52 protein-coding genes and 1 pseudogene (2 of these 53 cut by a window edge) are annotated in these 57671 nt (G+C 62.3%); 21 read left to right on the top strand and 32 right to left on the bottom strand.

Annotated features, from left to right (window positions below):
- The 7 genes from H0482_RS13520 to H0482_RS13490 all read right to left on the bottom strand — a co-directional run.
- On the bottom strand, positions 1 to 39 hold the start of the coding sequence (locus tag H0482_RS13520; RefSeq protein ID WP_193730599.1) for an efflux RND transporter permease subunit. It extends 3108 nt beyond the left edge of the window; only the first 39 of its 3147 coding nucleotides appear in the window; it begins with the start codon at positions 37 to 39; the stop codon falls past the left edge of the window.
- 3 nt (positions 40 to 42) lie between these two features.
- Positions 43 to 1242 carry an efflux RND transporter periplasmic adaptor subunit gene (locus H0482_RS13515; RefSeq protein ID WP_193730598.1) on the bottom strand — a complete coding sequence of 400 codons (1200 nt, stop codon included), beginning with the start codon at positions 1240 to 1242 and terminating at the stop codon, positions 43 to 45.
- Positions 1235 to 1714: a GbsR/MarR family transcriptional regulator gene (locus H0482_RS13510; protein WP_193730597.1), complete on the bottom strand. Its 480-nt coding sequence runs from the start codon at positions 1712 to 1714 to the stop codon at positions 1235 to 1237. Before H0482_RS13510 ends, H0482_RS13515 begins: the two co-directional genes overlap by 8 nt.
- A 75-nt stretch (positions 1715 to 1789) precedes the next feature.
- Complete coding sequence (locus H0482_RS13505; RefSeq protein WP_193730596.1) at positions 1790 to 2173, bottom strand: DUF983 domain-containing protein; 384 nt, start codon at positions 2171 to 2173, stop codon at positions 1790 to 1792.
- 159 nt (positions 2174 to 2332) lie between these two features.
- Positions 2333 to 2821, bottom strand: coding sequence for a hypothetical protein (locus H0482_RS13500; RefSeq protein WP_193730595.1), 489 nt, complete (start codon positions 2819 to 2821; stop codon positions 2333 to 2335).
- A gap of 15 nt (positions 2822 to 2836) precedes the next feature.
- Entirely contained in the window at positions 2837 to 3919 is a 1083-nt protein-coding gene (locus H0482_RS13495; protein ID WP_193730594.1) for an SH3 domain-containing protein, read from the bottom strand.
- Positions 3805 to 4791, bottom strand: a complete 987-nt coding sequence (locus H0482_RS13490) for a hypothetical protein (protein ID WP_193730593.1) — start codon at positions 4789 to 4791, stop codon at positions 3805 to 3807. Before H0482_RS13490 ends, H0482_RS13495 begins: the two co-directional genes overlap by 115 nt.
- A gap of 338 nt (positions 4792 to 5129) precedes the next feature.
- Here H0482_RS13490 and H0482_RS13485 point away from each other — a divergent pair, with 338 nt between their 5' ends.
- The 3 genes from H0482_RS13485 (at position 5130) to H0482_RS13475 (ending at position 7947) form a co-directional block, all read left to right on the top strand.
- Positions 5130 to 5495, top strand: coding sequence for a molybdopterin-dependent oxidoreductase (locus H0482_RS13485; protein WP_210319176.1), 366 nt, complete (start codon positions 5130 to 5132; stop codon positions 5493 to 5495).
- Between the two features lie 110 nt (positions 5496 to 5605).
- Entirely contained in the window at positions 5606 to 7303 is a 1698-nt protein-coding gene (locus H0482_RS13480; RefSeq protein WP_193730591.1) for a sensor histidine kinase, read from the top strand.
- Complete coding sequence (locus H0482_RS13475) at positions 7300 to 7947, top strand: response regulator transcription factor (protein ID WP_193730590.1); 648 nt, start codon at positions 7300 to 7302, stop codon at positions 7945 to 7947. Before H0482_RS13480 ends, H0482_RS13475 begins: the two co-directional genes overlap by 4 nt.
- A gap of 491 nt (positions 7948 to 8438) precedes the next feature.
- Here H0482_RS13475 and H0482_RS13470 read toward each other — a convergent pair whose 3' ends face one another.
- Genes H0482_RS13470 through H0482_RS13460 form a run of 3 tightly spaced genes read right to left on the bottom strand, consistent with a single transcriptional unit; the run spans position 8439 to position 11215 of the window.
- Positions 8439 to 9233: a 2-keto-4-pentenoate hydratase gene (locus tag H0482_RS13470; protein WP_193730589.1), complete on the bottom strand. Its 795-nt coding sequence runs from the start codon at positions 9231 to 9233 to the stop codon at positions 8439 to 8441.
- Positions 9234 to 9257: 24 nt separating this feature from the next.
- The gene (locus H0482_RS13465; protein WP_193730588.1) at positions 9258 to 10028 is read right to left on the bottom strand and encodes an enoyl-CoA hydratase; all 771 of its coding nucleotides are present in this window, start codon (positions 10026 to 10028) and stop codon (positions 9258 to 9260) included.
- Positions 10025 to 11215 (bottom strand): CaiB/BaiF CoA transferase family protein, encoded by a 1191-nt coding sequence (locus tag H0482_RS13460; RefSeq protein ID WP_193730587.1) that lies wholly within the window; start codon positions 11213 to 11215, stop codon positions 10025 to 10027. Before H0482_RS13460 ends, H0482_RS13465 begins: the two co-directional genes overlap by 4 nt.
- Positions 11216 to 11349: 134 nt before the next feature.
- Here H0482_RS13460 and atzD point away from each other — a divergent pair, with 134 nt between their 5' ends.
- The 6 genes from atzD to H0482_RS13430 are packed head-to-tail and all read left to right on the top strand — an operon-like array spanning position 11350 to position 17808.
- Complete coding sequence (atzD, locus tag H0482_RS13455; RefSeq protein ID WP_193730586.1) at positions 11350 to 12453, top strand: cyanuric acid amidohydrolase; 1104 nt, start codon at positions 11350 to 11352, stop codon at positions 12451 to 12453.
- A gap of 1 nt (position 12454) precedes the next feature.
- A complete protein-coding gene (locus H0482_RS16935) occupies positions 12455 to 13645 on the top strand; it encodes an FAD-dependent oxidoreductase (RefSeq protein WP_193730585.1) in 1191 nt (396 codons plus the stop codon).
- Positions 13642 to 15051 (top strand): amidase, encoded by a 1410-nt coding sequence (locus H0482_RS13445; protein WP_193730584.1) that lies wholly within the window; start codon positions 13642 to 13644, stop codon positions 15049 to 15051. Before H0482_RS16935 ends, H0482_RS13445 begins: the two co-directional genes overlap by 4 nt.
- Positions 15048 to 15794 carry an SDR family NAD(P)-dependent oxidoreductase gene (locus H0482_RS13440; protein WP_193730583.1) on the top strand — a complete coding sequence of 249 codons (747 nt, stop codon included), beginning with the start codon at positions 15048 to 15050 and terminating at the stop codon, positions 15792 to 15794. Before H0482_RS13445 ends, H0482_RS13440 begins: the two co-directional genes overlap by 4 nt.
- Positions 15791 to 16702, top strand: a complete 912-nt coding sequence (locus tag H0482_RS13435; RefSeq protein ID WP_193730582.1) for an NAD-dependent epimerase/dehydratase family protein — start codon at positions 15791 to 15793, stop codon at positions 16700 to 16702. The genes H0482_RS13440 and H0482_RS13435 overlap by 4 nt, the downstream gene beginning before the upstream one ends.
- Complete coding sequence (locus tag H0482_RS13430; protein ID WP_193730581.1) at positions 16699 to 17808, top strand: phosphoheptose isomerase family protein; 1110 nt, start codon at positions 16699 to 16701, stop codon at positions 17806 to 17808. Before H0482_RS13435 ends, H0482_RS13430 begins: the two co-directional genes overlap by 4 nt.
- 28 nt (positions 17809 to 17836) lie before the next feature.
- On the opposite strand, the gene H0482_RS13425 is transcribed toward H0482_RS13430, so the two are convergent.
- From H0482_RS13425 to H0482_RS13390, 8 genes are all read right to left on the bottom strand, one after another.
- Complete coding sequence (locus H0482_RS13425) at positions 17837 to 18760, bottom strand: ABC transporter permease (RefSeq protein WP_193730580.1); 924 nt, start codon at positions 18758 to 18760, stop codon at positions 17837 to 17839.
- Position 18761: 1 nt separating this feature from the next.
- A complete protein-coding gene (locus H0482_RS13420; RefSeq protein WP_193730579.1) occupies positions 18762 to 19877 on the bottom strand; it encodes an ABC transporter permease in 1116 nt (371 codons plus the stop codon).
- Positions 19867 to 21438, bottom strand: a complete 1572-nt coding sequence (locus H0482_RS13415) for an ABC transporter ATP-binding protein (protein ID WP_193730578.1) — start codon at positions 21436 to 21438, stop codon at positions 19867 to 19869. The genes H0482_RS13420 and H0482_RS13415 overlap by 11 nt, the downstream gene beginning before the upstream one ends.
- Positions 21439 to 21491: 53 nt before the next feature.
- Entirely contained in the window at positions 21492 to 22547 is a 1056-nt protein-coding gene (locus H0482_RS13410) for a BMP family lipoprotein (protein WP_193730577.1), read from the bottom strand.
- Positions 22548 to 22613: 66 nt separating this feature from the next.
- Complete coding sequence (locus H0482_RS13405; protein WP_193730576.1) at positions 22614 to 23417, bottom strand: BtpA/SgcQ family protein; 804 nt, start codon at positions 23415 to 23417, stop codon at positions 22614 to 22616.
- Positions 23417 to 24559: an SIS domain-containing protein gene (locus H0482_RS13400; protein ID WP_193730575.1), complete on the bottom strand. Its 1143-nt coding sequence runs from the start codon at positions 24557 to 24559 to the stop codon at positions 23417 to 23419. The genes H0482_RS13405 and H0482_RS13400 overlap by 1 nt, the downstream gene beginning before the upstream one ends.
- 24 nt (positions 24560 to 24583) lie before the next feature.
- A complete protein-coding gene (locus H0482_RS13395; protein ID WP_193730574.1) occupies positions 24584 to 25498 on the bottom strand; it encodes a carbohydrate kinase family protein in 915 nt (304 codons plus the stop codon).
- Entirely contained in the window at positions 25495 to 26280 is a 786-nt protein-coding gene (locus H0482_RS13390) for a GntR family transcriptional regulator (protein WP_193730573.1), read from the bottom strand. The genes H0482_RS13395 and H0482_RS13390 overlap by 4 nt, the downstream gene beginning before the upstream one ends.
- 153 nt (positions 26281 to 26433) lie before the next feature.
- Here H0482_RS13390 and H0482_RS13385 point away from each other — a divergent pair, with 153 nt between their 5' ends.
- The 4 genes from H0482_RS13385 to H0482_RS13370 all read left to right on the top strand — a co-directional run bounded on the left by H0482_RS13385 (position 26434) and on the right by H0482_RS13370 (position 31840).
- Positions 26434 to 27408 (top strand): acetamidase/formamidase family protein, encoded by a 975-nt coding sequence (locus tag H0482_RS13385; RefSeq protein WP_193730572.1) that lies wholly within the window; start codon positions 26434 to 26436, stop codon positions 27406 to 27408.
- Positions 27405 to 28319 (top strand): NAD-dependent epimerase/dehydratase family protein, encoded by a 915-nt coding sequence (locus H0482_RS13380; protein WP_193730571.1) that lies wholly within the window; start codon positions 27405 to 27407, stop codon positions 28317 to 28319. The genes H0482_RS13385 and H0482_RS13380 overlap by 4 nt, the downstream gene beginning before the upstream one ends.
- The gene (gene deoC / locus H0482_RS13375; protein ID WP_193730570.1) at positions 28316 to 29299 is read left to right on the top strand and encodes a deoxyribose-phosphate aldolase; all 984 of its coding nucleotides are present in this window, start codon (positions 28316 to 28318) and stop codon (positions 29297 to 29299) included. Before H0482_RS13380 ends, deoC begins: the two co-directional genes overlap by 4 nt.
- Before the next feature lie 168 nt (positions 29300 to 29467).
- Positions 29468 to 31840, top strand: a complete 2373-nt coding sequence (locus tag H0482_RS13370) for an aldehyde dehydrogenase family protein (RefSeq protein ID WP_193730569.1) — start codon at positions 29468 to 29470, stop codon at positions 31838 to 31840.
- A gap of 109 nt (positions 31841 to 31949) precedes the next feature.
- Here the strand turns inward: H0482_RS13370 and H0482_RS13365 are convergent, their stop codons facing one another.
- Entirely contained in the window at positions 31950 to 32909 is a 960-nt protein-coding gene (locus H0482_RS13365) for a nucleoside hydrolase (protein WP_330998265.1), read from the bottom strand.
- 310 nt (positions 32910 to 33219) lie between these two features.
- Here H0482_RS13365 and H0482_RS13360 point away from each other — a divergent pair, with 310 nt between their 5' ends.
- On the top strand, positions 33220 to 33825 hold the full coding sequence (locus H0482_RS13360) for a DNA-3-methyladenine glycosylase I (RefSeq protein ID WP_193730568.1): 606 nt from the start codon (positions 33220 to 33222) through the stop codon (positions 33823 to 33825).
- A 414-nt stretch (positions 33826 to 34239) separates the two neighbouring features.
- Positions 34240 to 34581: pseudogene (locus H0482_RS16620) on the top strand (transglycosylase SLT domain-containing protein); the annotation flags it as partial.
- 2 nt (positions 34582 to 34583) lie between these two features.
- Here H0482_RS16620 and H0482_RS13350 read toward each other — a convergent pair.
- Positions 34584 to 34991 carry a response regulator gene (locus H0482_RS13350; protein WP_193730566.1) on the bottom strand — a complete coding sequence of 136 codons (408 nt, stop codon included), beginning with the start codon at positions 34989 to 34991 and terminating at the stop codon, positions 34584 to 34586.
- A 178-nt stretch (positions 34992 to 35169) separates the two neighbouring features.
- Between H0482_RS13350 and polA the strand changes: the two genes are divergently transcribed.
- Positions 35170 to 38091 carry a DNA polymerase I gene (gene polA, locus H0482_RS13345; protein ID WP_193730565.1) on the top strand — a complete coding sequence of 974 codons (2922 nt, stop codon included), beginning with the start codon at positions 35170 to 35172 and terminating at the stop codon, positions 38089 to 38091.
- A gap of 125 nt (positions 38092 to 38216) precedes the next feature.
- Here polA and tsaE read toward each other — a convergent pair whose 3' ends face one another.
- The 9 genes from tsaE to H0482_RS13300 form a co-directional block, all read right to left on the bottom strand.
- The gene (gene tsaE / locus H0482_RS13340; protein WP_230989640.1) at positions 38217 to 38657 is read right to left on the bottom strand and encodes a tRNA (adenosine(37)-N6)-threonylcarbamoyltransferase complex ATPase subunit type 1 TsaE; all 441 of its coding nucleotides are present in this window, start codon (positions 38655 to 38657) and stop codon (positions 38217 to 38219) included.
- Between the two features lie 129 nt (positions 38658 to 38786).
- Positions 38787 to 41228, bottom strand: coding sequence for a sensor histidine kinase (locus H0482_RS13335; protein ID WP_193730563.1), 2442 nt, complete (start codon positions 41226 to 41228; stop codon positions 38787 to 38789).
- Positions 41229 to 41531: 303 nt separating this feature from the next.
- Positions 41532 to 42935, bottom strand: a complete 1404-nt coding sequence (ahcY, locus tag H0482_RS13330) for an adenosylhomocysteinase (RefSeq protein WP_193730562.1) — start codon at positions 42933 to 42935, stop codon at positions 41532 to 41534.
- Positions 42936 to 43110: 175 nt separating this feature from the next.
- Positions 43111 to 43626 carry a DUF2937 family protein gene (locus tag H0482_RS13325; RefSeq protein WP_193730561.1) on the bottom strand — a complete coding sequence of 172 codons (516 nt, stop codon included), beginning with the start codon at positions 43624 to 43626 and terminating at the stop codon, positions 43111 to 43113.
- Positions 43627 to 43798: 172 nt separating this feature from the next.
- Positions 43799 to 44098, bottom strand: coding sequence for an HPr family phosphocarrier protein (locus H0482_RS13320; protein WP_193730560.1), 300 nt, complete (start codon positions 44096 to 44098; stop codon positions 43799 to 43801).
- Between the two features lie 3 nt (positions 44099 to 44101).
- Complete coding sequence (locus H0482_RS13315) at positions 44102 to 44500, bottom strand: PTS sugar transporter subunit IIA (protein ID WP_193730559.1); 399 nt, start codon at positions 44498 to 44500, stop codon at positions 44102 to 44104.
- A 138-nt stretch (positions 44501 to 44638) separates the two neighbouring features.
- On the bottom strand, positions 44639 to 45106 hold the full coding sequence (locus tag H0482_RS13310) for an HPr kinase/phosphorylase (protein WP_193730558.1): 468 nt from the start codon (positions 45104 to 45106) through the stop codon (positions 44639 to 44641).
- 9 nt (positions 45107 to 45115) lie between these two features.
- Positions 45116 to 46789, bottom strand: coding sequence for a sensor histidine kinase (locus tag H0482_RS13305; protein ID WP_330998264.1), 1674 nt, complete (start codon positions 46787 to 46789; stop codon positions 45116 to 45118).
- Positions 46790 to 46908: 119 nt separating this feature from the next.
- Positions 46909 to 47625, bottom strand: coding sequence for a response regulator transcription factor (locus H0482_RS13300; RefSeq protein ID WP_193730557.1), 717 nt, complete (start codon positions 47623 to 47625; stop codon positions 46909 to 46911).
- Between the two features lie 260 nt (positions 47626 to 47885).
- On the opposite strand from H0482_RS13300, the gene pckA reads away from it, so the two are divergent.
- A complete protein-coding gene (pckA, locus tag H0482_RS13295; protein WP_193730556.1) occupies positions 47886 to 49478 on the top strand; it encodes a phosphoenolpyruvate carboxykinase (ATP) in 1593 nt (530 codons plus the stop codon).
- Positions 49479 to 49526: 48 nt separating this feature from the next.
- Here pckA and H0482_RS13290 read toward each other — a convergent pair whose 3' ends face one another.
- Together H0482_RS13290 and H0482_RS13285 are read right to left on the bottom strand one after the other, a co-directional pair.
- Positions 49527 to 50417 carry a cell wall hydrolase gene (locus H0482_RS13290; protein WP_193730555.1) on the bottom strand — a complete coding sequence of 297 codons (891 nt, stop codon included), beginning with the start codon at positions 50415 to 50417 and terminating at the stop codon, positions 49527 to 49529.
- 289 nt (positions 50418 to 50706) lie between these two features.
- On the bottom strand, positions 50707 to 51390 hold the full coding sequence (locus H0482_RS13285; RefSeq protein ID WP_193730554.1) for an HAD family hydrolase: 684 nt from the start codon (positions 51388 to 51390) through the stop codon (positions 50707 to 50709).
- A gap of 103 nt (positions 51391 to 51493) precedes the next feature.
- Here H0482_RS13285 and H0482_RS13280 point away from each other — a divergent pair, with 103 nt between their 5' ends.
- Both H0482_RS13280 and H0482_RS13275 read left to right on the top strand, forming a co-directional pair.
- Positions 51494 to 52903, top strand: a complete 1410-nt coding sequence (locus tag H0482_RS13280) for a protein adenylyltransferase SelO (RefSeq protein WP_193730553.1) — start codon at positions 51494 to 51496, stop codon at positions 52901 to 52903.
- Positions 52904 to 52913: 10 nt separating this feature from the next.
- Positions 52914 to 53468 carry a gamma carbonic anhydrase family protein gene (locus H0482_RS13275; protein ID WP_193730552.1) on the top strand — a complete coding sequence of 185 codons (555 nt, stop codon included), beginning with the start codon at positions 52914 to 52916 and terminating at the stop codon, positions 53466 to 53468.
- Between the two features lie 32 nt (positions 53469 to 53500).
- On the opposite strand, the gene H0482_RS13270 is transcribed toward H0482_RS13275, so the two are convergent.
- Complete coding sequence (locus H0482_RS13270) at positions 53501 to 54913, bottom strand: helix-turn-helix domain-containing protein (protein WP_193730551.1); 1413 nt, start codon at positions 54911 to 54913, stop codon at positions 53501 to 53503.
- Positions 54914 to 55035: 122 nt separating this feature from the next.
- Here H0482_RS13270 and H0482_RS13265 point away from each other — a divergent pair, with 122 nt between their 5' ends.
- Positions 55036 to 56568 (top strand): acyl-CoA carboxylase subunit beta, encoded by a 1533-nt coding sequence (locus H0482_RS13265; RefSeq protein WP_193730550.1) that lies wholly within the window; start codon positions 55036 to 55038, stop codon positions 56566 to 56568.
- Positions 56569 to 56578: 10 nt separating this feature from the next.
- A protein-coding gene (locus H0482_RS13260; RefSeq protein WP_193730549.1) for an acetyl-CoA carboxylase biotin carboxylase subunit crosses the window boundary here: on the top strand, positions 56579 to 57671 show its 5' portion. It continues 890 nt past the right edge of the window; the window shows 1093 of its 1983 coding nt (coding positions 1-1093); it begins with the start codon at positions 56579 to 56581; the stop codon falls past the right edge of the window.

The raw sequence follows: 57671 nt of genomic DNA, 5'->3' as shown, positions 1-57671 counted from the left end.
AAAGACCGGATGGCTGACGCTTATGCGCGTGAGAAACATGAATCAGCTCCCCACGACTTGATAAGCGTCCCCTGCCGACAGCTCGGGGAGCGGTGCGATGATCACCCGGTCGCCGGGGCTCAGCCCTTCGATCTCTACGGTGCGGCCGCGATCCCATTGCTCGCCCGGCGTCACCGCTTTGCGAACGAGATTGTCCCGGTCCAAGACCAGCACGAAATCGCCTTCTGCATCTTCGCGCAGCGCGCTTGCCGGTACGGCGATGGCGTCGTGCTTTTCCGCCACCACGATGAAGCCGGTGGCAAACATGCCGCCGCGCAGCAGGCGCTGCCTGTTGTCGATGGAGATATAGATCGGAACCGCGCGCGTACCGGCAATGGCCACCGGATTGACCCGGGTGACGTCGCCGTCAAACGTGGTTCCGTCAATGCCGGTCACCGATATCGTGGCCTTCTGTCCGCTGGAGACGAGGGCGCTTGAATTGACTGAAGCCGAGGCCTCAAATTCCATCTCTTCGAGATTGACGATGGTGAAAAGTGGTGTGCCGGCATTGATGGTTTGGCCCGGCTCCACCGAGCGTGCCGAAACCACGCCGTCGAGGGGCGAGCGCACGGTGGCGTTGTCCAGGGCAATTTTCGCCGATTCCACGCCGCTGTCGAGCGCCGCCAAATTGGATTCGAGGGCGGCGGCCGAAGCGCGGGCCTGGTCGAGCGCGGAGGGTGTGGCCAGTCCCTGGCGCGCCAGTTCCTCGGTCCGCTCCAATTGCTGGCGTGTGGACAGGAGCTGAATACGGGTCGCTTCCGCCGTGGCGCGCTGCTGATTTAGTTGCAGGGTCAGCGTCGCCCGGTCGATTTCGGCCAGAACATCGCCCGCCGACACGCTGTCGCCGGGCCGAACCGTCACTTCGAGGACACGGCCGGAGGCCATGGAAGCGACGCTGGATTGCCGGCCCGGCACCAAAGTTCCGGTGACCTTGACGGAATGAGCCAGGGTCGTGGGCCGGATTTCGGCGATCTCGGTGGGGAGCAATTGCCTGGCGACCGGCGAGAGGTTCGATATGTCCTCGGCCGGCTCGGGGGCTGGGGGCTGAAGCAGGAAATAGGCAAGCGCGCCGACAATGATCACCCCGAGCACGATCCAGCGCCAGATCTTGCGCCTGGGCTTCTTGCCTTCGGCAATCCGCCTGGCATTTTCCTTCTCGAGCCGGCTCTGCGCCCATTCCGGCTTGGCATGTGCTTCAGTCATTTTTGCCCCTGTTCGGCCCCTCGACGCGAAACGTCTCGGCCCAATTGTCCAGAATGTCCGCAGATTGGTTATAAAAGCTTGTAAGATGATCTATCCGCGACGCGGCCTCTTCATCTTCGGCACGCACTTCCTGGGCGCAGGGCTCTAAAATTTTCCCATAGCGTCGGAACCGGGCGGAAAGATCGCCAACAATATCGGTATAGGCGAACTTGGCCATCTGGTAGTAATCTTGCCGGTCGCCCGCCCGCGTCGTTAGCTTCAGCACGCCGCTTTTGGTCAGCATCCGGGCATTGGTGCTGACGCTCGCCCGGCTGACGCCCAGCCGTTCGCTGATCTGCAGCAGGCTCAGTTCCTTCCCCTCGGCGAGCAGCAGCCCGAAGATGCGCCCGGCAATCCTCGATCCTCCGCTCTCCTGCAGGATGATGCCCATTTCTTCGATGAATCGATCAATTGCGCTCATGGGCCGGATCACAGTTCAGATCATTCAGAACATACTGAACGAAAAGCGTGCTGTAAACGTGTCGCTATTGGCGGCGTGGGCAGAGCGCTACTTGTCCTGTTCGTCGCTCCAGCCCTTGGCCCACATCAGGCCCAGAATGGCGCCTTTCGAAGAGGGTAGAATGGCCAGCGTCAGCACCAGGGTTAGCGGCACCAGCACATAGAGGTAGAAGAGCGGACTGCCTGCATTCTGGACCTCCATGCGGAGCATCACCACGGCGACGACGTGAATAACCAGCGTGATCACGACGAAAGGCAGGAACAGCCCGGCCTTGTAATAGGCGAGGGGCTCACCGCAATGGGCGCAGTTTTCGACTTGCTCGATATAGTGGTGGAACAGCCAGCCCTGGCCGCAATTGGGGCATTTGCACCGAATGCCGCGTCCGATGGCGGACCAGGCGGGCCTCTGGCGTAGATCGACTTCCTTGGGCATTTTGCACGATCCTTTGTCGCAAAGGTTGCCGGCTTTCAGTCAAGTCTGTAACGCCCACCATATCAAGCCCGCCCGTCGCGTCGCCGCGTCAGATCGACGCCGCGCGCAGCGCAACTTATGCGACGGTCATTCGCCATTTTTTGTTCCGAACTCTGTTCCTTATTGCGCATCGCAATCGATGGTGAGGGTGGCGCCGTCATCGATAGATGCGCCATTTTCGTCCACCAACACCAGATCGGCCACGGATAATTGCCTTCCGGAAGTCATGATGGTGAACTCCCGTGAATAGACGCGCCCGGCCTGAATCCGGCGCTCGGCGCTAGAGAAGGGGCCATCGACGCCAAGATCGATGGTGATTACATTTGCGGTAGATGACAATTCGAAGAAGAATTTTTCGCCATCCGGCGTCGTCCCCGGTCCCTGGATTTCAATATCCTCAGCTCCACCCTGGCCGTGGATGGCGCATGTGGTCGGCGCAAATTCGTAACGACCCGCGGCTGTCTCCAAAACACTGGTAACGGGGGCGGCGGAGCGCTCCGTTGTCGGCGCCTCCGCGCTGCACCCTGTCAGCATCAAGCTGCTGAACAAGCCGATCATGACAGCGGATATGCTTCTGCGTTCGCCCATTCCCAAGCGTTTTGCGATCACTTCTTTCTCCATTGCTTAGGGATAGGACCAGCCGTCGTGTTCAACGCGAAAAATGCGTAGCGGCGCGCCGGGTTTGGTTGTGTCGGCGCGCAGCAAAAACACTGCGCGCTGCTGCCTGCCGAAATTGGTGAAATCGACATTGATGGTGATCATGCCGCGCAGCATCGGCTGGTAGGGGTCGGGCATGGGGTCTTCGATGGCGCCGTCGAAGTCCTGCGCCCCATAAAGCGGATGCGCGCCGATATTGCCGGAGCCAAGCCAGGCGACGATGTCGTCGGTGAAGTAGTTCTTGGATATCGCCGGATCGAATGCGCTCGGCAAATTGCTGTTTTCTGACTGGAACTGGCGTTCGTAAACCTCGCGCACCAGATCCTGTGCCTGAGCGATCGGATCGATGTCCGGATCGGGTGCGTATGGCTGAGGCGGGTGCTCGCCGGACTGGTCCGCCACAGAGACAAAGAGCGGCTCGTTATCGGGCGTGATATAGCGTTGCGAGACCCAGCCGGCCTTCCGCATATCCGCATCGCGCATCAGGCACCAGCGTGGTGGCAATGCCTGGATTTGCGCCTGGGTCATCATCGAATAGTGCGCGGCAGTGTAGAATGGCACGCAGGTGATCTGCTGCAGTCCGCGCTCATCATCGCTGAATGTCTCGATCACCGGATAATTGGTGCCCGGTCCCATCCGTGCATTGAGCACGTCCCCGACCGTCACATTGGTGACACGCCAGGCATCGGGCCCGTGTCCGTCGATTTCGGCATGAGCCGCCGGCACCGCTATGCAGAAGGCCATGGCAACCAATGCTGCCTTGAAAATGTGTGTCATGCCCATCCTGCCTCCACATGCCGATGAAACGTGCCCGGACGAGCCGCCCGGTTCGATCAATGTCTCGATGTCGCGGCAGTCGCCGTCCGGGCGCTGTCCATATGCGACCAGCGCCGACTTCAGAGCTTTCAGCATGGTCTTTCGTTCTTTGGATTGTTTCATGCGGTCCGCGCGTCGCCATCGCCGTGCATGCCGGACGCAGGCGAGTTCCCCATGGCGCGCGCCTTCAGCTTGCGGAATTTGCCGGACATCTGCTCCAGCCTCGCATCCCATTCGGGATCAGGTCGCTGATTTTCGATGGTTTTGAAGAATACCTGCATCAGGCAGGCGATGGCGAATGGCTCCAGCAAAGCCACCTTGACGCTCCAGGCAAACAGCAGCGCGAACACGAAGCCACCGGCCGCCCAAGCGCCCGGCATCGCGTAGACGACGAGCGCAGCCGGCGCGAGCATGACCAGAAACACCAGAAAGCTCATGAAATAGATAAGGATCGCCAGCCAGGCCGCATTCTTGAGCATGATCTTGTAATTCTGCCCGTAGAGCACCAGCGCTTCCCTGGCCGAACCCCAGGCATTGGTCGAGCCCGTGCGAATTGCATAGGCGAGGATGACTTCGTCGATGAAGCCGACGGCAACCTGCAGGAAGGCGTTCAATATGCCCGAAATCTGCCTGGCGCCCGGTATCGGCAGAATGGTCAGGATGCCGCGCACCAGCCCGGTGATCGCGTCGATCACGCCTTTTACCAATTGGTCGATGGCAAACAGGACGCTGGCCTCGGCAAAGCGCTGCTTGACCACTCTGGTCGCATGGCTGACCTGTGATCTGCCCTCGGGGATCGGCTCGCCGTCGATCAGCCCGACCAGCACGGCGATATGCCCTGCCTTAACGATGTAGAGGATATATTCGCGCGCCCAATACATGGCGATACCGAACACGCCGAAGCCCGTCGCGCCGCCCCACAGCGTCGCGCTTGCCTGAAAGCCGTCGTCACCGAAGCCGCCGATGCCATAGCCGACGCCCGCGCCGATCCCTGTCACCAGCACATAGCCAACCGCGATGCCGAAATAGATCGCCATCCGCAGCACAAGGAACGGCATGGTCCGCACCATCATCGCCAGTGCATTGCCGATGCTAAAATCCCACATGTTTCACCCCGCCTCCCGGACCTGACCGGCAGACCTAGCAGGACTAAAGCAGGTATGCCCCGTTCATTTGGATAGGGACATGCCGGAAAGCCTGCGTATAATTGGCAAGCAGGCGTCGAAGGCGGGGGAACGGATAAAATAAGCCTGCAGAAAAAAGGCATCTAAAATCCTGGAGGCGGCGCGTCAATTTGCACAGAATTTTCCTATCTGTTCTGACAATGGCATTGTTTCATTTTCCTTCTGGCGGCCATGCCCGTGACATGGCTGAAATATTGCCTCCCCAATTCCCACCCATACTTGAGGTTCGCGGGGCTGTTTCAAAGGCAAATGCGCCAGGGGTGGCGCAATTCGACATGGAGATGCTGCGGGCGCTGCCTGCCGTCAGGTTGGACACGACCACAGCGGTCACCGACGGCGTGCGCCGCTTCGACGGTTTTCTGATGCGAGATCTTCTGGCCCATGTCGGCGCCCAGGGCACCGCCGTGACAGCGAGAGCCCTCAATGACTACGCAATTGACATCGCCATCGAGGAATTCGACCGGTTCGATGTTCTCGTCGCCTATGAAATGGATGGCGAGCCGCTATTGCCGAGCGACAAGGGGCCGCTATGGATAGTCTATCCACGTGACCAGCATGCGGAATTACAGGATATCCGCTTCGACTATCGCTGGGTCTGGCAATTGCGGTGGCTCGAAATCCGATGAGCAGGCGGGCGCGTTCATTGCTGGGCGTCGCGCTGCCCGTTTCTGCCATCGTCCTCTTCGTCGTGCTTTTGGCATTCTCGCTGATGCGCCTTTCCGACCTTGAGCGGGACATGCGCATCGAGGTCACCCAGAACATGCTTTGGGTGATCTCGCGGGCACATATTTCAAGCCTTCAACTGGGTGAGGCCGTCGCTGGCAGCGTTGCCGGGGAAGTTGATGCTGGCCAAATGGAGCTGCGCTACAATGTATTTCTGAGCCGGATTGCCTTGCTCGATGATGGTCCGCAACGTCGGCGGATGGACGCTCTGGGCGCGGCGGCCCCGCTTGACGCCCTGCATGGAAGCCTGCCTGAGCTTGGCACGCTGGTGATGAGCGCTAGACCGGAAACCATGCCGCGCATCAGGGCCCTGCTTGCCCCCTACAATGCCGCACTCACGGAAGCGGCAAACAAGGCGATGGTCGCGGAATGGGACGATCTGGGCGCTACGCTTGACGCAACGCGCGAGCAATTGTGGCAGATCATCTTGTTGATGATAGGGATATCGCTGGCAGGCACCGTGCTTTGTTTCCATTTTCTGCTGGCGATCCGCGACGCAAGGCAGCGAACACGCCTGCTTAACAAGGAAAAAGCGTTCTCCGAACTTCTGATCGACTCCAGTGGTGAAGCCATCATCGCCCTCGATATGGATCGGCGCTGCACGGTCTGGAATGATGGCGCCGAACGGCTGTTTGGCCACGGCGCGCACAGTGCAACAGGGTCTTTGCTGCATGAACTCTCGGGTTTCTTCGAAGTGGACAGGGTTGACCAGGCAGTGGGCGATGCTCTTCACGGCCGGGCGGCGGCATTGTTGGATCAACCGTTTTTTCCACCCCACCAATGCGAACCGCTTTATGTTGATCTGCGCTGCTTCTCGCTGCGGGACACTGGCCGCATCATTGGTGCCATCCTGTTGATCTCCGATGTCACCGAACGCAGGGCGGCGCAGCGCGAGATTGCCGATCATCGCGACCATCTGGAACATTTGGTGCAGGCGCGCACCCAGGAGCTTGATGCAGCCCTGACCAGGGAGCGGGCCACTGCCGATCTTTACCGAAACTTCGGCACCATGGTCTCGCACCAGTTCCGCACTCCGCTCGCCCTTGTCGATTCCGCGCTGCAGCGCCTGATCCGGCGGCGTGATCAACTTGACCCGGCAGAGATATTGGAGCGGGGTGAGCAAGCCCGCAACGCCATCGCGCGTCTGGTCAGGCTGGTGGAAAGCACCCTCGACGCCGCGCGCCTCGATGCCGGCCAGATCGAAGTCCGAAGCCAGGCTTGCGATCTCGGCCACCTCGTTGCGGACATCTGTACCCGGCAAGCAGAGGATGCGGGAGGACGAGGGATCACCGTCACGCTTGCCGACGATACTTCTCCCGTTGCCTATTGCGACCCCGTGCATGCCGAGCACATTCTCACCAATCTTCTGTCCAATGCCGTGAAATACTCACCGAAGGCGACACCGATAGACGTCACCGTTGAAGAGGTCGGCGCGCAGATCGAATGCGTCGTGACCAATGCGGCAACACAGGAGGTTCTGTTCGAAAGCGAGGCGCTGTTTGACCGCTATTATCGCGGCAGCAATACTGAAGGCCGGCCCGGTATCGGTGTCGGCCTTTATATGGCCAGAATGCTTGCTCGCCTGCAGGGCGGCGACGTGCAATTGCGTGAATCGGCGCCAGGCATGGTTCGACTGGCGATGCTGTTACCCAAAAGCGCCTCGGGCTCCGATCCTGTTGCAGCCATGGCCCTGGAGCAGGAGCCGGCATGACATTCGCGCCGTCTTCGGTCCGGCAGCGCTTTGTCATCCTGTGTATCGAGGATGAAGCGCAATTGCGGCGTGACATCAGGGATGAACTTGTCGAGGCAGGCTATGCGGTGATTGAAGCCGGCAATGGCAGGGACGCCCTCGACGTGCTGGCGCAAGTCACCCCCGATCTGGTTCTTTGCGATATCTCCATGCCAGACCTGAACGGTTACGGTGTCCTTGAATCCTTGCAGGAACGGGGGCCGGACTATGCCGAAATTCCCTTCGTGTTCCTCTCCGCCCTTGCCGATCCTCGGCACATCGTTGATGGCAAGCGGCTTGGCGCCGATGATTATCTCGTCAAGCCCATAGATTACGATCTCTTGCTCGTGACAATCGAAGCGCGCTTGCGCCAGATCGATCGAATCCGCTCAGCGCGCACCATGGAGCCGACGGCTTCCGATTTTTCAACGCTGACGCTGTCATATGGCTTCACGCCCGCAGAATTGCGGATAGTCCAAGCGCTTACCCAAGGCGCGAAAATGACGCAGATCGCGGCTGACCTGGGTATATCCCGGTCCACCGTTGCCTTTCATATGCGCAACATATTCCAGAAGACCGACACCGGCAGGCAGGCGGAACTGGTTGCCCTCCTGCTCAAGCGATGACAGCCGCCGCAAGGCTCTCGAATGAAGAAATCGTCATGCAATTACCGAGCAGGTGTTTTGTCGGCGGTTTCGTTTCCTGGTGCTGTTCTCCGGCAAAGTCAGAAGTGCTGAGACACGAGTATGACCATTTCCGATAGGAGGTCTCGATTTCGTCAATGATGGATGGGAAACCACGAGGCCAACCATCATGCCGGCCTACGAGCAGAGGGTCGCAAAGCTGGAAGGACGAAAGATTTTTCTTCTCTAATGATGATAAGAAATAAAACGCCAGCCTCACTGGATTTGAAGAAAATCTTAGAACTGCTCTGAATTCTCTAGAAAATTCTGGGATTAATTAAAACAGAAGGCTTTAACGAGCCCAGATAATACTGGGGATGCCCTTTGTAGGGCTGTTCATATTGAGCTGTGCACATGAAGTTGAAAGCGAATTCATCTTCGTTTTCCTAGATGTTGGGTGATGGCTTGAGTAGGGGCAGTGACCTGAGCCCCGGCTAATGCCCGGTCGTCGCTTGGACGAACCGGATGGGAATGCGGCCATGGGCGCCGAAATCAAGTTCAGCCTGCATGCCGGGTGCCACGCTGTGCACACCGGTCATTGCGCCGGTACTGACCCAATCGCCTCGTTTCAGCGACCTGCCGCGCGTGGCTAACTGCTGTACGAGAAAGGACAGGGCGGCCAAGGGACCGCCGGGGACCTGTCCGGCACTGCCAGACGCGATTGCCGCCTGATCGATGCTGACCGTACAGGTCAGACTGTCCAGCGATTGAGCGAGGCCGTTGGGTATGGTGTCGCCGATCACAACTGCAAGGTTGTTGCCATGGTCGGATATGACGGCCGTGGGCCCAAGGTCGACGATGGTGGCGAGCGGACTGCCGGCGATCTCGGCGGCAATGTGTGTGCTGGCCACATGGGCAGCCAACTCAGCCATCACAGGAGGTTCGCGTTGGGCAGGGATATCGCTGCCGATCAGCAGGGCGATCTCGGCCTCGACGGCGCCGAAGCCGCCTGAAATCAGGGGGGCCTCGACCATGACGCCGGCGGGTGCGTGGGCTAGGTTCACGATGGGACCGACGAGGCGGTCGGCACCGAGGATTGCAGCCATGCGAGGAGCAATGCTTCCGACCTTCCAGCCGACAGGCTCAACGGGGTAGCCTGCCAGCATGCGCTCCTGCACCCTATAGGCGTCAGCCAGCGTTGCGGGCTGAGCACCTGGAAATGCCTTGAGGTAGCGACTGTTTCGGCGCGCAAGCAGAAATCTATCGGCTATGGCCTGTGCGTCGTCCATCGTTCGCCCCTTATTCAAACGATGTCAGCGGTTTTGCCATATTGGTTTGCGGCGTTCGAGAAATGCGCCGACACCTTCGGCAAAATCAGTGCTGCCATAGGTTCGCTCAATGATATCGGCGTCCTCAAGGTCGCCGCCGGCAATGCGCACCAGGGAGGCCTTGGTGGCGCGCTGCGTTAGCGGGGCGGCGCCGGCAATGGTCTCAATCTTTTCGGTGAGCACGGTATCGAAGCTTTCGGGTTCGACGATCCAGGTCGGGAAGGCACTGCCCGAAATCTCCGTCGCCTTGACCAGTTCGGCGGCGAACAGCATGCGGCGCAGCAGCGCCGGACCCACCAGCGTTTGCAAGCGCGCCAGATTGCGAGACGACAGGCAATTGCCGACCGTGCGGGCAATCGGCGCGCCGATGCGGGCGGTGGCCGACATAACTTGCAGGTCGCAAGCGACGGCGAGCATCAACCCGCCACCGGTGGCCACGCCCTTTACTGCAGCGAGGGTGGGGAATGGCATAGTCTCGAGCGTGTTGACCACCTGCTCCACCTTGGCCTCATAGGCGAGGCCATCGCGGCCCGAAGTGAAGGCGGTGAACTCGGAAATCTCTGTGCCCGCCGCGAAGGCCTTGTCGTCGCCTTCGAGCACCAGCAGGCGCACTGCGCCATCGTCACGCAATTCACCCAACGTAGTGACCAGCGCCTCATACATGGCGAGGGTCATGGCGTTGCGGGCTTCAGGGCGGTCGATGCGGATCCGCGCGACCGGCCCGTCTACCGTCAGCACAATGGCAGAGGCGCTCATTGGACTGTCGCCGGTTCGATGCCCAGCTCGCGCAGGATTTCGTCCGTATGTTCGCCTAGAAGCGGCGGCGGACGGCGCACCTTTTGCGGCGTGCCGGAGAGGCGCACCGGGAAGCCGATGGAATTGACCTCGCCCTCGATTGGATGATCGATCTTCATCACCACATCGCGCTCGCGAGCATGTTCGTTCTCCAGCGCCTCGGCATAGTCATTGATCGGCCCGGCCGGGATGCCCACTGCCAGCAGCTTGTCGACGCATTCTTCGCGCGTCCACTGGGTAAAGCTCTGTTCGAGTTCGCCGATCAGCGCCTCTCGATTGGCCATACGCAGGGCATTGGTGGCATAGTTCGGGTGGCTCAACAGATCGGGGCGGTCGATGACTTCGCAGAGGCGTTCATAGAGCCGGTCATTATTGGCGCCGAAGACGAAATAACCGTCGCTGGCCTGCACAGCCTGATAGGGCGCCGCCATGCGGTTGGCCGTTCCGATGCGCTCGGGCACGTTGCCGGTGCCCCAATATTCGCAGATGTCCCAGACGGCGAAGGCGATGCCGGCGTCATAGAGTGAGGCATCGATATGCTGGCCCTGTCCGGTCTTCTGCCGTCCAATATAGGCAGTAAGGATGGCGTAGAGCGCGAACAGCGAGCAGCCGATATCGGTGACCGGAACGCCGGACTTGGCCGGTGGGCCACCGGGGTGGCCGGTAATGCTCATGACGCCGGTCGCGGCCTGGGCAATCAGGTCGAATCCGGGCCGGTCAGCCCAGGGGCCGGTCTGGCCGAAGCCCGAAATGCTTGCATAGATGATGCCGGGATTGATCTTGCTGATCGTGTCGTAGTCGATCCCCAGCTTCTTCATGGTGCCGGGGCGGTAGTTTTCGACGATGACATCGGCTGTCTTGGCCAAAGCATAGAATATCTCACGGCCTTCATCGCTTTTGAGATCGATGGCGATGGAGCGTTTGTTGCGGTTCATGTTGAGGAAGCCGAGGCTGTCATCGCCCTTGAGCTTGAAGCCCATGGCTCGGCGCGTCTGATCGCCGCCCTTGGGGGGTTCGACCTTGATGACGTCGGCGCCCATATCGCCCAGCATCATGCAGCAAAAGGGACCAGCCATGACCTGGCTCACGTCAAGCACGCGCATTCCCACCAGGGCGCCCGCGCCGAATTGAGCCTGTTGATTTGTCATCTGATCCTCCAAAATTCCGCAAGCGCCCCGGAGGCTGCCACGGCTTCAATGCACATATTGCGACAGCCATACTTGCCTGCGTCGCCGGTTTGCCTATACCATGTGGTCTGACCTCTGATGTCAATGGTCTGGGTATGAATATGCGCTGCGACGTTTTCCGCTTTCCTCTGTCGGATCCAGGTGATGTGTCAGAATTGGAGCAAGCGCTCCTTGCAGGTGACCTGGCGGCCCACGACATCGTCGCCGTGATCGGCAAGACGCATGGCAACGGCCTCGTCAACGACCATACGCGTGGCTATCTGACGCTCTCACTGGCCCTGTTGATCGCAAGGCATACGGGCGAGACGCCGGAAGCCGTGCGGCAGCGCGTGCCCTTTGTGTTTTCGGGCGGCGTCGAGGGCGTGCTTTCAGCGCATTATACCGTTTTCGCCGCGCGCGAAGCAGAGACTAGTTCCGGCGGACCGGCCCTGGCGATCGGCGTGGCCTTTACGCCGGACTACGATCCGGGCGAGATCGGTCGCCAGATCCAGATCGATACGACAGCTATTGCCGTGCAGCGGGCCATGGCATCGGCCGGCATCGCTTCGGCGAAAGACGTGCATTTCGTGCAGGTGAAGGGGCCGGCTTTCGGGACGGAAGATATTCTCGCGGCTAAGCACCCGCTGGTGTCGGACAATGCCGGTCGGCTGATGGCACTGGGTCGCTCGGCATCGGCCTTTGGCATTGGCAAGGCGCTGGGAGAAATTTCGACGGATGCGGCAGTGGAAGCTGCAGTGCTCAAGGATTTTTGGCTTTTCACCTCGGTCGGCAGTTGCTCGGCCGGCACAGAAGTGCGCTGCAACGAGGTGATCGTGGTCGGCATGAGCGAGCACTGGTCAGGTCCGCTGACCATTGCCCACGGCACTATGGCGGACGCCCTCGATATCAAGGGCATTCACGCCGTGCTCAACCAGCTCGACATGACGGCGGACCCGCAGCTTGATGCCGAACAGACGCAGCGATTGCGCGCCGGTTTCATCAAATGCGAGGCATCGCGCAGCGGCAAGATTCGCGGCCGGGTGCATACCATGCTGACCGACGGCGATATCGATCAGCAGCGCCACATTCGCGGTGCGGTCGGCGCTATTGCCGCCAGCGTGCTGGGCGATACGGCGCTGTTCGTTTCGGGTGGTGCCGAACATCAGGGACCAGATGGCGGTGGCATGCTGGCTCTGATCGTCGAACGCGCGAGCCATTGAGGTGAGCCGCAGGTTTCGTATTGGCGTGGCGGGCGGCGGCGTCGTGGGCAGTCTCGTGGCCGCTGGCTTTGCCGACCGTGACGATGTCGAGGTGATCTGCTGCGAGCGCAGTCCGCAAGGGGCGCAGCTCGATGCCGGCACCGGGCTCAATATCGGACCCAACGCCGTCAAGGCGTTACGGCTGTTTTTGCCCGACGTTGCCAGCCATCTCAGCTCGGGGGGCCTGCCCTGGAGCGACTGGACGATTGCCCTGACGGATGGCACGCCGCTGGCGCAGTTCGATCTCGGCCAATTGGCGGACAATCCGGGTCTCCGCATCGGCTGGGCAGAACTCAATGCCAGGCTGCGGGCGTCGGCGGGCAGCACGATCCGCTATGGCACAGAAGTTGTAGCGGCGGGCCAGACCGAAGATCGGCCGTTCATGCAGATGCGGGACGACAGCGGGACGTACGAGATCGACGCTCTTGATCTGCTGATCGCCGCCGATGGCCGCTACTCGCTGGTGCGGGACAGCCTGTTGGCGCCGGACCCAATCCAGCATCCCGGCATTGCGCTGTTCCGGCTCCTGTGTCCGGCTCCGGCCGACAGCCCGATCGACGATTACGCCCAATGGTTCAACGGGCCGAACCGCCTGTTGGCATTCCGCATTCCGGGAAACCTCGTCTACTGCGCTGGCTCGTTTCCGCTGCAGGGGGACACCTCGATCCCGGAATCGATGAAGCTCACGGACGCCATTCGGGCGCTATTCGTACCGGCTTCCGGCGCAACAGCCGAGAGCGTGCGGTTTCTGCTGGATGCCATAGGGGATGATGAGGCGCAATTGCACTGGGCGCGCCTGCAGGAACGAGAGACCCGGCTGGTCGGTGCCTCCCGCGCGGTGCTTGCCGGGGATGCGGCGCATCCCATGCTGCCCACGCTGGGGCAAGGTGCGACGCAGTCGATCGAGGATGCCTGCGTGCTGGTGGACGAAATCCGCCATGCGCTCGCCGATGGCGTCGAACTGAACGTGGTGCCCGAACGCTTTGCAGCGCGACGACAGAAGCGCATCGATTTCGTGACTGGCTTTTCGCGCGACGCAACCGACACCATGCTGGCTGGCGCGGACCCGGTCGCGGGGACGGCAAGGAAGCTCGAGCCGGCGTTTCTCGAAAAATTGCAGCAGCTTTATCGTGACGCGCCGAGACCGAGATGACCGACAATACACCCATCTGGGACCTGACGGCGCTACAACTGGCAGCCCGTTTTCGCACGGGACAAATGCGGCCAAGCGAGGCCGTAGCAGCCATAGAAAAGCGGATCGAGGCGATCAATCCTGCGATCAATGCGATCATCGCGCAGGATTCCGAAGCTCTGTTGCAGGCCGCTCGTGGGGCGGACGCACGCTGGCAGGTGGGTAAGCCGCTCTCGCCGCTCGATGGCGTGCCGATCACCATCAAGGACAACATTCACGTTGCAGGCCTGCCGGCGCGCTGGGGCAGCCGCGCGCATGAGCACGACCGGCCTGATACCGACGAGCCAGCTGTGCGCCGCCTGCGGGACGCCGGGTTGCTTGTGCTGGGCAAGACCAATGTCCCCGAATTTACGCTCCAGGGCTATACCGACAATGCCCTTTTTGGACCGACGTTCAACCCGCTGGCACCCGACCGGACGCCGGGTGGCTCGACAGGCGGCGGCGCGGCAGCCGTCGCGGCAGGGTTTGGTCCGATAGCCATCGGCACTGACGGAGGTGGTTCGATCCGTCGCCCGGCCGCCCATTGCGGCTTGTGGGGCTTCAAGCCGTCGATCGGCACAATTGCACGGGCGGGCGGCTTTCCCGCAATCCTGAATGACTTCGAGGTGATCGGTCCGGTGACGCGCGATGCCGCGGACCTCGCAGCTATCCTGGCCATCATGGCCGGGCCTGACGATGCCGACCCACGCAGCCGGGGCGCCTATCAACCAGGCGATACAATGCCGACGCAGCCGCGCATCCTGACATTCGACACAGTGGCAGGCGCGCCGGTCGATCCGCGCGTGGTCGCGGCTTTTTCTGGGTTTGTGCGCCAGTTGGAGACGCTGGCTTGGCCGGTGCAAGTTAGTGCAGAACCGTTCGACGCCGCTGGCGCCAACGCGGTCTGGCACACCGTGGCGCAGGCCGGGCTCGCCTGGCACGTCAGCCGACACCTCATCGCGCGGGAAACCAGCGAAAACACGCGCAAGATGGTCGAGGCCGGAATGGCAGTGTCGGGCGCCGACTACATTGACGCACTCGCTGGCGCACAGCAGGTGCGGACATTGGCACGACGTCTCTTCGAGCATGTCGACCTGCTGATCAGTCCGACGATTGCGGCGCTCGCCTGGGACGCGCGCCAGCCCTATCCCGACACCATCGACGGGCAGGATGTCGGGCCGCGCGGCCATGCCATTTTCACCGCCTGGGCCAATGTTGCCGGTCTACCCGCGCTGAATGTGCCGTTGGCCATGACCGAAGATGGCGGCGGCATCGGCGTCCAGATCATCGCGGCGCCCGGACGAGATCGCGCGCTGATCGAGTTTGCTGCATCCACCCTTTCCAACCTGGCGCATGCGCCGCTCATTCCATCGAGGATACTGCCATGACAGACGACTTCGCCGACCAGATTATCCTCGTGACCGGAGCCGGCGACGGCATTGGCCGCGCCTCCGCACGGCGCTTTGCCGAGCTGGGTGGCATTGTGGTGCTCATCGATGTCAGGGGCGTGGAAGAGGTCGAGGCCGAATTGACGGCCAAGGGTTGCACCGTCATCGGCGCGACCATGGATGTGCGCAATGGCGCGGCCTGGAACAAGCTGGTCGCTGACCTCCTGGTCCGGTTTGGCCGCATCGACGTGCTCGTCAACAATGCGGGTATCGCCATGCCCGGCGACAGCGTGATCGGCAGCACCGAGGACATGTGGGACCAGATGATGAGCATCAACGCCAAGGGCGTGTGGCTCGGCATGCAGGCCGTGTTGCCCGCCATGGTGGCGGCCAAGCGCGGCAAGATCTGCAACGTGGCCTCGACTGCCGCCCATATCGGGCTGCGCGACGCGGCCGTCTATTGCGCCTCCAAGGGAGCAGTCCTCGCCCTGACGCGGCAGGCCGGCGTGCAATACGCCGCCGACAATGTTCAGATCAACTCGGTCTCTCCCGGCACGACGATGACCGGCATCCAGCGCACGGTGACCGATGCGCAGCGCGCTGCCTTCCTGCCGCTGACGCCGATCGGTCGCTTCGCACAGTCCGAAGAAGTGGCCGAGACCATCGTGTTCCTGTGCTCGGCGGGTTCGTCCTTCGTGACCGGCGCGGACCTCAGCGTCGATGGCGGAATGGTGGCGCTATGAGCATCCTGATCACCGGAGGCGCGGGCCTCGTCGGCATGGCACTGCGCCAGCGACTGGCCCAATTGGGGCGACCGGTCGTCGCGACCGATGCCGTCAGCCACGGACGGGACGACCCCGACCTGATCATCGCGCAGCTGACGGACCAGGCAGCCGTCGAAGCCCTGTTCGCGAACCACGACATTACCGCCGTTATTCATTGCGGTGCGATTTCCGGGCCAATGCTGGCGCGTGACAATCCTGGGCTGGTGGTCGACGTCAATATCGCTGGCACGGCGCGGCTGATGGATCAGGCTCGTCGCCACGGGGTGCGTCGCTTCGTGTTCTGCTCGTCGATCAGCGTCTATGGCAGTGTCGGGCCGGGCGTCATCAATGAAGCCACGCCCCTGCGTCCGACCTCGGTCTATGCCGCCAGCAAGGTTTCCGGCGAGGCGCTGGTCGATGCTTTCCTGACCGAGCACGGTCTCGATGGCGTAAGCCTGCGCATTGCGCGGGTCTATGGGCCGCATCGCCGGGGCAATTGCGTGCTTGCCGATGTGATCCGCAATCACCTCGCAGGCAATGGGACAGTCATCCCGTGTGATCCGAACTTCATGTATCACTATGTCCATGTGGACGACGTGGTTGGCGCCATCATCACGGCGCTCGATGCAGGCAGACTGCCGGAGCGGCGCTACAATGTGGCCGGTGGCGAAGCGCTGACCATGCCTGATATCGTGGCTACGGCACAGCAGGCATTGCCGGGCGCGCGTATAGCGATGGTCGCGGGACAGGACGACGTGCCCGATATCCAGCGCGAATTCGATATTTCGGCCATCGCGCGCGATCTCGGCTGGATGCCGCAGATGCCTCTGGCGCGTGGCATCGCCCTATATGCAGAGAGCCTGGCACAGACCACGGCGGCACAATGAGCTTCGTCTTCGCGCATCCGCTCCTCGGTCCAGACTCGCCGATTGGCGCCGCCGACCAGGCGCTGATTGCCGGGCTGATGACGGAAGAAGAGAACGCCCCTCATACCCGCCGCTGGACAGCGGCGGGTATGAGGCTTGCCCTCGATCATCTTCATGGCCAGATCGCCGATATTCTTGGTGGGGGTGGGCCGACGCTCGATCCCATGCCGCCCCGGTCGATCCGCAAGGCCTATCTCGTGGGAACCTGCGCGGCGTTGGCCGCCGCGCAGGGGCTGCGCCCGTTGTTCGAGGAAATGCTTGGCGGGACACCCTGCGAGGCAATCGACAGTACGGACTTTGCCTATTACGCACGGCAGGCCGTCAATGCCGATTGCCTCGTCATCGTGCTCGCAGCAACGGAGACACCCTGGCGCAGCCTCGAGGCAACGCTGGCCGCGAGGGCGCTCGGTGCCTTCACGCTGGTCCTCACCGCGGGTGGTGACGCACAATATGATCAGTATGGTCACGCTGTCTGGCGCTTGGGTGCCCCCGCAGATCCTATTGCCGATCCGAGCCTGCTGCTGGCCATGGCCTATCGACTTGGTCTGGCGCTGGGTGAACTGAATGGCGTAGCGGCAGCCAGGCTGGCGCAACTGGGCGCGGCGCTTGCTGCCATGCCCCGGCAACTGGAGCAATGCTTGATCCCGACTGACGCCGATAGAGCTTTCGCAGCCCGACTTGAGATGGCTGGGCATATTATCGTCGTCGGCAACGGAGCGGCCCGCGCCGCAGCAGCAGCGAGTGCGGATTGGATCGGCGCGGTTTTGGGCCGGCCAGTCACACAGTGCGGACTGGAAGCTCTGGGCGAGATTCCGGCCAATCCATCCATTGCCACGCTGGTGATCGCGCCCAATGGGCTCAGCGTCAGGCGGGCGCAGCTCGTTCTCGGACGGCGGCAGGGTGATGGGGCGATGGGGCTTGTCGTGGCGGATGACAGTCCGCTGGCCACCCTTGACGCGGGAACCGTATTTCGGCTGCCCGCCATGATCGAGCGGCTCTCGGCGCTGGTCTATCTTTCGGTTGGACAGCGCATAGCCTGTGCTTTGGCAGAACGCCGGCAGCCATAGCCGCCAGCGTTCTGGTTTCTCTATTGCCTCAGTCCAGTGCGAACTTCCAGGCACCGTGCTTGTTGCGGGCCCGCGCCGTGCGCACACCGACAATTACCAGCGCCAAAACCGTCACCACGTAGGGGATTAGCTGCAGCAGTTGTGGCGCAGCACCGGTCACCTGCGGCAGGCGGACAGAGAGGGCGGTTGCGAGGCCGAACAGCAGTGCAACCAGCGCGGTGGGCAGCGGACGGCCCTTGGCAAAGAAGATGGCCGCGAGGGCGATAAGACCGCGTTCGGCTGTCATCTGGTTGGCGAACAGCGACACATAGGCCAGCGACAGATAGGCACCGCCGAAACCGCAGAGGACACCGGACAGCAGCATGGTCTGGAACTTGAGGCTCGTGACCTTGACGCCGGCCGCCGCCGCCGCCTCGGGTGCTTCGCCGACCATGCGAACCCGCAGGCCCCAGCGCGTCTTGTAAAGCGCCCAGGCGATGACCGGGATGAACAGGTAGGCGACATAAACGAGGATTGTGTGCCCGCTCAAAATCCGCCCCAGCACCGGTATATCGGCGATGAAGGGCAGGACGATGGGCGAGAAGCGCGGGATGCTGCTCGACATGAACACGCCGTCTTCGCCCAGCACGCCCTTGAGCAGCAGCGCGGTCAGCCCGTAGGCGAGGAAAGTTACCGCGATGCCGGCGATGAAGATGTCGGCCTTGAAGCGGAACGTGAAGGTGGCCATCAGCGCCGCCAGCAGCACGGAGCTGACGACGGCCGCAATGAGCGCCAGCTCGAGGCTGCCGGTGGCGAAGGCCGTAGCGATGCCGGCAAAGGCGGCGACGATCATGAAGCCATCAAGCGCGATGTTGAGCATGCCGGCCTGATAGGTGAGGAGGCCACCCATTGCTGCATAGACCAGCGGCGTCGACACGCGCACCGCCGAATAAAGGACTTCTACAATGTCCATTTCAAGTCTCCGATGTCGTGCTGGATCTCGACGGGCGCATGGTCATTTCGCCCATGGGCTTCTTGATGTGGTTCAGCCAGTCCCAGGAAATCTTGGCGGCTAGCACCAAGACCACGATGAACTGCAGAACCTGGACCAGGTGCTTGGTCAGCCCGGTCATCATCTGCAGCACGCCGCTGCCACTGTTCAGCGCGCCGAACAGGAAGGCCGAGAAGATCACGCCGATGGGGTGGAACTGGGCCAGCATGGCCACGGCAATACCATCAAAGCCATACCCGGGCGAGAAGTTGTCATAATAGGCGCCGAACTGGCCCATCACCTGTTCTGCCCCGGCAAGACCAGCGACACCGCCGCTGAGCAGGAACACATTGAGCGCACGTTTGGGCACGTCGATGCCGCCATAGAAGGCGAATTTGGGGTTGAGGCCAATGATCTTCCACTCAAAGCCGCGCACAGTGCGGGCATTGACGATGGCGAGAACCACGCAGAGGACCAGCGCCAGGATAATGCCGGTATTGACCTGTGAATAGAACGAGAAGGTCGACAGCTTGGCGCTGGCCAGCACATCGGGCAGCTTGTTGGTTGGCCCGGGCGCCTTGAGCACGTGCGTCGCGAAATAGCCGGTCAGCAATAGTGCGATGGGGTTCATCATCAGGCAGACGACCAGCTCGTTGACGCCGAACTTGACGCGGAGGAAGGCCGGGATAGCCGCCCAGGCCATGCCGCCGGCAAAGGCCGCAGCGATGCAGAGCGGCACATGCAGCAGGGCCGGCAGGTCGACGGCGAAGCCAACGATGCCAGCGCACAGAGCGCCGACCAGCATCTGGCCTTCGGCGCCGATATTGGCGAGGCCGGCACGGAAGGAGATGGCGACGGCAAGCCCGGTGAAGAGCAGCGGCGTCATCATCTGCAGCGTGACGAGCATGTTGGGAATGCCCATGAGGCTGCCCGAGATCAGCAGCCAGTAAACCTCGATGGGGTTTTCACCCAGCGCCATGACCAGCAGGGCGCCGATGATGGCGGCGATGGCCAGGGCCATCATGGGATTGACCACTGCCGACAGCAGTGATGCCAGGTAGGGACGCGTTTTTGGTGCAGACTGGGTTTCAACCGACACGGGCTGGTTCCTTGGCTGATGCGTCGATATCCACAACCGGAGTCTCAAGGCCGCCCATATAGCGGCCGACTTCTTCCTGGGTGGTGTCCGACGCCTTGAGATCGGCGACGATCTGACCGCGATAGATCACGAGTATGCGGTCGGAGATGGAGAAAATCTCGTCGAGGTCGGCTGAGATGACGAACACCGCTTTACCGGCGTCGCGCATGTCCACGAGGATGCGGTGGATCGACTCGATCGCACCGATATCGACGCCCTGCGAGGGTTGTTCGGCGATGATGAGCGAGGCATCCTCACGCGACAATTCGCGGGCGATCTGTACCTTCTGCTGATTGCCGCCAGAGAGCGAACCGGAGGCCTTGTCGAGAGTGGCGCCGCGCACATCGTAGCGCTTGATGAGTTCGTCGGCCTTGGCCCGCGCGTCACCGATCGACAGAAACGGTCCCCGCTTGAACTCGGGCAGGTGGCCGACCGTCATGTTCTCCCAGATGCCGCTCTGCAGCGAAAGACCGACGCCACCGCGGTCGGCCGGGACATAGGCAAGGCCCGAGGCGCGGTTTTCAGCGGGCGTGGCGCCCAGCGGCCTGTCGCAGATCTCGATCGTGCCCGCTGCGGGCTGGCGCAGGCCGGCAATGCATTCGACCAGTTCGTCCTGGCCGTTGCCCTGTACGCCTGCAAGGCCGACGATTTCGCCAGAGCGCACGCTGAGCGAGAGCTTGTTGACCGCGTTTTCCCCGCGTTCGCCAAGCGCCGTCAGATTGCTGATGTTGAGCATGGTGCGGCCGCCCGGCTTGGCTTCGTCCTTGGCCACGCGCAAGAGTACCGAGCGCCCCACCATCAGGCTGGCGATCTCCTGAGCGGTGACGTCCTTGTTGTCGATGGTGGCGACGATTTCGCCTTGCTTCATCACCGAGATGCGGTCTGAAACGGCGAGGACCTCACGCAGCTTGTGCGTGATGAAAATGATCGAATGGCCCGACTGGGCCAGCTGCCGCATGGTGGCGAAGAGTTCGCGCGTTTCCTGCGGCGTGAGCACGGCCGTCGGCTCGTCAAAGACCAGGACCTCGGCCTTGCGATAGAGCGTCTTGAGAATTTCGACGCGCTGACGCAAGCCCACGGACAGGGATCCGACAGTGGCACGCGGATCGAGATCGAGACCAAAGCGCTTGCTCAGCTCGCCCGTCTCGGTTTCGGCGCGGCGCATATCCAGCCGGCCCATGGCCAGCGTCGGTTCGGCGCCGAGCACAATATTTTCGGCCACGGTGAACGAGGGTGCGAGCTTGAAATGCTGGTGCACCATGCCGATGCCCTGCGCGATGGCATCGTTGGGCGTATTGAAATGAACGGGTTTGCCGCGCAGCAGCACTTCACCCTCGGTGCGCTGTAGCAGACCATAAAGCACGTTCATCAGTGTCGACTTGCCCGCGCCGTTCTCACCCACCAGCGCGTGAATTTCGCCGCGTCCGATGGTGATGTTGGCGTTGTGGATCGCGGTGAAATTACCGAAGCGCTTGACGATGTTGCGCATCTCCACGACGGGAGTCGAAGAATCGGCTGCCATTAAGAATCTCCCCAATAATAGGGCCGCAGTCTGGCGACTGCGGCCCGGTTTTCTTACTTGGCGTTGGCGACGGAGGGCGGGGTTGCCATCGGAGGCGTGCCCATTTCCTGCTGGCCCGGAGTCAGTTCGAAGTAGTTCGGCACAACGATTTCACCCGAGAGCAGCTTGCCCTTGAGGTCTTCGACTTCGGCCAGGATCTCGTCGGCGATAAGGCCTTCATTGTGCTCGTCCATTGCAGCGCCGACGCCGTCTTCGGCGAGACCGTAGTAGAGGACGTTGCCGCCGGCGAAGGTGTCGTTGGCGACAGAGGCGATCATGTCATAGGCCTGCGTATCGACGCGCTTGACCATGGAGGTCAGCACCGAGCCGGGCGCCATGTAGTTCTGGTTGCTGTCGACGCCGATGGCGAAGGTCTTGGATTCAACGGCACCGTCGATGACGCCGGCGCTGGTGGCACCAGCCACGGCGAAGTTGATGTCGGCACCCTGGTTGACGTTGGCGAGGGTGAATTCCTTGCCGCCGGCCGGGTCGGTGAACGAACCGGTATAGGTCTCGATCACGTTGACATCGGGGTTGGCCATCTTGGCGCCGTAGTAATAACCAATGAAGAAGCGGTGGATGATCGGAATATCAGCGCCACCGACAAAGCCGATAGTGCCGGTCTTGGTGGTCTTGGCGGCGATCCAGCCAACCAGGAACGAACCTTCCCAATCCTTGGTAACGGTCGACACGACGTTGTCGGCGATCGGTTCGTCACCCACGTCCACCAGACCGAACTTCTGGTCAGGGAAAGCTTCGGCAACGGCACGCATCGGTTCGATCATGTCGAAGGACGAGCCGATGATGATGTCGAAGCCCTGACCGGCGGCGCGAGCCAGAGCCGACTGGAACTCGGAAACGGCACGCGGCTGGATGACGACATATTCGGCATCGAAGTCAGCCTTGGCGCGCTCCATGCCTTCGACCATCATGTCGTTGAACGAGCGATCGCCCAGCCCGGATTCGGACGTCACCATGGCGACGCGCGGACCTGCGAGAGCAACTGAAACAGTAGAGAGGACAAGGAGAGAGGCGACGGCCAACCCGGCCTTGAAGTTGAATTTTGACATTGCTTTGTTCCCTTTTCTAACACTGAACGGAAGGGCGCTTCTCCTGACGCCTCATCCGCACCACATTCATGGAGCGCGCCGTGCGGCGGCCATGAAATCCTGCACCTTCTGGGGCACGAAGCGCCCCACGGCTGAACCGCTGTCCTTCATCGCTGTCGAGACAAAGGCACCATTGGCTTGCGCCATAGCTTCAGCGAAGTTTTCGCTGGTAACCCCGCCACCCACGAAGAGCGGCGCGTTGGGGTAACTGGCCCTGGCCCGGGCAACCATGTCGAGCGTCTGCTCATAGGTCTTGCCGGTGAGGACAAGGCCATCGGCAAGGCCCAGGCGCAGGGCAAATTCCACATCTTCCTCGAAGCCACCCGTAGCGATCGGCGTGCCGGTGCGGTCATGCACATCGGCGAGGATCGCAACATTGTCCGCGCCGAGCGCCGTGCGGGCCTTGATGGCCACATGCGCCTGTGCGGATTCGATGCCGAAGGGGGTCAGCATGGCGCCCACATAGATCTTGATGCGGACGAAATCGGCCCCCGAGGCCGATGCCACCGCCATCATGGCGTGGGCATCGTTCTCGAGAAAGTTTAGCCCGACTGGGCAGGATGCGGCGGCTACGATCTCGCTCGTCACGCGCGTCATCCAGGCCACCTGTTCCACGCTCGTCTTGTTGTGGACCGGGATGTCGCCGAGATTCTGCACCATCAAGGCATCAATTCCGTTGCGGCTCAGAATCTCCGCTTCGGAACGGGCGGCCTCGATCACTGCCTCGACCGCACCAACACGATAATTGGCACCGCCCGGCAGTGCGGGTAGCTGCACCATGCCGATTACGGCCCGATGCCCTTGCTTGATCTGCGAGAGTAGCCGGCTCATCAGGCCATCTCTGCCGAGTGGAAGATCTGTCGGAAGTTGACTTCCTGGCGGCGACGATCGTCGAAACCGAGGAAGGCCACGTTCTGGACCTTCGAGATTTCACAGGACAGGTATTCGAACACCAGCTTGTAGACGAAGGGCGTCAGCACTTCGCGGATGCCGGTCGGCATCGGGAAGAAGATGTCGGCGGCAGCGCGTGCCTCGGCGTCCGTTTCTTCCGCGATGATGATGACGCGCGATTCCATTTCGCGGGCCGCGCGGGCCTGTTCCAGACCACGGATGCGTCCGGGGCCGGGCGGCAGGATGATGAAGGTGTCGACGTTCGAGCGCGTCATGAAATAGTGCTCGTGCGCCCATTCTTCCAGCTGGGACAGGTGGGCCGGGCGGGTGAGGCTCTCGAACCACTTGGCCATGGCGAAATAGGCCGTGGCATAGTTCGGGCCGCCACCAACGAAGACGGTGTGGCGGTCCGGCGTGAAGCTGGCGGCAATCTCGCGCGACAGGGCGGCCGTTGGGGCATCGGCGGCGCGCATGGCTTCCGCCGTGGCGTGCAGTTCTTCCACCAGAGCCTTGGAGGCTGCGGCATCGAGATGGCCGATGCGCTCGCCGATGGCGATGGCGGCGACATAGAGGCCGAGCATGCTTGCCGTGTAGGTTACGGTGCCGGGGGTGACGACGCGGGTGCCGTTCGGCAGTTCCTTGATGTTTGGCGTGGCGTTGACGCGGATCAGCGTCTCGGCGGCCTGGGCCAGCTTGTTGTCGGCGCTGACGGTAACGGCGAAGGTCCATGCGCCCTTGGCACGAGCGAGGCGCACGCCTTCGATGGTGCGCGACACCGTGCCTGAATTGGACACACCGAACACGAAGCTGTTGTCGGGCAGGTCTTCAACGAGATAACGCGAGAATTCGAGTGCTTCGACCGCTTCCACCAGACGTCCGGTGGCCTTCATCATGAACTGGCGCACTGCAATGGCAGCGCAATAGCTGTCACCGCAGCCGATCATGAAGCCATGCTGCAACGAGCCGGGATCGCGATCTGCTACCACCGAACGCATATAGGTCAGCATCTCGTCGATGTTGTCCTTGACGAAGTCTGGCTGCAGCGCGATTTCGCGCAGCATGACGGTCTTTTCGTTTTCCACTTAAGAACTCCTAGTAGGTATGTATTAGAAGGGGCGGGCCTCTAGCCGGGCCAACAGCGCGCTTCGACGCGCCTCGCACTCTTCGGGGTGGGCAGATACCAGGGCACCAGGCCCTGAACTTTGAACTGCGAAACTTCCGGCCACCGAGCCACGCAGTGCCGCTTCGAGCGCCGTGCCGCCATGGACGAAGCCGGCAAGGGCCCCGCCGGAAAATGCGTCGCCTGCGCCGGTCGTGTCGCGCACGCCTTCGGCAATGGCGGGCAGCCAGGACAGTTCAGTGTCACCGGCGCCATGGAACAGCACACCGCCGCTGCCAAGCTTGACCGCGATCATCGGCACATCTGGCGCGACCTCGCGCATGCGGCGGATGATGTCGGGGATAGAATGGCCGGGATAAAGTGCCTCGGCATCCTGCTTGCTGGGCAGAAAAAGGTCGGCAGAAGCCAGCAATTGGGCGCGATCGGCATCGGCCAGTTCCATGAGGTAGCGGTCATCGAGATCGATCGAGATGGCCTTGGTGCCACGACTGCGCAGCTTGTCGGCAATGGCAATCTGCTGTCGCCATGGGACGGGAGCGATGTGCGCGTAATCGCAAGTCAGCGCCTCCACATCCTCAAGTGTCGGGCTGTATTCGAGCCAGTCGCGCGTATAGGAGCGGAACACGAAGGTGCGGGTGCCATCTTCTTCATAAAGGCCCCAGTCCCTCAGGGTCTGGCCGGTGCGGCGGCAGTAGTCGAGCACCAGCCGACCTTCGAGCACCTCGACCGGATAATCGGCACCGATGGGAGCCACGGCCGCCGGCCGGTGCCCCCATATCGCGATGCCCAGGGCAGAATAGATCGCGTTGCCGCCGGGCGTGTACCACATGGTGGTGCCATCGGCGAAAACGAGGTCGTCGACCGTGACATTGCCAAAACTGGCGAAGGCGAGATGAGTCACGTGGGCATACCTGCGCGCATAGAGGTGAATTCGACCACTTCGGTGTTGTGGTAGTTGACCGAAAGCAGCATCGGGACGTTGTTGTTATCGAGATGCAGCTCCTGCATGCGCAGAAGCGGCGCGCCGCGCTTGAGATGCAGCAGGCCGGCCACTTCGGTGTCGGCGGCGACAGCGGACACGCGCAGCTTGCTGTGCGAAATGGGGCGACTGAAACGCTCGCGCAGGAACTGGTAGATCGACCCGCCGGCAAACTGGCTGAGGACGCCGAAGTCCTTCTCGGCGTGCTGAAGCACGAGATATTCATTGCCGTAAACGAAAGGCAGGTCATCGATGAGACGCACGCGTCTTATCCGGCCGAGGGGGGCGCCCTCCTCCACACCAAGCTCAGCCGCGATCTTGTCGACGGCGGCAATCTGCTCGATCTGAAGATCGCGATGGCCCGAGGTGCCGCCGGCATTGCGGATCAGGTCCGTCATAGACCGCATCTGCTCGAGCGGGCTGAACATTGGCTTGCTTGCCTTGCTGACGAAAGTGCCAACGCCGTGCTTGACCTGCAGGTGACCGTCATGGGCCAGGATGCGGATGGCTTCGCGCAGGCTCGGACGGCTGATGTTGAGCTGCTTGGCAAGCTCCGCCTCGGGCATCAATTTGGTGCCGATAGGGATGATGCCCTGCTCGATCTGCTCGCGCAGCGCATTGGCCACGCGCTGGACGAGGTCGTCCCGGCGCACGCCGGAGGCCCAGATTTTTTCGTTCAGTTGGTGAAAGTCGATTTCGGTCACGGCGATCCTCGCTTGATGTGAAGCTTGCATGAAGAAATTCGGCGGTCAATAGGACAGAGGTCAAAAGTCTGACCTCTTGCTTCTTGTTGCAGTTTTGTGGTTTCCTATTGCCAACATCATGCCATGCCCAGGGGCTGGTCGCGAGGAGATAAGATGTCTGTTCACCATCTCAATGCCACGCCGGAGACTGTGGTTTGGGGTCGATTCTCGGCACAGATTGACCCCGTCTTGACCATTCGGTCCGGCGATTCGGTCGTGGTGGAGACCTATTCGGGCATTGCTGAACTTTATCCGCCCGAGGGCAGCGGCATGACCGTGTCGCCCAGGCTCAAGGCCATCAACGAAGCGGTGCTGCCGTTTCGCTGGGGCCACTTGCTAACCGGACCGATCGCGGTGGAAGGAGCCATGCCGGGCGATGTGCTTGAAGTGCGCATCGAGGCGGTGGAGCCGCTTGCGGATTGGGGATTTAGCGCCATCGAGCCGTTTGACGGCACCCTGCCGCATGACTTCATCATGCCCGAGCGTGTGCTGAGCCATATCAGCGTCGATCGCGCAGCACGCACTGCGAAAATGCCATGGGGTACGACGCTGCCGCTCAACCCGTTCTTTGGCGTCATGGGCGTGGCTCCACCACCCGAATATGGCGAGATTTCCTCGCGCGAGCCGCGCAAGCATGGCGGTAATCTCGACAACCGCCGCCTGACCGCCGGAACGACTGTGTTCTTTCCGGTCTGGGCCGAGGGCGCGCTGTTCACCTGTGGTGATGGCCACGGCATGCAGGGGGACGGCGAAGTCTGCGTCACTGCACTCGAAATGGCGCTCGAAGGGCGCTTTACTTTGGTGCTGCACAAGGCAGGCTCCGTTGCAGAGCGGGCGCTGCCTCGCGCCGAATCGAGCAGCCACCTGATCAGCATGGGTTTTGATGCCGATCTCGACGAAGCGCTGCGGATCGCCGTGCGTGAAATGATCGCCATGGTTTGCGAGTGCACCACACTGAGCCGTACGGAAGCCTATCAACTCTGTTCACTGGCGGCCGACTTCGCCGTTACCCAGTCGGTCAACGGTGAGAAGGGCGTCCACGGCGTGTTGCCCAAATCGGCTCTGGCCGGTGTGGAGGTAAGGTCGTGAAAGTCCTTGTTACCGGTGGCGCCGGCCTCGTCGGAATGGCATTGCGCCGACATCTGGAGGCGGCCGGGCACAGCGTGCTGGCCACCGACATTGCCAACTTCTCCCGGCATGACCCCGATCTCGTGCTCGCCGACCTCGACGATCACGTGCGTCTCGAGCAGATGGTCGTGGAAGGCGGTGTTCAGGCCATTGTGCATTCAGGCGGCATTTCCGGCCCGCTGATGCAGCGCGAAACCCCGTTGAACGTCATGCGCATCAATGTGGCTTCGACGGCCTTCCTGCTCGACCTGGCTCGGCGGCATAGTATCAACCGGTTCCTGCTGATGTCTTCGCACGTGGTCTATGGCCATAGCGACAAGGCGGTGATCTCGGAAGAGGACGCCGTGCATCCCGGCACGACCTATGCCGCCAGCAAGGTGGCAGGCGAAGCGCTGGTGGAGTCCTTTGCGCGCGAATTCGGCGTGTCGGCCGCGGCCCTGCGCCTGACCCGCGTCTATGGTCCGCATCGCCGCGCCAATTGCTATCTGCGGCAAGCCATCGAGGACAGTTTTGCGGGCAAGACCACGATCATTCCCTGCGACACGAGCTTCCCCTATCACTTTTTGTCGGTGGAAGACGTAGCCGGCGCGACGCTGGCGGCGCTGGCCACAGAAAAGCTCGAGCACGCCACCTATAATGTCGGCTCCGGCGAGGTGCTGACCATGGATGCCGTGCGCGACACCATTCTGGCGACCGTGCCCGGTGCCCGCATCGAACTGGTCGAAGGCCGCGATCCTGCACCCGAAGTGCAGAACGATTTCTCCCTGCAGCGACTGGCGGAGGACGCCGGCTGGCGGCCGCACTATCCGCTCGCTGCCGGATTTGCCGATTATTATCGGCGCGCATTGGCGGATGGAAAGGTAATGCAATGAAACTGGTGACGGCCGAGGCCACCACCCCCGCGCATCGACGCAATCCCGGTTTCCCGCTTGATCTCGACTGGGTCGAACGGGTCCGGATGAACCGTTCGGCGCTGGAGCGTCGGGCGGGGTCGATCGGGTCGCGGCGGACAGTCAAGAAGGACTATCAGCTGGCATGGCTCTTGAAGGCGATCACGCTGATCGATCTGACGACGCTCAACGCCGACGATACCGATGGGCGGGTCGAACGGCTCTGCGCCAAGGCACGGCATCCGCTGCGGTCCGACATCCTCGACAAGCTCGGCGTGCCCGGCCTGCGCATCCTGCCCGGCGCGGTGTGCGTCTATCATAATTTCGTCAAGACGGCGGTGACGGCGCTCGAAGGTACCGGCATTCCGGTTGCTGCTGTGTCGACCGCCTTCCCACATGGGCTGGCGCCAGTCGAGACCAAGCTGAGGGAGATCGAGTATTCGGTGGCCGACGGGGCCAAGGAGATCGACATCGTCATTGAGCGCGGCATGGTGCTGCGCGGCGACTGGCAGGCGCTCTACGATCAGGTCCAGGCGTTCCGCAAGGCCTGTGGCGACGCCCATATCAAGACCATTCTCGGGACCGGCGAGCTGGCCACCCAGACCAATATCGCCAAGGCGTCTCTTGTCTGCATGATGGCCGGAGCGGACTTCATCAAGACGTCGACGGGCAAGGAAAAGGTCAACGCCAATCTGGTGACCAGCCTGACCATGATCCGCATGATCCGCTGGTTCGCCGATGAGACCGGTATCGAGATCGGCTACAAGCCGGCGGGCGGCATCGCGACTGCGGGCGACGCGACCAAATACATGGCGCTAATGAAGGAGGAGCTGGGCACGCATTGGTTGCAGCCGCACCTGTTCCGCTTCGGCGCCTCCTCGCTGCTGACCGATATCGAACGCCAGCTCGAACACGGCCTGACCGGTCGCTACGCGGCGGACTACCGTCAGCCGATGGTGTGAGTTGAGCGGAGGGCCTGCGCGCCCTCCCATCCGGCGCTGTCCGCCACCTTCTCCCATCAGGGGAGAAAAATACCGACTGAACACTCTCGGCTCCGTCCCCTTCTCCCCGAGGAAGAAGGTGCCCGCGGGGCTGATGAGGGGGCGCGGAACACCGCGCGAGGAGATGAAATGAACAAGATCATGCAGATATTCCAGTCGCTCGATTATGGCCCGGCCCCTGAGGGCCCTGAACAAGCCATTGCCTGGCTCGAGAGCCACAACCGCAAGTTCGGTCACTTCATCGACGGCAAGTGGACCAAGCCGGGCAAGACCTTTGCCAGTGACAACCCCGCCAGTGGCGAACGGCTCGCCGATATCACCGATGGCACGGCCGAAGACGTGAACGCTGCCGTCAAGGCGGCTCGATCAGCCTTCAAGACTTGGTCGGCGCTGTCCGGCTATGAGCGCGGCAAGTACCTCTATGCCATTGCCCGCGCTGTGCAAAAGCATGCGCGCCTGTTTGCCGTGCTCGAGAGCATGGACAATGGCAAGCCAATCCGTGAGTCACGCGATATCGATATCCCGCTAGTGGCCCGTCACTTTTACCACCATGCCGGCTGGGCCCAGCATCTGAGCCGCAGCTTCCCGGATGCCGTACCCTATGGTGTGTGCGGGCAGATCATCCCGTGGAACTTCCCGCTGCTGATGCTGGCCTGGAAGATCGCCCCGGCGCTGGCTGCAGGTAATACGGTCGTTCTCAAGCCCGCCGAGTTCACTTCGCTGACCGCCCTGCTGTTTGCCGAAATCTGCGAACGTGCGGGCCTCCCCAAGGGCGTCGTCAACATCGTCACCGGCGAGGGCGACACCGGCGCCGCCATCGTCAATCACCCCGACATCGACAAGATCGCCTTCACCGGCTCGACCGAAGTGGGCAAGATCATCCGCGCCGCCACGGCCGGGTCGGGTAAAGGCCTCAGCCTCGAGCTGGGAGGCAAGAGCCCCTATATCGTCTTCGAGGATGCCGATCTCGACTCGGCCGTTGAAGGTCTGGTCGATGCCATCTGGTTCAACCAGGGCCAGGTCTGCTGCGCGGGATCGCGTCTTCTGGTGCAGGAAAGCATCGAAGAACGCTTCATCGCCAAGCTCAAGACGCGCATGGCGAGCCTACGGGTCGGCGATCCTTTGGACAAAAGCATCGATATCGGCGCCATGGTGGCCCCGGTGCAGGTCGAACGCATCCGTGACCTGATGAAGCGGGGCGCGGCCGAAGGCGCCGTCGTCTACGAGGCAGAAGGTCCGGTTCCTGCCAAGGGTTGCTTCCTCAAGCCCGCGCTCGTCACCAACGTCTCGCCGGCCAATACGCTGGTCGCCGAAGAGATCTTCGGACCTGTCCTGGTCGCCATGAGCTTCCGTACGCCCGAAGAGGCCGTCGCGCTCGCCAACAACACGAAATATGGTCTTGCCGCCACGATCTGGAGCGAGAACATCAACCTCGCGCTCGACATCGCGCCCAAGATCAAGGCCGGTGTGGTCTGGATCAACGGCACCAATAATTTCGATGCAGCCGTCGGCTTTGGCGGCTACAAGGAGAGCGGCTTCGGTCGTGAAGGTGGCCGCGAGGGCATGGCGTCCTATCTCAAGCCCGCCTGGGAGAAATCCCTCAAGTCCGCGCCCGTCACCGCTGCCCCCGCCAAGGCGATCAGCGCGGCCAATCCACTCGATGCCGGCCAGCTCGACCAGACCGCCAAGATGTATATCGGTGGCAAGCAGGCCCGCCCTGACAGCGCCTATTCCCGTGCGGTGCTCGATCCATCGGGCAAGCGTATCGGCGAGGTGGGCGAGGGTAACCGCAAGGATATCCGCAATGCCGTCGAGGCCGCCCGTGCCGCGCTCGGCTGGTCAACCACCTCCGCCCATGCCCGGGCGCAGATCCTCTACTTCCTCGCCGAAAATCTCGACTATCGCCGTGACGAGTTCGCTGCGCGTATCAAGGCACAGACCGGTCAGGACGGCATCGAGGAGGTCGCGTTGTCGGTCGAACGGCTGTTCGCTTTTGCCGGCTGGGCCGACAAGTATGACGGGGCCGTGCACAACCCGCCCCTGCGCGCCGTTGCCGCTGCCATGGTGGAGCCCCTGGGCGTTCTTGGCGTCGTTGCGCCCTCCAGTCGTCCGCTGCTCGGCTCCATCGCGCTGATCGCCCCGGCACTCGCCATGGGCAACACGGTCGTGCTGGTGCCCTCTGCCTCGTCGCCACTCAGCCTTACCGATCTTTACCAGGTCATCGAGACCTCGGACGTGCCATCGGGCGTCATCAACATCGTCACTGGCGACAGCGTGACCCTGGCCAAGACACTCGCCGAACATGACGGCGTCGACGGGCTCTGGTTCATGGGCCCGGCTGACGCTTCGGCCATGGTCGAAAAGGCCTCCATCGGCAACCTCAAGCAGACCTGGACCAGCCGGGGGCTTGCCTACGATCTGGCCGACCGGCGCTTCGAGGGCGACTACTTCCTCGCCCGCGCAACGCAGATCAAGAATGTCTGGATTCCTTACGGGGCGTAGCTCGAAAAGGCGGCGGTTCATCCCGCCGCCTTTTCGTGCCCAAAAGCAATTCCGCGCCCATCGGTGACGATGGACGCGGAACCACAGGGAGGACTGATAAAAGGGTAGGCTAGACCGACTGGTGTGGCCGAGCGAATGTCTCGAGCAGCATCGAGACGAACAGCTCTCGATCAGCATCAAGCGCAACGTGGCAATTGGGTTCGCGCTTGGTGCGGAATTCGTGATCCACCACTGTGCGGCCGATCGTATATTCGCCCTTGGTCTCGATGACGCAGTTCAGATGCCTTGTGGTGATCACCTCCGGGCGCACCAGGGCAGCGACGCACAGCGCGTCATGCACCGGCGCGGTCGCCAGGATGCCGGTCGGCTGGAACGTCTGATAGCCTTTGATGCGGTGTTCGATCACACTGGCCGCACCATTGCCCGCCGGCGTTCCGAGTGCCCGCATGGCGGCGCATTGGTCGAGCGAGACCAGCGCGCGATGGGTTGCATCGAGCGGCACCAGCGTGATCTTCTTGAAACCGGCTTCGAATACCACCTGGGCGGCTTCCGGGTCGGCCCAGATATTGAACTCGGCAGATGCGGTAATGTTGGACTTGTCGACGGCACCGCCCATGATCATGACTTCGGAAACGTTGTTCACAAAGTTCGGATCGAGCTTGATCGCTGCGGCAATGTTGGACAGCGGACCGACCGGCACGAGAACCGCATCGCGGTGTTCACCGGCAAAGGCCTTTACCAAGAATTCAGGTGCGGACATGGCCTGCTTCTTGGAGCGGGCCGGCGGCATCGGCAGTTCGGCCATATGGACCTGCACGTCCTTCTTGATCGCGCGCGGCACCGGGAAGTCTGTCCGGGCGATCGGCTGATTCAACCCTTCATAGACCGGCACATCATTGCGACCGATCAGATCAAGGGTGCGCAGCGTGTTGTCGGTGCAGTTTTCAACGGGCACGTTGCCGTTGACGGTGGTGCAGGCCACCAGGTTGAGCTGGGGATGCAGCCCGGCCATCATGATGGCGACGGCGTCGTCCGTACCGGTATCAACATCCAAGATAAGTTTACGCACGATAACTCCTCTGTCGTCTGACCTCTTATCAATGAGTAGCGAGAATTATGGTAGCTGACAACTGGAGAAGCGCATCACTTCAGCAATTGTGCAGCACGAGAAAAAACCTGGCACTACAGTTCGGATGTGACGCCCGGGGCAGGCTTTGCCTAAGGTGGAATCGTCGGGATTGTTCCAGACGATGGGCTGGACTGGATGGAACGAGCCGCGAGAAGCGCGTGTTCGCGACGCAATTTGTATGGCGCCGGTGCCTGTGTGGAACTCAATTCCCGCCGGGAGAAGCACCTGATCTTGACTTGGAGATGACACGATGAGCGCTGTGATCAATCCTCTCGATGGCCACCCAAGGTGCAGCTGGTGTGCTGCGGCGCCCGAATTTCTGCCTTATCATGACGATGAATGGGGCTATCCGGTCGACGATGATCGGCTTCTGTTCGAAAAACTCAGTCTCGAGGTCTTTCAGGCTGGACTGAGCTGGCGCACTATTCTCAACAAGCGCGCCGCCTTTCGGGCCGCTTTTGCCGGCTTCGACATCGATGCCCTGGCCGCTTTTACCGCTGCCGATGTCGAGCGCCTTCTGGCCGACGCCGCCATTGTCCGGCATCGAGCTAAGATCGAGGCGGTGATCAACAATGCGGCGCGGGCGCAGCAATTGCTGGCCGAGGCCGGCTCGCTCGCCGCCTTTGTCTGGCGCTATGAAGCGCCTCCTCCAGGCCCGCCGCATGGCGCCGCCACCTCCCCGCAATCGGAAGCTCTGTCCAGGGCCCTCAAGCAGCGCGGCTGGCGCTTTGTCGGGCCTACGACGATTTTCGCCTTCATGCAGGCCATGGGCCTGGTCAATGGCCATGCGGAAGCCTGCATCGTGCGCGCCAAGGTAACGGCGTCGCGGCGGAATTTCACCATTCCCCGCCATTGAGACAGGGACGAAAAACGCGTCCCGCCAGCATCCGCGCGCCGATAACGCTTGCGACCTGGTCCCATTTCCGCCATCAAGCCGCCGTGTTTGGCGTTTAGCCGCACAATGTTGCGCGTCGGTCGATGCTGGCGCGTGACATGTCGGAATTTGGGGCAAGGCGGTAAAGGATTGCACATGACGGCGCGGCCACTTGCCCTTGCCTCCACCCTGGCGCTGACGCTCGTTCTGGCGGGCTGTTCCATCGCCGGCGTCAAGCCGCTGCCGGGCAATCGCAGCGCCACGGCGAGCGCCGCTATAGCCAGCGTAGCGCCAGTCGTGCCGGAAACGCGGGCCGGGCACGTGCCGGCCGCTGCCGCCGTGCCCCGGGCCGCAGATGAATTCGTTTTGGCCTATGCCGATGGCAATCGCGGCGCGCTGGACGGGTTGATCGCCCATTACTCCACCGAATATGCAGTGCCCGAGGCGCTGGTGCGCCGGGTCATCGTGCGCGAAAGCAATTACAATCCATCCGCCCGCAACGGGCCCTATTACGGGTTGATGCAGATCAGCCATGCCACCGCGCGCGGCATGGGCTTCGCGGGCGAACCTGCCGGCCTGCTCGATGCCGAAACCAATCTGCGCTATGCGGTGCGCTACCTGGCCGGAGCCTATGTCACCGCCGGCGGCGATCAGGACCGCGCGGTGCAATTTTACGCCAAGGGCTATTATTTCGACGCCAAGCGGCTCGGCCTGCTGGAAAAGAGCGGGCTGCGCTGAGCCTATTCGGCTGGCGCGACCATCGAGAGCAGGGCGCCGACCTTTTCGGCCAATTCCTCCTCGCGGAACGGCTTTTCGATGCGCGGCAAGGTGTTGGCAATGCCCTGGGGCAATTCGGCATAGCCGGTCGAGAGCAGCACCGGCAGGCCGGGACGCAAGCGGCACGCCTGTTCGGCCAGTTCCACCCCATTCATCATGGGCATGGAATAATCGGTGATCAGCGCCGCGATCTCGGGATGATTTTCCAGCAGGGTGAGCGCGTCGCGGCCTGAATAGGCTTCCAGCACGATATGACCGAGCTCGGTCAGGTGATCGACCATGTTGAGTGTGATCAGGGCATCGTCGTCCACCACGAGGATGGTGGCGGCGGAGCCCTTGTTCGGACCGGTCTGCACGAATTGTCCTTTCATTACCGCTCTGGGAGAAAGGAGGCTGCTTTCCACCGATAAGGCAAGACCTAAACCCGGAACGTGGCGAAGTTGGGTCCAGCGGCTGGGCCGGTCGCTGCTGACAGGGGTGGACAAAAATGGGTGCCATCCTGGCGTGTGAAGCGGTAAGTTGCCGCGACTAGATAAGAGGAATCGGTTCATGCACCTGCTGCTCGTCGATGGCTCGGGCTATATTTTCCGTGCCTTCCACGCCCTGCCGCCACTCAGCCGCAAGTCGGACGGGCTGCCAGTGGGCTGCGTGCAGGGCTTCTGCAACATGCTGTTCAAGCTGACGCAGGACATGGATGGCGACGAGGCCCCGACCCATATGGCGGTCATCTTCGACGCCAAGGGCAAGACTTTCCGCGACGACCTCTATCCCCAATACAAGGCCCAGCGCCCGCCTGCGCCCGAGGAATTGATCCCTCAATTCCCCCTGACCCGCTCGGCCACCAGGGCCTTTTCCATTCCCTCCATCGAAATGGAGGGCTGGGAGGCCGACGACATCATGGCCACCTATGCGCGCATGGCGCGCGCTGCGGGCATGAAGGTCACCATCGCCTCCTCGGACAAGGATCTGATGCAATTGGTCGAGCCGGATGGCTCCATTCGCCTGCTCGACACCATTCCGCGCCCCGGCCAGCCGCCGCTGCGCTGGATCGGCCCCGACGAGGTTTTTGCCAAGTTCGGCGTCACTCCCGACAAGGTCATCGATGTGCAGGCCCTGTGCGGTGACAGCGTCGACAACGTGCCCGGCGTACCCGGCATCGGCGTCAAGACGGCGGCGGAATTGATCAATATCTATGGCGACCTCGAAACCCTGCTCGAGCGCGCCGGCGAGATCAAGCAGAACGCCCGGCGTGAAAAGCTCATCGCCAATGCCGATCTGGCCCGCATTTCCAAACAGCTGGTGACGCTGGAGCAAAAGGTTCCCGTCGAGATCGACCTCGATGGCCTTCTGCGCCAGCCGATGAGCCCCTCGGCGTTGTTTCCCTTCCTCAAGGCGATGGAATTTGCCACCATCACCAAGCGTCTCGCCACCCTGCTCGACGCTAATCCCGACGATTTCGAAGCCGATCCGGAATTGAAGGCCGGCGGCGCCGAGCCCATCCCCGGCGCCCCGCAAAAATCCACCTCGCTCTCGGTCGCCAAGGCCAAGCTCGCCGCCAATGTCGTGCCCGGCACGGGCCCGGCCCGCCACGCCGCCGAGGAACATGCGCGCATCAAGGCCATTCCGGTCGATCACGCCGCCTATGAAACGCTGACGACCCCCGACCAGCTCGCCCGCTGGATCGAAAAGATCGTGGCCAAGGGGCATGTGGCCATCGACACCGAGACCACGGGGCTCGATCCGCAACAGGCCGATCTGGTGGGGGTCTGCCTTTCCACCGAGATCGGCGAGGGCTGCTATATTCCGGTCGGTCACGCCTTGCCCGGCGACCTTCTGGGCGGCGGTGGGCTGGTCGAGGGGCAATTGCCCATCCGCACCGTGCTCGACAGCCTCAAACCCGTGCTCGAAGATCGCTCGATCCTCAAGATCGGGCAGAACGTCAAATATGACATCGAAGTTTTGGCCCGCTACGGCATTGCGATGGCGCCCATCGATGACACCATGCTCATCTCCTATGCGCTGGATGGCCCGCGCTATAATGGCATGGACGTGCTGGCCGACCATTGGCTCGGCCACAAAACCATCTCTTTTTCCGAGCTGGCCGGCACCGGCAAGCACCAGAAGACTTTCGATCAGCTCGATATCCCCGCCGCCGCCCGCTATGGCGCCGAGGATGCCGACATAACCCTTCGCCTCTGGCATGTGTTGAAGCCGCGCCTCGCCGCCGAAAATGCTACGACGCTCTATGAAACCATCGAGCGGCCGCTGGCTCCGGTCCTGGCCCGGATGGAGGCGCGCGGCGTCCTAGTCGATCGGCAGATTCTTGCCCGCCTCTCTGGTGACTTCGCCCAGCGCGCCGCCGCTTTCGAGGCCGAGGCGCATGAATTGGCCGGCCAGAGCTTCAATCTCGGCTCGCCCAAGCAATTGGGCGAAATCCTCTTCGACAAGATGGGGCTCGAAGGCGGCACCAAGACCAAGACCGGCGCCTGGTCCACCGGCGCCGATGTGCTCGAAGATCTGGCGCTCAAGGGCATTCCCTTGGCCCGCACCATTGTCGACTGGCGCCAGCTCACCAAGCTCAAGGGCACCTATGCCGACGCGCTGCCCACCTATATCAATCCGCGCACCGGTCGCGTTCACACCTCCTATTCGCAGGCTTCGGTGCTCACCGGGCGGCTCTCATCCAACGATCCCAACCTGCAGAACATTCCCGTCCGCACCGAAGACGGGCGCAAGATCCGCTCCGCCTTCATCGCCCCGCCGGGCAAGGTGCTGATCTCGGCCGACTATTCTCAGATCGAATTGCGGGTTCTCGCCCATATCGCCGATATCGGCGCGCTCAAAGATGCTTTCGAAGAGGGGCTGGACATTCACGCCATGACGGCGTCGGAAATGTTCAACGTGCCGGTGGAGGGCATGCCGAGCGACGTGCGCCGGAGAGCCAAGGCGATCAATTTCGGCATCATCTATGGCATTTCGGCCTTCGGCCTCGCCAACCAGCTGGGCATCGCCCGCTCCGAGGCCGGGGATTATATCAAGACCTATTTCGAGCGCTTCCCCGGCATCCGCGATTACATGGACGCCCAGAAGCTCAAGGTGAAGGCCGACGGCCACGTCATGACCATTTTCGGCCGCAAGATCCAGTTCCCCAATGCCAATTCCGGCAATCCCAGCGAACGCGCCTTTGTCGAGCGCGCCTCGATCAATGCGCCGATCCAGGGCAGCGCCGCCGACATCATCCGCCGCGCCATGATCCGCATGGAAGGCGAATTGGCCAAGGCCGGTATCGAAGCCGACATGCTGCTGCAGGTGCATGACGAACTGATCTTCGAAGTACCCGAAGGCAGCGAGGATCAGGCCATTCCGGTGATCCGGCGCGTCATGGAAAGCGCAGCCGAACCGGCCGTGCGGCTAACCGTGCCGATCCACGTAGACGCCCATGCCGCCAGGAACTGGGACGAGGCGCATTAGATGGGGCTGGAGCGTTTCCGCCTTGCCCGGACATTCCCTTGCCGTGCACCCGCCCTTCCACCGCCATTGCCCGGCTCGTCCGGGCAATCCGGTTCCTCGAGCCTTCTCCTGGCGCAATAGAGCCGTCAGCTCACCACCACGTTCCGTCCCGTTCCACCCGGCGGAATCGTCATCCCGACCCGCAGGCGCGCGGCCGCCAGAACCTGTTCCGCCCGTGCCGCCCATTCCACCAGAACGATGGCCTCCGGGTCGTCGAGCAGGCCCAGTTCGTCGGCTTCCGCCGCATCGGCCAGCCGATAGAGATCGGCATGCAGGACCGGGCCGCGCATTGTCTTATAGGGCTGGATGATGGCGAAGGTCGGGGAGGGGACTTCGAGCCCTGGATCGCCGGCCAGCGCCCGGATAATGGCGCGCGCCAGAGCAGTTTTTCCGGCCCCCAGATCGCCTTCGAGGCTGACGATGTCGCCGGGTTTGAGGCTGGCCGCCAGTTCCGCGCCGAAGCGGGAGGTGGCGCCATCGTCGGGCAGAAAGGTTTCAATCGGCTCAGGCACATCCGTCTCCGTCATTGCCCGTCTCATCCGGGCAATCCATGCACCATTCGGATAAACCGGGTGGTGACGGCGAACAAGGGCATCGCGCCGGCGGAATTGCCAATCAAGCCACCTTCGTGATTGGCCCTTTGGGACGGCCCGGAGCTATTCCGCCACGCCCGCCAGCGCCGAATTCATCGGCAGGTTGACGATGATGCGGCTGCCGCGCGGTTCGCGCTTTTCCGCCGAGATGGTGCCGCCATGCAGATTGACGAAGGTGCGCACGATGGAGAGCGCCAGCCCGGCGCCGCGCTGGCGGCCGCCGGCTTGCGGGCCGTCCAGGCGGGTGAGGATGGCCGCCTTCATCTCGTCGGTAATGCCCGGCCCCTCGTCCTCGATGACGAAGAGCATGCGCTCGGCCCGGTGCGATACTGAAAGTCGGATTTCTCCGCCGGGTGGGGAGAAGCGGGCGGCGTTGGAGAGCAGGTTATAGAGCACCTGCACGATGCGGGTGCCATCGGCGACGAATTGGGGCAGGTCCGGCTCGATGGCGATGACCAGGTTCGGCGCCTCGCCCGACACTTCTGGAAAACTGGCGGCAATGCCGGCCCTGGCCTTGTCGATCAGCGCCGGAATATCGAGTATTTCCGGCTTGAGTTCGGCAATGCCCGCATCGACCGAAGCCAAGTCAAGAATATTGTCGATCAAGACGCCCAGGGTCACCGATGAGGCGCGGATATAATCGAGATATTCGCGCTGCCGCTCATTGAGGCTCTGGCCTTCATTGTCGGCCAGCAGGTCGGAAAAGCCGATAATATTGGTGAGCGGGCTGCGCAATTCATAGGAGACGTTCTCGACAAAGGCGTCCTTGAGTCGATCGGCGGCGACCAGCGCGTCATTGCGCTCCTTGAGCACTTTCGAATAGGAGGCGCTTTCGGTGACGTCGAGAAAGGTCATCATCGTCTGCCCGTCGGGCAGCCGGGTAATGGCATAATCGATCAGCCGGCCATCGGAGCGGTTGAGCCGGCCGGTACGGTCGGTGCGCGTGGGATTGAGATCGACGATCGAGCGCTTGAGGTCGCGCCAGATCGTGGCTCCGTCCTCGGGAATGGCCAGGCCGCTGGCCTCGGCCAATTGGTCGATATGGGGATTCGCGTCGAAGGCATTGAGCGGCAGCTTCCACAATTTGGACAATTGCGGATTGGAGAGCGTCAGCCTGCCATTGGTGCCGAACACCGCCACCGCCTCGCTCAGTGCGTTGATGCTTTCGCGCATCACATTGGTGAAGCTTTTGTTGGTGCTTTCCAGTTCCAGCCGTTCGGTCAGGTCTTCGTAGACATAGATGACCCCACCCTCGGGACCGGCCGGGGCCGAAATCACCTTGATCGTGCGGCCATCGGGCAGGTGCCAGGGCTCGGCCTCGAACGGCACCTTGCGCTGGTAGCTTTCCAGGTGCTTGGCGCGCCAGGTGTGGTAATCGACCTGATTGGGCAGCATGCCCAGCGTGCGCAGCTTGTCGAGAATGGCGCGCTCGTCGAGGCCTTTGGTGAGGAAGGCCGGATCGAGATTCCACAGGGCCGCATAGGCGGCGTTGAATTGGGTGAGTTCCCGCCGGGCGTTGAAGATGGCGATGGGTGTGGCCAGCGCATCAATAATGCCCCCGATATGGGCGAGGCCTGCTTCGGATTTTTGCCAGGCATTTTCCAGCGGGCGCAGATAGCCGGCCCGTCCGCCAGGCAGCTCGATTTCAACCAGCTCGAACCGGCCATGGTCGGCGAAATCCACCGGTGCGGTTTTGTTGGCCCGCGGGTCGATGATCTCGGCAGGGCGGGTTTCCAGACAGGTCTTGTCGAGCGCCGTGGCAAGGGCGCAATAGGCGCCATTGGCATAGACCAATTGGCCCGTTCCGTCGCGCAGGAAGGCCGGTTTGCTCAACAGGCCCAGCAGAGCGCGCACGCTTTGCTGGTCGTTCTCGGCAATTTCCGCTTCATTATCGGCCACCAGCGCGGCCTCGTCGCCGGGCTGGCTGAAGGCCGGGCGCAGGCGCATGGCGGCGCCATCGCCCATGGCCCAGCCGGTGGCGCGCACCAGCTTGCCCTCGGCGGTCTTGATGCTGGCGGAAAAGCCGCGCCCTTGCAGGCGCAATTCGTCGAGCATGGCGGCGAGGCGATTGGATTCGGCGGCGCCCAGCCAGCTATGCAGGTTGAGCACGCTTTGCGGCTGGCGGCCCGGCGGTAGCACGGCGCTGGCCTGGCCAAGAATGCGCGGCCCGTCCTGTCCGCTCCACAAAATGGTCAGCTCGGTACTGCCCGAGACCAGATTTTCATATTCATCGACCAGCGCGCGCAGATCGGCGATCTGCTCGGCGGCACGGCGGCGCGCGGCGCGGTTGTCGGCCAGGAGGCGGCGGATGATGGTCATGGAAATGAGCGCGAAACCGCCCGCGCCGATGGCGACGGCGATGGGGGCGATATTGCCCAGGCTCGCCGGGGCAAAGCCCTGCGCCAATGCCGGTGCGGCCGTGAGCAGGGTCAGGCAGGCGGATGCCGAAGCCGCGAATCCCCATCGTTTCCGGAGCCGTGCCGGCGCCATGCTGCCCTCTTTCACTTAGCTTTCGTGAATGCCCATCCGGCCGGGACGGCCGGTACGCCACTTTAGGACCGGGCAGCCAACGCCGAACGGGATCCGTTCCGGCTGCCTTCGAACGGCTTGCATGTCCCCCGCAACCCGAATCACTAGACCATAGCGGCAGCGCGAATCGGGCAAAAGAGTCTTCATGGCTGTGCGTTGCGGGCAAAGCGGCAGGAAAGTACTTGACCCAAGAACGAAACAGAAACCTTTAAAAAGAGTAAAAGCCCGGCACTGGGGCCGGGCTTTCAGCAGATTTTTTTGGCGACGCGCGCCGGATGCTTAATAGCGATATTCGCCCGACTTGAACGGACCCGCGACCGGCACGCCGATATAATCGGCCTGGGTCTTGGTCAGCTTGGTCAGCTTGGCGCCGAGCTTGGCCAGATGCAGTTCGGCGACCTTTTCGTCGAGATGCTTGGGCAGGACATGCACCTTCTTCTCGAGCGTCTCGCCCTTGGTCCACAATTCGATCTGCGCCAGGGTCTGGTTGGCGAAGCTGGCCGACATGACAAAGCTCGGGTGGCCCGTGGCATTGCCCAGATTGACCAGACGCCCTTCCGACAGCAGGATCAGCCGCTTGCCATTGGGCTGCTCGATCATGTCGACCTGCGGCTTGATATTGGTCCACTTGAAATTGCGCAGGCCCAATACGTCGATCTCGTTGTCGAAATGGCCGATATTGCAGACGATGGCCATGTCCTTGAGATTGCGCATGTCATCGACCATCAACACGTCGCGATTGCCGGTGGCGGTGACGACGATATCAGCGCGGTGGGCGGCGTCTTCCAGCGTTACCACCTCGAAGCCTTCCATGGCGGCCTGCAGGGCGCAGATCGGGTCCACTTCGGTGACAAGGACGCGGGCGCCGGCGCCGCGCAGCGATTCCGCCGATCCCTTGCCCACATCGCCATAGCCGCAGACGATGGCGACCTTGCCGGCCAGCATCACGTCGGTGCCGCGGCGGATGGCGTCCACCAGCGATTCCCTCGTGCCGTATTTATTGTCGAACTTGGACTTGGTCACCGAGTCATTGACGTTGATGGCCGGGAAGGGCAGTTCGCCCCGCGCGTGCAGCTGATGGAGCCGCATCACGCCCGTCGTCGTCTCTTCGGAAACGCCGCGGATCGCGTCTTTGATCCGGGTGAAGAAGCCGGGGGTCTTTTCGAGCCGCCGCTTGATGGTGGCGAAGAAGATTTCCTCTTCCTCATTGCCCGGCTTGGCCAGAACGGCAATGTCCTTCTCGGCCTTGGCGCCGTTGAGGATATACATGGTGGCGTCGCCGCCATCGTCGAGGATCATGTTGGGCGTAAGGCCATTGCCCCAGTCCATCATGCGGTCGGTAAAATCCCAATATTCTTCCAGCGTTTCGCCCTTATGGGCAAAGACCGGGATGCCGGCGGCGGCGATGGCGGCGGCGGCATGGTCCTGGGTGGAAAAGATATTGCAGCTCACCCAGCGCACTTCGGCCCCGAGCGCCACCAGCGTCTCGATCAGCACGGCGGTCTGGATGGTCATGTGCAGCGAGCCGGCAATGCGCGCGCCCTTGAGCGGCTGGCTGGCCGCATATTCCTCGCGGATCGCCATCAGACCCGGCATTTCGATCTCGGCGATCTGGATTTCCTTGCGGCCGAAATCGGCGAGGCTGATGTCCTTGACCGCGTAATCGGTCGGGCTCTTGGTCATGTCGGGCTCCAGAAGGATTTTCTCTTGGCCCTTCTATACGGGAGCAGGTCTTGCCGATCAATGAGGGATATAAAGGATTGTTTATATCTTCGAAGTGTCCATTGGGGCCAATCGCTGCGGAGGAGTGATTGGAAGTGCGAAGGCCATGAGAGCTATGCTCGGATGGCGCTAAGGGTCAGCCCCGATAGGCCCGCTGCCGGCCCCGCCGCCGGAAGGGCAGGGCGCAGAACCGCACCAGCGCCGATAACAACAGATAGCCCAGCATGAACCCGGCCCCGGCATAGAGCACGCCCTCCAAAGTCACCGGCATGGCGGGCTTGTAGGCATCCAGCGTCCTGCGCCCCACATCGCTGTCGAGATAGGCGGGCAGCGATTGCAGCCGTTCGATCGGCCCCGCGCCCTCGATCCGGGCCAGTGTCTGGCTCAGATGTTCATACCGCTGGAACGTGCGCCCCATACTGTCGCCGCGCCCGGCCAGAAAGCTGTCGCTGGAATTGTTGTAGCGCTGAAGCGCCGCCTGCCGGTCCAGCCCCTCCTGCGTCGCCGCCCGGTCGAAATCCTCGGTGATGACGCGCAATTCATCGACCGCGCCGCCCAGCCGCTGGGTATATTGCTGGGCATATTCGGGAAACTGACTGAGCGTCGCCGCCAGCGCGATCCCCCCGATTCCCGCGATCACTCGCCGCATCATGCCGCGCTCCTCTAGCTGACCCAGGATCACTCAGCCGCATGCAAACGGCAAGAACATGACAGATGCTATCGGCCTCGCATTATATATGGCGAGCCCAGATGTGCCCCATCCCTCTTGAGGGGAGGGGATCAGATCGGGGCTTTCCGCCGCCAATGCAAATCTTGAACTTTGCCTAAGCCTCGGCCCCGTCCACATCCTCGTCGAACCCGTTATTGACCAGTTCGGTAATGGCTTCGAGTGCTTCGCGGGCCTGCTTGCCGCTGGCCTGGACCAGGATGGTCGAACCCGGCCCCGCGCCCAGCATCATCAGGCCCATGATGGAATTGCCGGCCACCGAAGTGCCGTCCTTGATGACGCTGATGCTGGCGTCGAAACATTCGGCCGTGCGCACGAAGCGCGCCGAAGCGCGGGCATGCAGGCCCTTGCGGTTGAGAATCGTCAATTGCTGGGCGACGGCCCTGCTCGCATCCATGGGTCAGGCGCCCAGAACGGCATTGGCCACGGTGATATATTTCTTGCCCGCTTCCTGGGCGACGTTCACCGCTTCTTCCATGCTCATTTCGCCACGCACCCGTCCCAGCTTTACCAGCATGGGCAGGTTGACCCCGGCGATCACTTCCACCTTGCGGTTCTGCATCACCGAAATGGCCAGGTTCGAGGGCGTGCCGCCGAACATGTCGGTGAGGATGATGACGCCCGCGCCGGAATCGGCCCGGTCGATGGCGCTCAGAATATCCTCGCGGCGCAGTTCCGCATTGTCATCGGGGCCAATGGCGATGGCTTCGATATAATCCTGTGGTCCGACCACATGTTCCATGGCGAGCTTGAACTCTGTGGCGAGCGCGCCATGGGTCACCAGAACCAATCCGATCATGAACAATCCCCAGACAGCCGCGCCAAACCGGCGCGCCGTGATCTTTATCCAGTCCCAAGCCAAACCCGCCGCCGGGTGCCGGCAGGTAACCAGCTTACAGTCTTGTCTCCGGGGCGACCCCTTGCAAGGGGTATATTGTCACGATTCGTTGGCTGCAAGGCTTGCGCGCAACGCTTCGGCCACGAGCAATTGCTGATGGCCCAGACTCACCACCCCCGCCTGAGGCACCGGCGCGCGCATCAGGACATGGCCCAATAGCGTGGTCTGGAGCGCTTCCTCCTCCACCAGCCGGATCAATTCGGGCACCAGATCGATGATCAGGTCCAGTCTGGCGCTTTGCTGGTGCGGGCGCGAAACGATGCCTCTGCCGCGCAATTCGATGAGCCCCTCCAATCGGGGCGGGGCCAGCATGGTCAGTGATTCGCCGTCATCGCGCAGGTCCACGCGGTCGTCGGCGACCAGGAAAGCGGCTTGCCCGCGCTGCTCCCAGCTTTCCAATAGGGCCAGGGCCAGCAAGGATTTCCCCGCGCCCGAAGGGCCGCGCAGCAAGAGTCCGGTTTCACCCAGGACCAATCCTGTTCCATGGACGTTTTGGGACTTGCTCATGAGCAAAGTCTATTTGCGCGCCCGCGGCAACACAATTGTAAAAACCGCGCCCGAGCGGTCGGTGCGGTTATGGGCGCGGATACTGCCCTTGTGGGCGTCCACGATCTGCTTGGAAATGGAAAGGCCAAGCCCGGAATGATTGCCGAAGGATTCGGTTTCCGGCCGGTCGGTATAGAAGCGCTGGAAAATGCGGGTGGCGTCGCCGGTAATGCCCGGTCCCTCGTCGGTGACGGAGACGGTGATGGTCTCGCCCTCGGTGGCGACGGCGACGCTGACTTTGCCCCCTTCGGGCGAGAAGGACACTGCATTGTCGATGAGATTGGCGAAGACCTGCGCCAGCCGGCTTTCATGGCCATTGATCAGGGTCGGTCCGCGCCCGCTGCGCTTGCCCATGACCACCGCGACGTCGCGGCCCTGCGTCATATCCTTCTGGATCGCCACCATGGCCTCGGCCAGCTTTTCTACATCCACCAGTTCGGCGCTTTCACGGGCCAGTTCCGCATCGAGCCGGCTGGCGCTGGAAATGTCGGTGATCAGCCGGTCCAGCCGACGGATATCGTGCTGGATGATTTCGTTGAGCCGCGCCTTGTCCTCTTCCTTCTTGGCCAAGGGCAGGGTTTCCACCGCCGAGCGCAGCGAAGTCAGCGGGTTCTTGAGTTCATGGGCGACATCGGCGGCAAAGCGCTCGATGGCCTCGATACGGTTGTAAAGCGCATCGGTCATGCGCCGCAGCGCCCCCGACAGGTGCCCGATTTCGTCTGGGCGGTCGGTGAGGTCGGGTATTTCTGCCCTGGCGTCGCCGGCGGTCTGCACCCGTTCGGCCGCCGCCGAGAGGCGGCGCATCGGCCCGGCAATGGTGCCGGCCAATAAAAGCGAGAGCACGATCTGCACCCCGGCGGCGATCAGCGCGATGCGGAACAGGCTCCAGCGTTCCTGCGCCACTATCGAATCGATGTCGCCCGGCGCGGTCGAGAGCAGGATGGCCCCGACAATGGCGCGCAGCCTTTGCACCGGCACCGCCACCGAAACCACCAATTGGCCCTTGCTGTCCACGCGCACGAAATCGGCGGGGGCGCCGGCAAGTGCCGAGGCGACCTCGGGATAGCGCGTGCCCTCGTCGGCCTGATATTCCTGATAGGTGGGGAAATTGTCCCCGGGCGCCCAGGAGACGACGGCATTCCACCATTCGGCGAGAAAGAACCGGGGCTGGCTGGTGTCGATATTCTGCCGCAGCACCTCGCCGCGCGCATAGATATTGTCGCTGTCCAGGATCAGCAGGCCGCCCAGGTCATAGATGCGGGCGCGGGTCCGGGTGGGGGTGATCAGATTGCGCAGCAGCGGCGCCACCTGTTCGGGATTGATGGGAAATTCCAGCGTCGGGTCGAAATAGGAGAGCGGGGAGATATTGCCGCCCTGTACGTCCAGCAGCCGGTCGGGATTGATCGAGATGATGTCGCTGTCCACCGTGGCCGAGGCGGCGATGGCGGCGGCGATGATTTCCCCCTGCACGCGCAGCGATTGCACGCGGGCGTCGATCAGGCCCGCCCGCCATTGGTTGAGATACAGGATGCCCACCACCAACACCAGCAGCCCCGCCATGTTGAGCACGACGATGCGTCGGGTGAGACTGGAAAACACCGCGAAATCGATGAAGCGCCGGATGGCGACAAAAATCTTGGCCACCGGGCGCGGCACCAGACGACGCCGCTTCCGGCCGGAACCTGGCGTCTCCCCGGCTGGGTCATCCCCGCGCCCGGGGATGGATTCGTCAGTTTGACGGTCCAGAATGGCCAATTGACGTCTTATTGCTCCTTGAAGCGGTAGCCGACGCCATAAAGGGTTTCGATCATCTCGAAATCGTCGTCGGTCGCCTTGAACTTCTTGCGCAGCCGCTTGATGTGGCTGTCGATGGTGCGGTCATCGACATAGACCTGGTCGTCATAGGCCGCGTCCATCAGCGCATTGCGCGACTTGACCACGCCGGGCCGCAGCGCCAGCGCCTGCAGGATCAGGAATTCGGTGACGGTAAGGGTCACCCGCTGCCCCTTCCAGGTGCAGGTATGACGTTCCTCGTCCATCACCAGCGCGCCGCGCTCGATCAGCGCCTTGCTCGGCGCCGTTTCCATGCCCAGGCTCGCCGCACCATTGCCGTCGCGCGGGGCGGAGCGGCGCAGGATGGCTTTCACCCGCTCGACCAGCAGGCGCTGGCTGAACGGCTTGGTGATGAAATCGTCGGCGCCCATCTTGAGCCCGAACAATTCGTCGATCTCTTCGTCCTTGGAGGTGAGGAAGATCACCGGAATGTCGGATTTCTGTCGCAGGCGGCGCAGCAATTCCATGCCGTCCATGCGCGGCATCTTGATGTCGAGAATGGCCAGGTCCGGCTTATCCGTGGTCAGGCCCTCCAGCCCCGAGGCGCCATCGGTATAGGTGGCGACCTGATAGCCCTCGGCCTCGAGGGTCAGGGACACCGAGGTGAGAATATTGCGGTCATCGTCCACAAGGGCGATCTTTGGCATGGTCTGCCTTTCTCTTCGTGACGCTGCTGGGTCTTGCCCCGCTGATTGTTCAGCCGGACTATTGAGCGACGTTGCAAGCGACAATTACGCATTAAATATGGCGCGGCCAAGTCTTGTGCCAGATTGCCCGCGCTTCCATACAAGACGATTTCGATGCAACTTCAGTCTTACGACCCATTTCGGGATGGTTCGGGGCGCGGACCGCCACCTATTTTGCCTCCAAGGGCCGCCAGTTTCGCGCGGCTTTGTGGAGACAAAACATGCCTGCCTTCGATCACGGAACCCTTCGGACCGCTATTGGCGCGGCAGCGACCTCGCTGAGCGATAACGCCGTTGTGCCGGCCTTGGTTGCGGCTTCCATTGGCCAGGGCAATGGGGTGCTGACCAGCGACGGAGCGCTCTCGGTTCGCACCGGCGCCTTTACCGGCCGGTCGCCCAAGGACAAGTTCATCGTCCGCGATGCCCTGACTGAAAACAGCGTCTGGTGGGACAATTCGGGCGCCATGAGCCCGGCCCATTTCGATCTGCTTTTGGGCGACATTCGCGATCATCTCGCCGGTCAGGATCTGTTCCGGCAGGATCTGCTCGCCGGGGCCGATCCGCGCCACCAATATGATGTCACCGTGCTCACCCCCAGCGCCTGGCACGCCCTGTTCATCCGTAATCTGCTGATCCGCCGGGACGAGGGCATTCCCGCCGCCGACGACGCCGATCCGGTCACCATCGTTCATGCTCCCTATTTCCAGGCCGACCCCGCCCGCCATGGCAGTCGCACCGACACCGTGATCGCGCTCGACATGAGCCGCAATCTCGTGCTCATCGCCGGCACGCTCTATGCCGGCGAGATCAAGAAGTCGGTCTTCAGCCTCTTCAACTTCCACGCCCCCGCCCGCAATGTGCTGCCCATGCACTGCTCGGCTAACCTGGGACCGGATGGCGAGGCGGCTCTGTTCTTCGGGCTCTCGGGCACCGGCAAGACCACGCTTTCCAACGACCCGGCTCGCCCTTTGATCGGCGACGACGAACATGGCTGGAGCGAGGATGGCGTCTTCAATCTCGAAGGCGGTTGCTACGCCAAGACAGTCAAGCTTTCGGCGACGGCCGAGCCCGAGATTTATGCAGCGACTCGCCGCTTCGGCACCGTGCTCGAGAATGTCGTGCTCGATGCTAACAATGCGCCAGCATTTGACGATGTAACGCTGACTGAGAACACAAGAGCGGCCTATCCGATCGGCGTTTTGCCATCGATTGCCAGGGGAAGTGTGGGGAAAACGCCAAAAACCGTGGTCTTTCTCACCGCCGATGCGTTCGGCGTCTTGCCGCCGCTGGCGCGGCTGACCCCGGACCAGGCAGTCTATCACTTCCTTTCCGGCTACACCGCCAAGGTCGCGGGCACCGAGCGCGGCGTCACCGAACCCCAGGCCACCTTCTCGGCCTGCTTTGGTGCGCCCTTTATGCCTTTGCATCCAACGGCTTACGGTGACATGCTGGCCGAGCGGCTGCGCACCAGCGGGGCCCAGGCATGGCTGCTCAATACCGGCTGGACCAGCGGCGGCTATGGTCAGGGCAAGCGCATCGACATCGCCTCGACCCGTCGCCTGCTCACCGCCGCGCTCGATGGTTCGCTCGACAATGCCGATATGCGCTTTGATCCGCTCTTCGGCTTCGAGGTGCCGCTCAACGTGCCGGGCGTCGATCCCAGCCTGCTCGATCCGCGCCGCACCTGGCCTGATCCAGACCAGTATGATGCGCAGTCGGCCAAGTTGGTCGATCTTTTCCGTAACAATTTCAAGAAGTTCGGTCCAGAGGCCGATGCCGGAGCCGGTCCGCGATTGCAGATGGCGGCGGAGTAAAGACAGCAAAAAGGGCGCCGCGGGCGCCCTTTTTTGTGTCCCGTTCGCTCAGTTCGGGGAATAGAAAATGTGGGAATCCACCGTCGCCACGCGGCTGAAAGTATGCGACCAGGACGGCGCCACGGCCGTCGTGTGATAATAGAGCGCCGAGCTGGGCAGCGCCCCAATCTCCCTGCCGGTGGCGAATTCGGCATAGATATCCTTGGCCAATTGCTGCGAGGCGGCCCACGCGCGGCGCTCCGCCGGACGATTGTCGCGGCCATCGCAGGCAAAGGTGAACTGGCAGCGATAAAGCCCCTTGTCGGCGTTCTGATAAATGACGCCGCATAGCGAATTGGGGAATTTGGCCGAGCGGGCGCGATTGACGATCACATTGGCCACCGCCAATTGGCCCGTCGCGCTTTCCCCGCGCGCTTCGTGATAAATGGCCTGCGCTAGGCAATCGCGCTCGGCATCGGCAGTTTCCAGCCGCTTTTCCATCGGCTGATAACCGCTCGCGACATAGTCGGCCAGCATGGAGGCGGTCACCGAAGGTTGCGGGCGCGGCGTCGGCTCGGCAAAGCTGGCAATGGCGGAAAGGGCATTGTTGCTGCCAAAGGAGGCCCGGCTGATATAGCCCATCAGCATGTCGGGCGTCAGGTCCGGCTGCGGCCCGGTCAGCGTCACGTCCACGGAACGCAGGGATTGCTGGCGTTTGACATAATTGGCCAGCAATGCCGGGGTCAGAGGCTGCTCGCCCGGCGCCAGCGGCACAAGTTCCGGGCCCAGCGCCGGTTGCAGGCGCAGCTCGGCGATGGTTTCGGGAATCGGATCGGGCAGCGCCAGCCTGGTATCGGCATGGGCGGGCGAGAAGGTAACAAACAGCACGAGAGCAGCAGCACAAACGGCAAGCACGGGCGACAGGGTACGCGCGACGATCTGTTGCCTTTTCGATCTCAATGCTCAGTCCTTGCCCCTGAGCCCAGCCGGCCATATCCGGTGGACCTTCTTCACGGGGGTGCCCTCAGGCGGGCCCCGTCACTTCCCGGCTGCACACTAGCCAAGCCTTGGCCGGGATGGAAGTCGAAATTTACGGCTGGTTAACCATAGCCCTTAGCAACTTAAGGCAGGGTTAACGGAGGCCGCCAAGCAAGGAAACCCTTGATTTGAATGGATTTTAAAGATGCTGAACCGCGCCTTACCCGTTTGGATAAGGTTTTATCTATTAGCGCGGATGGTTAATCACATCTTAGTCGCGAGGAAACGCCGCATGATGAACCAGGGTCAGATTGCGGACAACCTGGATGCCCAAAGCGGCGATCTGCGCATCCGGATCGACCAGGTCCGGCACCATGATGGTCTGCATGCCCGCCGCATGGGCCGCATGGACGCCGGCATGGCTGTCCTCGAGCGCCAGGCAAGCCGCCGGCTCGATCCTCAGTCGCTTCGCCGCGATCAGATAGGGTTCGGGATGCGGTTTGGGATGCACGACATCGTCCCGCGTGACCACGGTTTCGAACAGGTCCAGCAAGCCAGCCGCACCCAGATGATGGGCGGCATGGGGATTGCGCGATGAGGTGGCGACGGCGGTGGGAATGCCGCGCTCGCGCAGCTCGGTGACGAATTCCCGCGCGCCCGCCTTGACCGGAACACCTGAATGGCTGCGTTCGCGCATGATGACGCGGCATTTTTCGTCGAACAGTGAATAGGGGAAGGCCACGCCATAGGCTTCGATCAGCAATTGGCTGGTGCGTTCATGGCTGGAGCCGACCATGGAGCGATGCACATCGTCCGTCATTTCGAAGCCGAGATCGGTGCACACATCATAGACGATGTCGCGGAAAACAGCCTCGGTGTCGAGCAGGGTGCCGTCCATGTCGAAAATGGCGGCCCGGAAGGGGCGAAGTCGGAGCGTGTCGGAAAGAAGCGTCATTCTCACTCCTATAGGCCGATTTCATCGCCATCGCCAGACGCGGGAATGCAAGGCCGACTTGCATGGCGACGGAGCGGCCTCACCGTGTTAGCCTTGGCCCATCATGCCTGATTTCCGCCCCAGCCGCCGCCACGAGGATTTGGGCTCCGCGTTTTACGATCGCGTCGCCGCTGCCGATTTTCCCCAGACAATCCTGCGCCATCGCGATAACCGCTGGGCGGAGCATGTCGGATTGGGCGGGCTTTCCGACGCGCAATGGCTGACCCATTTCGGGCATTTTGAACCGCTGCCCGGCTCGCTTCCTCATCCCCTGGCCCTGCGCTATCACGGCCATCAATTCCGCTCTTACAATCCCGATCTGGGTGATGGCCGCGGCTTCCTCTTTGCCCAATGCACCGATCCCGAGGATGGGCGTCTGCTCGATTTCGGCACCAAGGGGAGCGGCAAGACCCCCTATTCGCGGGGCGGCGATGGCCGCCTCACGCTCAAGGGCGGCGTGCGTGAAGTGCTGGCCACCGAAATGCTGGAGGCGCTCGGCGTCTATACGTCAAAGTCTTTCGCCCTGATCGAAACCGGCGAACAGCTTTATCGCGGCGACGAGCCTTCGCCGGCGCGGTCGTCGGTGCTGACCAGGCTGAGCCACAGCCATGTCCGTATCGGCACCTTTCAGCGCCTGGCCTATCTGGAGGATCATGAAAACCTCGGGCGCCTGCTCGATTTCTGCATCGCCAACTATTATCCCCAACTCGCTGGCGCAGAGGATAAAGCGGCAGCGTTTCTGGAAGCGGTCGCCGGAAATGTCGCCCGATTGGGCGCGCAATGGATTGCCGCCGGCTTCGTCCATGGCGTGCTCAATACCGATAATATCAACATCACAGGAGAAAGCTTCGACTACGGCCCCTGGCGCTTTCTGCCCCAATACGATCCCGGCTTCACCGCGGCCTATTTCGACGAAACCGGCCTTTATGCCTTTGGCCGCCAGCCCGATACGCTGGCCTGGAACCTCACAAGGCTCGCCGAGTGCCTTGTGCCCCTGTCGTCCATCGAAAATCTTGAACCCGCTCTCAACACGGTCTGGCCGGTTTTCCGCGAGCAATTGCCCCGGCAAATGCTGCGCCGGCTCGGCTTGCGTCCGCGTGACATTGAAGAGGACAGCGCTTTCATCACTGCGCTGTTCGGCTTTTTATCCGCAAGCAAGGCCCGCTATGAGCAATTCTTCTTTGATTGGCGCGGCGGCGCTCTGAGTACCGAACGCGCGGCGCGCAGCCCGGCAGCGGATCATTACGCCGACGACGCATTCCGTCCGTTGGCCGGGCTGATGAAAGCCTATGAGCCCGCCGATGCAATCAATCTCGATCATCCCTATTTCGCGCGACAAGTGCCGCGCACCATGTTGATCGATGAAGTGGAGGCTGTCTGGGCGCCGATTGCCGAGCGGGATGACTGGACCTTGTTCGAAAGTGCACTTTCCGAAATTGCGCAGATGCGCGATGCCTATAGGATAAGGCCATAAGGAGACTATCATGCCCGTCTATGCACTCGATGGCGTTGCGCCCCGGATCGACCCCGATGTGGGTTTCATCGCGCCCGACGCGGTTCTGGTCGGCGACATCGTCGTGGGCCCGGAAGTGGGAATCTGGTTCGGCGTCGTGGCGCGGGGGGATATTGAGCGCATTTCCATCGGCGCCCGCACCAATGTGCAGGAAAACTGCGTCTTGCACACCGATACGGGCCATCCTCTGGTCATCGGCGACAATGTCACCATCGGCCATTCGGCCATCGTCCATGGCTGCACCATTGGCGACAACAGCCTTGTCGGCATGGGCGCGACCGTGCTTAACGGCGCCAGGATCGGCAGGAATTGTCTCATCGGCGCCAATGCGCTGGTTACCGAGGGCAAGGTCATCCCCGACAATTCCCTGGTGATGGGCGCGCCGGCCAAAGTGGTGCGCGAGATTGACGCCGAAGGCGTCGAGGCGCTGGCCGCTTCCGCCGAGCGTTATGTCAAAAACGCCCGGCGCTTCGCCGCCGGAATGAAACCGGTTGGGGGCGCAGGGCCCGAATTCGAGCCGGCCTGATTTGCCGTTCCCGGTCGGCCACATGGTCCGGGTCACCCGATCTCATAGGGCACGACGCTGCGCCGGTCCGCCGGCACGGTGATGCTCGCCGCCAGCGGCGGCACCGAGCGTTGCGGGCAATTGCGCCGTTCGCAGATGCGGCAGGATATGCCGATCGGTTCGAACCCGGCCTTGCCCGGATCGAGGTCGTCGGCATAGACCAGCCGCCCGGCATGGCTGATTTCGCAGCCCAGCGCATAGGCATAGCGGCGCGTCGTGCCGCGAAAGCCGCCCATGCGTTTCTCGTGGCTCCAGGCGAGACAGAGATATTGCTTGCCGTCCGGGGTTTCGGCCAATTGGCGAATGATTTGTCCGTGTGCCTCAAAGGCCCGATGCACGTTCCATAGGGGGCAAGCGCCGCCGAAGCGGGCGAATTGCATGGCCGTCGCCGAATGGCGCTTGGTGATGGTGCCGGCGGCATCGACGCGTGCGAAAAAGAACGGCACGCCCCGTTCACGTGGCCGCTGCATGGTGGAGAGGCGATGCGCCACCTGTTCGAGGCTGGCCCCGAACACGCGGGCCAATTCCTCGACGTCGAAGCGATAGCCGTCGGCGGCTTTGAGAAAGGCGCCATAGGGCATGTGCAGCGCGCCGGCGAAGTAATTGGTCAGTCCCATCCGGGCAATGGCCCGGGATTCCGGGGCCTTGAAATGGGCGTCGTCTAGGAGCTGATTCAGGACGGTGGCCTGTTCCAGCCCGCCCAGCATGGCGGCGATGCGGAAAAACTGGCTCGCTGGATCGAGATGGCCATTGATCCAGAGCGTGCGATTGCCCCGGTCGAACTCGGCCAGTTTCTCGTTATTGGCGGCGGGGCTGACGACGACGCGGATATGGTGCATGTCCGCGCAGTAATCGATCAGCCGCCGCAAGCGGACGGGCCCGAATTCACCCAGCTCGGCCGCCAGGGTCTCCGCGGCCCGATCGAGCGGGTCGATATAATTGTCGGCGTAGTGGAAGAAGTCGCGCACTTCCTCATAGGCGGTGGTTACGCCGCTTTGCGGATCGCGGGACAGCGCGGCATCCATCCCCGCCAATTGTTCATTGGATTTGCGATAGGCGCCATATAGCGCCAGCAGGGCCCGGGCCATGTCGGGGCTGTTGCTGGCGACGCTTTTCAGCTCCTGCAGATTGGGCATGGCCTCGCCGAATACAGGGTCGGCCAGCGCCTCGCGCAGGTCGATGACCAGCCGGTCCGAGACGTCGGTCGCCAGGCTCGCCAGATCGAGCTGGAAATGCTCCGACAAGGCCAGCATCACCGACGCCGTCAACGGACGTTGGTTGGATTCGATCTGGTTAACATAGGAGGAGGAAATTTCGAGCCGCGCCGCCAGGTCGGCCTGGGTCAGACGGTGCTGGGCCCGCAATGCCCGCAGCCTCGCGCCGGCAAAGACCTTTTTCGCTGCCAAGTTTACAATCTCACAAATTTACAGATCAAGTTTTGTGTGATTGTAGCAGCTCCGCGCTTTCCTGTCTTGGGGGCTTGGCCCGCCAAGGGTAAAGTCACACAGGTCAATCCGGGAGATCGCGCATGCAGGACATCATTTCCGCCCTTGAAGACAAGCGCGAAGAGGCGCGGCTGGGTGGTGGGCAGCGGCGCATCGACATCCAGCACGGCAAGGGCAAGCTCACGGCTCGTGAACGCCTCGACGTGCTGCTCGATCCGGGCTCGTTCGAAGAATACGACATGTTCGTCACCCATCGCGCCCGCGATTTCGGCATGGATGAGACGATCATTGCCGGCGATGGCGTGGTGACCGGCTGGGGAACCATCGATGGTCGGCTGGTCTATGTCTTTTCCCAGGATTTCACCGTCTTCGGCGGCTCGCTCAGCGAAACCCATGCGCAAAAGATCTGCAAGATCATGGATCTCGCCATGCAGAATGGCGCGCCGGTGATCGGGCTCAACGACAGCGGCGGCGCGCGTATTCAGGAAGGCGTGGCAGCGCTCGGCGGCTATGCCGACGTGTTCTGGCGCAATGTGCAGGCCTCGGGCGCGGTGCCGCAAATCTCGGTGATCATGGGGCCCTGTGCCGGCGGCGCGGTCTATTCCCCCGCCATGACCGACTTCATCTATATGGTGGAGGATTCGAGCTACATGTTCGTCACCGGCCCCGATGTGGTCAAGACCGTCACCAATGAAATCGTGACGCAGGAGGAATTGGGCGGCGCCTCGACGCATACGAGGATTTCCTCGGTGGCCGACGCGGCCTTTGCCAATGACATCGAAACGCTGCTCGAAGTGCGGCGGCTCTTTTCCTATCTGCCGCTGGCGGCTGGGCAGAAGCCGCCGCGTCTGCCCACCCACGATCCGATCGACCGACGCGACGACAAGCTCGATACCATCATTCCCGACAGCGCTAACAAGCCCTATGACATGCGCGAGGTCATCACCACCGTCGCCGACGAGGGGGAGTTTCTGGAAATCCAGAAGGATCACGCCGGCAATATTTTGTGCGGCTTCATCCGGCTCGACGGCAACACAATCGGCGTCGTCGCCAATCAGCCCCTGGTCCTGGCCGGGTGCCTCGACATCAATGCCTCGAAGAAGGCGGCGCGGTTCATCCGCTTCTGCGACAGCTTCGAAATCCCGATCCTGACCTTCGTGGACGTGCCCGGCTTCCTGCCCGGCGTGGCGCAGGAATATGGTGGCATCATCAAGCATGGCGCCAAGCTGCTCTTTGCCTATTCCGAGGCCAGCGTGCCGTTGGTCACGGTCATTACTCGCAAGGCCTATGGCGGCGCCTATGACGTGATGGCGAGCAAGCACATCAAGGCCGACGTCAATTATGCCTGGCCCAGCGCCGAAATCGCCGTCATGGGCGCCAAGGGCGCGACCGAAATTCTCTACCGCTCGGAACTGGGCGACAAGGACAAGATCGCCCGGCGCACGGCCGATTACGAGGCCCGCTTCGCCAATCCCTTCGTCGCCGCTGAGCGCGGCTTCATCGACGACGTCATCATGCCTCATGGCACCCGACGCCGCGTCATCCGTGCCTTCTCCACCCTGCGCCACAAGGCGGTTCAGGGGCCGAAGAAGAAGCACGACAACATTCCGCTGTGAGGAGAGGCTCATGACCATCACCAAACTCCTCATCGCCAATCGCGGCGAAATCGCCTGCCGGGTGATCAAGACCGCGAAAAAAATGGGCATCGCCACCGTCGCCGTCTATTCCGACGCCGACAGGGAGGCGCTCCATGTGCGCATGGCGGACGAGGCCGTCCATATCGGTGCCTCGCCGGCCAAGGAGAGCTATCTCCAGATCGACAAGATCATCGCCGCCTGCAAGGCAACCGGCGCGGAAGCTGTCCATCCCGGCTATGGGTTCCTGTCCGAAAATGCGGCGTTTTCCGCGGCGCTGGAAAAGGAAGGCATCATTTTCGTCGGACCCCCGCCCAAGGCCATCGAGGCCATGGGCGACAAGATTACCAGTAAGAAAATCGCCGCCGAAGCCGGCGTCTCCACCGTGCCTGGCCATATGGGCCTGATCGATGACGCCGAACACGCCGTCACCATCGCCTCCTCCATCGGCTATCCGGTGATGATCAAGGCCAGTGCCGGCGGCGGCGGCAAGGGCATGCGCATCGCCTGGAACGATTCCGAAGCGCGCGAAGGCTTCGAGCGCTCCAAGTCCGAGGCCGCAAGTTCCTTCGGCGATGATCGTATCTTCATCGAAAAATTCGTCACCGAGCCGCGCCATATCGAAATCCAGTTGATCGCCGATGGCCATGGCAATGCGCTCTATCTCAATGAGCGCGAATGCTCGATCCAGCGCCGCAACCAGAAGGTGATCGAGGAAGCGCCCAGCCCCTTCCTCGATGAGGCGACCCGCCGGGCCATGGGGGAGCAATCCGTCGCCCTGGCCAAGGCCGTGGGCTATCGCAGCGCCGGCACGGTCGAGTTCATCGTCGACAAGGACAGGAAATTCTATTTCCTTGAAATGAATACCCGTCTTCAGGTCGAGCATCCGGTGACCGAAATGATCACCGGGCTGGACCTGGTGGAATTGATGCTGCGCGTCGCCAATGACGAAAAACTGCCGCTGGCGCAAAACGAGGTGAAACGCCATGGCTGGGCCATCGAAAGCCGGCTCTATGCCGAGGATCCCTATCGCAATTTCCTGCCCTCCACCGGCCGGCTGACCCGCTATCGCCCCCCGGCGGAAA

Origin of the sequence: Devosia faecipullorum (assembly GCF_015158295.1) — a bacterium.
Classification (GTDB): domain Bacteria; phylum Pseudomonadota; class Alphaproteobacteria; order Rhizobiales; family Devosiaceae; genus Devosia; species Devosia faecipullorum.
This window is presented reverse-complemented; position numbering and strand designations above follow the sequence as displayed.

Excerpts from the sequence above, each read along its gene's own strand:
- H0482_RS13515 (WP_193730598.1), bottom strand. The coding sequence starts at position 1,242 with ATGACTGAAGCACATGCCAAGCCGGAATGGGCGCAGAGCCGGCTCGAG.
- H0482_RS13505 (WP_193730596.1), bottom strand. The coding sequence starts at position 2,173 with ATGCCCAAGGAAGTCGATCTACGCCAGAGGCCCGCCTGGTCCGCCATC.
- H0482_RS13495 (WP_193730594.1), bottom strand. The coding sequence starts at position 3,919 with ATGGGATGCGAGGCTGGAGCAGATGTCCGGCAAATTCCGCAAGCTGAA.
- H0482_RS13490 (WP_193730593.1), bottom strand. The coding sequence starts at position 4,791 with ATGTGGGATTTTAGCATCGGCAATGCACTGGCGATGATGGTGCGGACC.
- H0482_RS13480 (WP_193730591.1), top strand. The coding sequence starts at position 5,606 with ATGCGCATCGAGGTCACCCAGAACATGCTTTGGGTGATCTCGCGGGCA.
- H0482_RS13475 (WP_193730590.1), top strand. The coding sequence starts at position 7,300 with ATGACATTCGCGCCGTCTTCGGTCCGGCAGCGCTTTGTCATCCTGTGT.
- H0482_RS13470 (WP_193730589.1), bottom strand. The coding sequence starts at position 9,233 with ATGGACGACGCACAGGCCATAGCCGATAGATTTCTGCTTGCGCGCCGA.
- H0482_RS13465 (WP_193730588.1), bottom strand. The coding sequence starts at position 10,028 with ATGAGCGCCTCTGCCATTGTGCTGACGGTAGACGGGCCGGTCGCGCGG.
- H0482_RS13460 (WP_193730587.1), bottom strand. The coding sequence starts at position 11,215 with ATGACAAATCAACAGGCTCAATTCGGCGCGGGCGCCCTGGTGGGAATG.
- atzD (WP_193730586.1), top strand. The coding sequence starts at position 11,350 with ATGAATATGCGCTGCGACGTTTTCCGCTTTCCTCTGTCGGATCCAGGT.
- H0482_RS13445 (WP_193730584.1), top strand. The coding sequence starts at position 13,642 with ATGACCGACAATACACCCATCTGGGACCTGACGGCGCTACAACTGGCA.
- H0482_RS13440 (WP_193730583.1), top strand. The coding sequence starts at position 15,048 with ATGACAGACGACTTCGCCGACCAGATTATCCTCGTGACCGGAGCCGGC.
- H0482_RS13435 (WP_193730582.1), top strand. The coding sequence starts at position 15,791 with ATGAGCATCCTGATCACCGGAGGCGCGGGCCTCGTCGGCATGGCACTG.
- H0482_RS13430 (WP_193730581.1), top strand. The coding sequence starts at position 16,699 with ATGAGCTTCGTCTTCGCGCATCCGCTCCTCGGTCCAGACTCGCCGATT.
- H0482_RS13425 (WP_193730580.1), bottom strand. The coding sequence starts at position 18,760 with ATGGACATTGTAGAAGTCCTTTATTCGGCGGTGCGCGTGTCGACGCCG.
- H0482_RS13415 (WP_193730578.1), bottom strand. The coding sequence starts at position 21,438 with ATGGCAGCCGATTCTTCGACTCCCGTCGTGGAGATGCGCAACATCGTC.
- H0482_RS13410 (WP_193730577.1), bottom strand. The coding sequence starts at position 22,547 with ATGTCAAAATTCAACTTCAAGGCCGGGTTGGCCGTCGCCTCTCTCCTT.
- H0482_RS13405 (WP_193730576.1), bottom strand. The coding sequence starts at position 23,417 with ATGAGCCGGCTACTCTCGCAGATCAAGCAAGGGCATCGGGCCGTAATC.
- H0482_RS13385 (WP_193730572.1), top strand. The coding sequence starts at position 26,434 with ATGTCTGTTCACCATCTCAATGCCACGCCGGAGACTGTGGTTTGGGGT.
- deoC (WP_193730570.1), top strand. The coding sequence starts at position 28,316 with ATGAAACTGGTGACGGCCGAGGCCACCACCCCCGCGCATCGACGCAAT.
- H0482_RS13370 (WP_193730569.1), top strand. The coding sequence starts at position 29,468 with ATGAACAAGATCATGCAGATATTCCAGTCGCTCGATTATGGCCCGGCC.
- H0482_RS13360 (WP_193730568.1), top strand. The coding sequence starts at position 33,220 with ATGAGCGCTGTGATCAATCCTCTCGATGGCCACCCAAGGTGCAGCTGG.
- H0482_RS13350 (WP_193730566.1), bottom strand. The coding sequence starts at position 34,991 with ATGAAAGGACAATTCGTGCAGACCGGTCCGAACAAGGGCTCCGCCGCC.
- polA (WP_193730565.1), top strand. The coding sequence starts at position 35,170 with ATGCACCTGCTGCTCGTCGATGGCTCGGGCTATATTTTCCGTGCCTTC.
- tsaE (WP_230989640.1), bottom strand. The coding sequence starts at position 38,657 with ATGACGGAGACGGATGTGCCTGAGCCGATTGAAACCTTTCTGCCCGAC.
- ahcY (WP_193730562.1), bottom strand. The coding sequence starts at position 42,935 with ATGACCAAGAGCCCGACCGATTACGCGGTCAAGGACATCAGCCTCGCC.
- H0482_RS13325 (WP_193730561.1), bottom strand. The coding sequence starts at position 43,626 with ATGATGCGGCGAGTGATCGCGGGAATCGGGGGGATCGCGCTGGCGGCG.
- H0482_RS13320 (WP_193730560.1), bottom strand. The coding sequence starts at position 44,098 with ATGGATGCGAGCAGGGCCGTCGCCCAGCAATTGACGATTCTCAACCGC.
- H0482_RS13315 (WP_193730559.1), bottom strand. The coding sequence starts at position 44,500 with ATGATCGGATTGGTTCTGGTGACCCATGGCGCGCTCGCCACAGAGTTC.
- H0482_RS13310 (WP_193730558.1), bottom strand. The coding sequence starts at position 45,106 with ATGAGCAAGTCCCAAAACGTCCATGGAACAGGATTGGTCCTGGGTGAA.
- H0482_RS13300 (WP_193730557.1), bottom strand. The coding sequence starts at position 47,625 with ATGCCAAAGATCGCCCTTGTGGACGATGACCGCAATATTCTCACCTCG.
- pckA (WP_193730556.1), top strand. The coding sequence starts at position 47,886 with ATGCCTGCCTTCGATCACGGAACCCTTCGGACCGCTATTGGCGCGGCA.
- H0482_RS13285 (WP_193730554.1), bottom strand. The coding sequence starts at position 51,390 with ATGACGCTTCTTTCCGACACGCTCCGACTTCGCCCCTTCCGGGCCGCC.
- H0482_RS13280 (WP_193730553.1), top strand. The coding sequence starts at position 51,494 with ATGCCTGATTTCCGCCCCAGCCGCCGCCACGAGGATTTGGGCTCCGCG.
- H0482_RS13275 (WP_193730552.1), top strand. The coding sequence starts at position 52,914 with ATGCCCGTCTATGCACTCGATGGCGTTGCGCCCCGGATCGACCCCGAT.
- H0482_RS13265 (WP_193730550.1), top strand. The coding sequence starts at position 55,036 with ATGCAGGACATCATTTCCGCCCTTGAAGACAAGCGCGAAGAGGCGCGG.